The sequence below is a fragment of the Arthrobacter rhizophilus genome (genome assembly GCF_026241105.1).
Taxonomy (GTDB): domain Bacteria; phylum Actinomycetota; class Actinomycetes; order Actinomycetales; family Micrococcaceae; genus Arthrobacter.
In genome coordinates this window covers 1-57,671 of sequence record NZ_JAPFFT010000023.1, presented here as the reverse complement: position 1 = coordinate 57,671, position 57,671 = coordinate 1, and the positions used below count along the sequence as shown (strand labels likewise).

General features: G+C 63.5%; 49 protein-coding genes, 1 tRNA gene, 1 other RNA gene and 1 pseudogene (1 of these 52 running past the window's edge). 20 read left to right on the top strand and 32 right to left on the bottom strand.

Annotated elements, in window-relative coordinates:
* Positions 1-921, top strand: the 3' portion of a protein-coding gene (locus tag OOZ51_RS17295) for a stealth family protein (RefSeq protein WP_265981009.1). 663 nt of this gene lie to the left of the window's left edge; the window shows 921 of its 1,584 coding nt (coding positions 664-1,584); its start codon lies off the left edge, out of view; it ends in the stop codon at positions 919-921.
* Between the two features lie 4 nt (positions 922-925).
* Here OOZ51_RS17295 and OOZ51_RS17290 read toward each other — a convergent pair whose 3' ends face one another.
* The 8 genes from OOZ51_RS17290 to OOZ51_RS17255 form a co-directional block, all read right to left on the bottom strand.
* On the bottom strand, positions 926-1,867 hold the full coding sequence (locus OOZ51_RS17290) for a phosphodiesterase (protein ID WP_265981008.1): 942 nt from the start codon (positions 1,865-1,867) through the stop codon (positions 926-928).
* 278 nt (positions 1,868-2,145) lie between these two features.
* Positions 2,146-4,677 carry a histidinol-phosphate transaminase gene (locus OOZ51_RS17285; RefSeq protein WP_265981007.1) on the bottom strand — a complete coding sequence of 844 codons (2,532 nt, stop codon included), beginning with the start codon at positions 4,675-4,677 and terminating at the stop codon, positions 2,146-2,148.
* Positions 4,674-5,441: an amino acid ABC transporter ATP-binding protein gene (locus tag OOZ51_RS17280; RefSeq protein WP_323054780.1), complete on the bottom strand. Its 768-nt coding sequence runs from the start codon at positions 5,439-5,441 to the stop codon at positions 4,674-4,676. Before OOZ51_RS17280 ends, OOZ51_RS17285 begins: the two co-directional genes overlap by 4 nt.
* Positions 5,438-6,418 (bottom strand): amino acid ABC transporter permease, encoded by a 981-nt coding sequence (locus OOZ51_RS17275; protein WP_265981006.1) that lies wholly within the window; start codon positions 6,416-6,418, stop codon positions 5,438-5,440. Before OOZ51_RS17275 ends, OOZ51_RS17280 begins: the two co-directional genes overlap by 4 nt.
* Positions 6,415-7,323 (bottom strand): ABC transporter substrate-binding protein, encoded by a 909-nt coding sequence (locus OOZ51_RS17270; protein WP_265981004.1) that lies wholly within the window; start codon positions 7,321-7,323, stop codon positions 6,415-6,417. Before OOZ51_RS17270 ends, OOZ51_RS17275 begins: the two co-directional genes overlap by 4 nt.
* 323 nt (positions 7,324-7,646) lie before the next feature.
* Positions 7,647-8,714 carry a PDR/VanB family oxidoreductase gene (locus OOZ51_RS17265; RefSeq protein WP_265981003.1) on the bottom strand — a complete coding sequence of 356 codons (1,068 nt, stop codon included), beginning with the start codon at positions 8,712-8,714 and terminating at the stop codon, positions 7,647-7,649.
* Positions 8,695-10,395 carry an HAL/PAL/TAL family ammonia-lyase gene (locus OOZ51_RS17260; RefSeq protein ID WP_265981002.1) on the bottom strand — a complete coding sequence of 567 codons (1,701 nt, stop codon included), beginning with the start codon at positions 10,393-10,395 and terminating at the stop codon, positions 8,695-8,697. The genes OOZ51_RS17265 and OOZ51_RS17260 overlap by 20 nt, the downstream gene beginning before the upstream one ends.
* Positions 10,373-11,164, bottom strand: coding sequence for an IclR family transcriptional regulator (locus tag OOZ51_RS17255; protein WP_265981001.1), 792 nt, complete (start codon positions 11,162-11,164; stop codon positions 10,373-10,375). Before OOZ51_RS17255 ends, OOZ51_RS17260 begins: the two co-directional genes overlap by 23 nt.
* Positions 11,165-11,389: 225 nt before the next feature.
* On the opposite strand from OOZ51_RS17255, the gene OOZ51_RS17250 reads away from it, so the two are divergent.
* Positions 11,390-12,607 carry a cytochrome P450 gene (locus OOZ51_RS17250; RefSeq protein ID WP_265981000.1) on the top strand — a complete coding sequence of 406 codons (1,218 nt, stop codon included), beginning with the start codon at positions 11,390-11,392 and terminating at the stop codon, positions 12,605-12,607.
* Between the two features lie 216 nt (positions 12,608-12,823).
* Here the strand turns inward: OOZ51_RS17250 and OOZ51_RS17245 are convergent, their stop codons facing one another.
* From OOZ51_RS17245 to OOZ51_RS17235, 3 genes are all read right to left on the bottom strand, one after another.
* Entirely contained in the window at positions 12,824-13,309 is a 486-nt protein-coding gene (locus tag OOZ51_RS17245) for a glutathione peroxidase (RefSeq protein ID WP_265980999.1), read from the bottom strand.
* A 96-nt stretch (positions 13,310-13,405) separates the two neighbouring features.
* Complete coding sequence (locus OOZ51_RS17240; protein WP_265980998.1) at positions 13,406-14,776, bottom strand: M23 family metallopeptidase; 1,371 nt, start codon at positions 14,774-14,776, stop codon at positions 13,406-13,408.
* Positions 14,777-14,907: 131 nt separating this feature from the next.
* The gene (locus OOZ51_RS17235; protein ID WP_265980997.1) at positions 14,908-15,288 is read right to left on the bottom strand and encodes a MarR family winged helix-turn-helix transcriptional regulator; all 381 of its coding nucleotides are present in this window, start codon (positions 15,286-15,288) and stop codon (positions 14,908-14,910) included.
* 96 nt (positions 15,289-15,384) lie between these two features.
* Between OOZ51_RS17235 and OOZ51_RS17230 the strand changes: the two genes are divergently transcribed.
* Positions 15,385-16,851, top strand: coding sequence for an MFS transporter (locus OOZ51_RS17230; RefSeq protein ID WP_265980996.1), 1,467 nt, complete (start codon positions 15,385-15,387; stop codon positions 16,849-16,851).
* Positions 16,852-16,958: 107 nt separating this feature from the next.
* Positions 16,959-17,870, top strand: a complete 912-nt coding sequence (locus OOZ51_RS17225) for an oxygenase MpaB family protein (RefSeq protein WP_265980995.1) — start codon at positions 16,959-16,961, stop codon at positions 17,868-17,870.
* Positions 17,871-17,930: 60 nt separating this feature from the next.
* On the opposite strand, the gene OOZ51_RS17220 is transcribed toward OOZ51_RS17225, so the two are convergent.
* Entirely contained in the window at positions 17,931-21,401 is a 3,471-nt protein-coding gene (locus tag OOZ51_RS17220; protein WP_265980994.1) for a bifunctional proline dehydrogenase/L-glutamate gamma-semialdehyde dehydrogenase, read from the bottom strand.
* 124 nt (positions 21,402-21,525) lie between these two features.
* Here OOZ51_RS17220 and OOZ51_RS17215 point away from each other — a divergent pair, with 124 nt between their 5' ends.
* Positions 21,526-22,425, top strand: coding sequence for a LysR substrate-binding domain-containing protein (locus tag OOZ51_RS17215; protein ID WP_265980993.1), 900 nt, complete (start codon positions 21,526-21,528; stop codon positions 22,423-22,425).
* A gap of 40 nt (positions 22,426-22,465) precedes the next feature.
* Here OOZ51_RS17215 and OOZ51_RS17210 read toward each other — a convergent pair.
* A tRNA-Ser gene (locus tag OOZ51_RS17210) sits at positions 22,466-22,550 on the bottom strand.
* Between the two features lie 310 nt (positions 22,551-22,860).
* Here OOZ51_RS17210 and OOZ51_RS17205 point away from each other — a divergent pair.
* The 4 genes from OOZ51_RS17205 (at position 22,861) to recR (ending at position 27,642) form a co-directional block, all read left to right on the top strand.
* On the top strand, positions 22,861-23,184 hold the full coding sequence (locus OOZ51_RS17205; RefSeq protein ID WP_265980992.1) for a YqfO family protein: 324 nt from the start codon (positions 22,861-22,863) through the stop codon (positions 23,182-23,184).
* A gap of 219 nt (positions 23,185-23,403) precedes the next feature.
* An RNA gene (gene ffs, locus OOZ51_RS17200) (signal recognition particle sRNA small type) lies at positions 23,404-23,500 on the top strand.
* 33 nt (positions 23,501-23,533) lie between these two features.
* A complete protein-coding gene (locus tag OOZ51_RS17195) occupies positions 23,534-26,878 on the top strand; it encodes a DNA polymerase III subunit gamma and tau (protein ID WP_265980991.1) in 3,345 nt (1,114 codons plus the stop codon).
* Between the two features lie 164 nt (positions 26,879-27,042).
* Entirely contained in the window at positions 27,043-27,642 is a 600-nt protein-coding gene (gene recR, locus OOZ51_RS17190; protein ID WP_323054781.1) for a recombination mediator RecR, read from the top strand.
* A gap of 83 nt (positions 27,643-27,725) precedes the next feature.
* On the opposite strand, the gene OOZ51_RS17185 is transcribed toward recR, so the two are convergent.
* Positions 27,726-28,907, bottom strand: a complete 1,182-nt coding sequence (locus tag OOZ51_RS17185; protein ID WP_265980990.1) for an ABC transporter permease — start codon at positions 28,905-28,907, stop codon at positions 27,726-27,728.
* Positions 28,904-29,860 carry an ABC transporter ATP-binding protein gene (locus OOZ51_RS17180; RefSeq protein ID WP_265980989.1) on the bottom strand — a complete coding sequence of 319 codons (957 nt, stop codon included), beginning with the start codon at positions 29,858-29,860 and terminating at the stop codon, positions 28,904-28,906. Before OOZ51_RS17180 ends, OOZ51_RS17185 begins: the two co-directional genes overlap by 4 nt.
* Positions 29,861-30,111: 251 nt before the next feature.
* Between OOZ51_RS17180 and OOZ51_RS17175 the strand changes: the two genes are divergently transcribed.
* Positions 30,112-31,458, top strand: a complete 1,347-nt coding sequence (locus tag OOZ51_RS17175; protein WP_265980988.1) for an aspartate kinase — start codon at positions 30,112-30,114, stop codon at positions 31,456-31,458.
* 142 nt (positions 31,459-31,600) lie between these two features.
* Here OOZ51_RS17175 and OOZ51_RS17170 read toward each other — a convergent pair whose 3' ends face one another.
* Positions 31,601-31,780 carry a hypothetical protein gene (locus tag OOZ51_RS17170; protein ID WP_416346405.1) on the bottom strand — a complete coding sequence of 60 codons (180 nt, stop codon included), beginning with the start codon at positions 31,778-31,780 and terminating at the stop codon, positions 31,601-31,603.
* Between the two features lie 233 nt (positions 31,781-32,013).
* Entirely contained in the window at positions 32,014-32,223 is a 210-nt protein-coding gene (locus tag OOZ51_RS17165) for a hypothetical protein (RefSeq protein ID WP_265980986.1), read from the bottom strand.
* A 124-nt stretch (positions 32,224-32,347) separates the two neighbouring features.
* Here OOZ51_RS17165 and OOZ51_RS17160 point away from each other — a divergent pair, with 124 nt between their 5' ends.
* The 4 genes from OOZ51_RS17160 to OOZ51_RS17145 are packed head-to-tail and all read left to right on the top strand — an operon-like array spanning position 32,348 to position 34,733.
* Complete coding sequence (locus tag OOZ51_RS17160) at positions 32,348-32,842, top strand: MarR family winged helix-turn-helix transcriptional regulator (RefSeq protein WP_265980985.1); 495 nt, start codon at positions 32,348-32,350, stop codon at positions 32,840-32,842.
* A gap of 25 nt (positions 32,843-32,867) precedes the next feature.
* Entirely contained in the window at positions 32,868-33,425 is a 558-nt protein-coding gene (locus tag OOZ51_RS17155) for an SSI family serine proteinase inhibitor (RefSeq protein WP_265980984.1), read from the top strand.
* Positions 33,322-34,365, top strand: a complete 1,044-nt coding sequence (locus OOZ51_RS17150) for a 3-methyladenine DNA glycosylase (protein ID WP_416346404.1) — start codon at positions 33,322-33,324, stop codon at positions 34,363-34,365. The genes OOZ51_RS17155 and OOZ51_RS17150 overlap by 104 nt, the downstream gene beginning before the upstream one ends.
* Positions 34,362-34,733 (top strand): serine protease inhibitor, encoded by a 372-nt coding sequence (locus OOZ51_RS17145; protein WP_265980982.1) that lies wholly within the window; start codon positions 34,362-34,364, stop codon positions 34,731-34,733. Before OOZ51_RS17150 ends, OOZ51_RS17145 begins: the two co-directional genes overlap by 4 nt.
* A gap of 124 nt (positions 34,734-34,857) precedes the next feature.
* Here the strand turns inward: OOZ51_RS17145 and OOZ51_RS17140 are convergent, their stop codons facing one another.
* From OOZ51_RS17140 to OOZ51_RS17125, 4 genes and pseudogenes are all read right to left on the bottom strand, one after another.
* Positions 34,858-38,196: a S8 family peptidase gene (locus OOZ51_RS17140; RefSeq protein WP_265980981.1), complete on the bottom strand. Its 3,339-nt coding sequence runs from the start codon at positions 38,194-38,196 to the stop codon at positions 34,858-34,860.
* 280 nt (positions 38,197-38,476) lie between these two features.
* Positions 38,477-38,638 (bottom strand): annotated as a pseudogene (locus OOZ51_RS17135) (DUF1540 domain-containing protein); the annotation flags it as partial.
* Positions 38,639-38,773: 135 nt separating this feature from the next.
* Positions 38,774-40,030: a hypothetical protein gene (locus OOZ51_RS17130; RefSeq protein ID WP_265980980.1), complete on the bottom strand. Its 1,257-nt coding sequence runs from the start codon at positions 40,028-40,030 to the stop codon at positions 38,774-38,776.
* Between the two features lie 149 nt (positions 40,031-40,179).
* Complete coding sequence (locus OOZ51_RS17125; protein ID WP_265980979.1) at positions 40,180-40,365, bottom strand: hypothetical protein; 186 nt, start codon at positions 40,363-40,365, stop codon at positions 40,180-40,182.
* A gap of 315 nt (positions 40,366-40,680) precedes the next feature.
* On the opposite strand from OOZ51_RS17125, the gene purS reads away from it, so the two are divergent.
* The 3 genes from purS to purL are packed head-to-tail and all read left to right on the top strand — an operon-like array spanning position 40,681 to position 44,004.
* Positions 40,681-40,932: a phosphoribosylformylglycinamidine synthase subunit PurS gene (gene purS / locus OOZ51_RS17120; protein ID WP_028265707.1), complete on the top strand. Its 252-nt coding sequence runs from the start codon at positions 40,681-40,683 to the stop codon at positions 40,930-40,932.
* Between the two features lies 1 nt (position 40,933).
* Positions 40,934-41,689 carry a phosphoribosylformylglycinamidine synthase subunit PurQ gene (gene purQ, locus OOZ51_RS17115; RefSeq protein WP_265980978.1) on the top strand — a complete coding sequence of 252 codons (756 nt, stop codon included), beginning with the start codon at positions 40,934-40,936 and terminating at the stop codon, positions 41,687-41,689.
* Complete coding sequence (gene purL / locus OOZ51_RS17110; RefSeq protein WP_265980977.1) at positions 41,686-44,004, top strand: phosphoribosylformylglycinamidine synthase subunit PurL; 2,319 nt, start codon at positions 41,686-41,688, stop codon at positions 44,002-44,004. The genes purQ and purL overlap by 4 nt, the downstream gene beginning before the upstream one ends.
* 82 nt (positions 44,005-44,086) lie before the next feature.
* Here the strand turns inward: purL and OOZ51_RS17105 are convergent, their stop codons facing one another.
* The gene (locus tag OOZ51_RS17105) at positions 44,087-44,380 is read right to left on the bottom strand and encodes a DUF503 domain-containing protein (protein ID WP_265980976.1); all 294 of its coding nucleotides are present in this window, start codon (positions 44,378-44,380) and stop codon (positions 44,087-44,089) included.
* Between the two features lie 83 nt (positions 44,381-44,463).
* Between OOZ51_RS17105 and OOZ51_RS17100 the strand changes: the two genes are divergently transcribed.
* Positions 44,464-45,321 (top strand): DUF1206 domain-containing protein, encoded by an 858-nt coding sequence (locus OOZ51_RS17100; protein ID WP_265980975.1) that lies wholly within the window; start codon positions 44,464-44,466, stop codon positions 45,319-45,321.
* Positions 45,322-45,419: 98 nt separating this feature from the next.
* On the opposite strand, the gene OOZ51_RS17095 is transcribed toward OOZ51_RS17100, so the two are convergent.
* The 10 genes from OOZ51_RS17095 to OOZ51_RS17050 form a co-directional block, all read right to left on the bottom strand.
* A complete protein-coding gene (locus tag OOZ51_RS17095; protein ID WP_265980974.1) occupies positions 45,420-46,313 on the bottom strand; it encodes a carbohydrate ABC transporter permease in 894 nt (297 codons plus the stop codon).
* The gene (locus OOZ51_RS17090; protein WP_265980973.1) at positions 46,313-47,338 is read right to left on the bottom strand and encodes a carbohydrate ABC transporter permease; all 1,026 of its coding nucleotides are present in this window, start codon (positions 47,336-47,338) and stop codon (positions 46,313-46,315) included. Before OOZ51_RS17090 ends, OOZ51_RS17095 begins: the two co-directional genes overlap by 1 nt.
* Entirely contained in the window at positions 47,335-48,744 is a 1,410-nt protein-coding gene (gene ngcE, locus OOZ51_RS17085) for an N-acetylglucosamine/diacetylchitobiose ABC transporter substrate-binding protein (protein WP_265980972.1), read from the bottom strand. The genes OOZ51_RS17090 and ngcE overlap by 4 nt, the downstream gene beginning before the upstream one ends.
* A gap of 208 nt (positions 48,745-48,952) precedes the next feature.
* Positions 48,953-49,582, bottom strand: coding sequence for a tetratricopeptide repeat protein (locus tag OOZ51_RS17080; RefSeq protein ID WP_265980971.1), 630 nt, complete (start codon positions 49,580-49,582; stop codon positions 48,953-48,955).
* 82 nt (positions 49,583-49,664) lie between these two features.
* Positions 49,665-50,066 carry an MmcQ/YjbR family DNA-binding protein gene (locus OOZ51_RS17075; protein ID WP_265980970.1) on the bottom strand — a complete coding sequence of 134 codons (402 nt, stop codon included), beginning with the start codon at positions 50,064-50,066 and terminating at the stop codon, positions 49,665-49,667.
* Positions 50,067-50,092: 26 nt separating this feature from the next.
* Positions 50,093-50,941, bottom strand: a complete 849-nt coding sequence (locus tag OOZ51_RS17070; protein WP_265980969.1) for a polysaccharide deacetylase family protein — start codon at positions 50,939-50,941, stop codon at positions 50,093-50,095.
* Between the two features lie 70 nt (positions 50,942-51,011).
* Positions 51,012-51,434 (bottom strand): CoA-binding protein, encoded by a 423-nt coding sequence (locus tag OOZ51_RS17065; RefSeq protein ID WP_265980968.1) that lies wholly within the window; start codon positions 51,432-51,434, stop codon positions 51,012-51,014.
* Between the two features lie 75 nt (positions 51,435-51,509).
* Positions 51,510-52,382, bottom strand: a complete 873-nt coding sequence (locus OOZ51_RS17060) for a hypothetical protein (protein ID WP_265980967.1) — start codon at positions 52,380-52,382, stop codon at positions 51,510-51,512.
* A complete protein-coding gene (locus OOZ51_RS17055) occupies positions 52,379-52,933 on the bottom strand; it encodes an RNA polymerase sigma factor (protein ID WP_265980966.1) in 555 nt (184 codons plus the stop codon). The genes OOZ51_RS17060 and OOZ51_RS17055 overlap by 4 nt, the downstream gene beginning before the upstream one ends.
* Before the next feature lie 394 nt (positions 52,934-53,327).
* Positions 53,328-54,617, bottom strand: a complete 1,290-nt coding sequence (locus OOZ51_RS17050; protein WP_265980965.1) for an adenylosuccinate synthase — start codon at positions 54,615-54,617, stop codon at positions 53,328-53,330.
* 401 nt (positions 54,618-55,018) lie between these two features.
* On the opposite strand from OOZ51_RS17050, the gene OOZ51_RS17045 reads away from it, so the two are divergent.
* Positions 55,019-56,710 carry a phospholipase C gene (locus OOZ51_RS17045; RefSeq protein WP_265980964.1) on the top strand — a complete coding sequence of 564 codons (1,692 nt, stop codon included), beginning with the start codon at positions 55,019-55,021 and terminating at the stop codon, positions 56,708-56,710.
* A 208-nt stretch (positions 56,711-56,918) separates the two neighbouring features.
* Entirely contained in the window at positions 56,919-57,551 is a 633-nt protein-coding gene (locus OOZ51_RS17040; RefSeq protein ID WP_265980963.1) for a uracil-DNA glycosylase family protein, read from the top strand.
* Positions 57,552-57,671: the final 120 nt, after the last annotated feature.

Genomic DNA, 57,671 nt, shown 5'->3' with positions numbered 1-57,671 from the left:
ATCGTCTTTTCGTGGGTGGACGGCAACGACCCCGCCTACATCGCGGCCCGCCGCGAGCAGATGAAGGACGTCGTCCTTGGGGAGGGTGACGCCCACGAGGCCCGCTTCCGGCAAATTAACGAGCTCAAATACGCCCTGCGCTCCGTGTACATGTATGCGCCCTGGATTCGCCGGATCTACATCGCCACTGACTCCCCCGCGCCGGAGTGGCTGGCCGAACACCCGGACGTGAGGATCATGCGCAGCGAGGAGTTCTTCAAGGACACCTCAGTACTGCCAACGCATAACTCGCAGGCCGTGGAATCCCAACTGCACCACATTGAGGACTTGTCCGAGCACTTCCTGTATTCCAACGACGACATGTTCTTCGGCCGCCCCGTAGCGCCGGACATGTTCTTCACTCCCGGCGGAATCACCAAGTTCATCGAGGCCTCCACCCGGATTGGACTGGGAGAGAACGACGCCGAACGCAGCGGCTTCGAGAACGCCGCACGCGTCAACAGGAAGCTCCTCTGGGAGCGGTTCGGTCGCATCACCACCCGCCATTTGGAGCACACCGCCGCTCCGTTGCGCCGCAGTGTGATCGCCGAGATGGAGCACGAGTTTCCGGCCGAGTTCACCAAGACGGCAGCCAGCAGGTTCCGCGCGGCGGACAACATCTCCGTGACCAACTCGTTCTACCACTACTATTCGCTGCTCACCGGGCGTGCAGTGACGCAGACGGCCGCGAAAGTCCGGTACGTTGACACCACGCTGTGGTCCGGGCTGCATTACTTGCCGACGCTGCTGGCGAAACGCAACGTGGACTTCTTCTGCCTTAACGACGGCAGCTTCCCGGAGGTGGCTGCCGACGAACGGGCCGGCCTCGTGACGGACTTCATGGAGAAGTACTTCCCGGTCAAAGCTCCGTGGGAGAAGTAGCCCGCTAGCGCCGCGTCATCTCCGGGCGCTTCGCGTCCACCCTGACACCACGTTCGTGGGTAGGCCGCTGGGGAATCCGGATGCCTGCTTCGGCGAGCCGGCGCCTGGTGCCCTCCGGGCTGACGTACTCGCCCACAGTCGGTGACTTGCCCAACGGCACCACCGAGTGCACAATCGTTTGCTCGTAGACGTGCACCAGGTTGAAGGCTTGCGCTCCATCCCGTCCCCTGGTACCGCCCTGAGGAACGTTGAGGTCCTGCGTGTAGCAGCTCGCGGAAGCCACTGACACGGGAACGCCAGCAAATGTGGCTGTGGTGGAGTAATGCAGATGGCCGCCCAGGATGGAACGGACATCGGAATTGCGGACCACCTCGGCCAACGCCGCTTGGCCGCGCAACTCCACGAGGATGGCAAGGTCAAGGACGCTTGGAACCGGCGGGTGGTGAAGGGCAAGAATGGTGCCGTCCGGGGCAGGGGTTGCGAGTTCCGACGCCAACCAGTCGAGCTGGCTCTGGCTCAATTCACCGTGATGGAAGCCAGGCACGGAAGTGTCCAGCGTGATGATCCGCAGCCCATTGACGAAGTAGCTGTGATCCACCGGGGCGTCATTGCCGTTCTGGTCGAACAGGCCCGCGCGGAAATTCGCGCGGTCATCATGGTTTCCGATGGCCCAGATCACGCGAGCACCCATCTCGTGGCAGGCAGGCTCGACGATCGCCCGGAGTTTGGCGTAAGCGTCCGGCTCGCCTTGATCGGCCAAGTCACCCGTGAAGATCACGGCGTCTGGACGGACCTTTGACGCATGGACTTCCGAAAAGAGTTGCCGGAGATGGGCTTCGCTATCAACCGCGCCGTACAGGGGTTCCGACCCTCCCACCAGATGGGAGTCGCTAAGGTGCAGAAGGATGTGTCCTGGCCGAGGATATTCGGCCTCGATGAGCTCCATTACTACCTTCGGGTCGGTAGGAGACGGCGCCTCCAGTGTCTGCCCCAATAAACCCAATCCAACCAGACAAAAGGCTAACGCAGGGTAACTTGCGGACGGAATGTTGGAAAATTACTCACTCACCCAACGCTCCTGCACCTTCATGCGCATCCCACCCAACGCTCCTTCACCAAGGTGAAGGAGCGTCGCCAATTTTGGCGGCAGAGGTGAGCGAGCGTCAGCGGAAAGGGCACTGAAAGTGAGCGAGCGACGGCGGTTGCGGCACCATCCACTCTTCCTCACCGCCGGAGAAACGAGTCCACCGCTGCGAGGACGGCCCGCGACGCCCCACGTCCGCCGACGGTCACACGCACCCCTTCGCCGTCGAACGCCCGGACGGAAACGCCGTGGAGAACACACGCTTGCTCCAATTCCCGCGCCTGCTCCATCGCGATCCACAAGAAGTTCCCACCGCTTTCCGGCACCTCCAGGCCCCGTCTCCGCAGTTCCCCGGCCAGGAATTCCCGTTCGGCGACAACTGCCGAGACAGTGGCGTGCAGGAGTTCCTCTTCGGCCCAGGCTGAGACAGCCCCGGCCTCGGCCACCCTGCTCAGGCCGAACGGCAGTGCCGACCTCCGCAGATTGCCAACAATTTCCGGAGTCGCCGTCAGGTAACCAACCCGCGCGCCGGCGAGCCCGTAGGCCTTGGAGAATGTCCGAAGGACCACCACATTGGGGAACGTTTCCAGCAGGGCTACTTCGTCCTCTTCCGGTTGGGTGAATTCGCGGTAGGCCTCATCGAGCACCACCAGCACGTTTCCGGGTACATGGCTGAGGAAACGAACCAGTTCATCGTGCCGGATCACGGTTCCGGTGGGGTTGTTCGGGTTGCAGACAATCAGCGCTTTCGTGCGCTCTGTGATCGCGTCCGCCATGGCGTCCAGCCGATGCCCGAGCCCGGCGTCGAGCGCCACCCGAACGCTTGACGCCCCTGCCACGGTCACCAGAATGGGATATGCCTCGTAGCTGCGCCAGGCATGAACCACCTCGGTGCCCGGCCCGGTGTACGCCGTGAGCAACTGCTGGAGAAGGGACAAGGAGCCCGCCCCCACCATCACTTGCTCATCCGCGAGCCCTAACCGCCGTGCGATCACTGCCACCAGTTCGTCGCCAAAGAGGCTCGGGTAGCGGTTCAGCCCGGCGGCCGCCGCGGCCATGGCGTTCTGGACGGCGGACGACGGCGGCACGGAAGACTCGTTTGAAGACGCCACCCAGGTGACGCCGCCCAAGCCTGAGGCCCGGGAGTAGCTCGGGAGCGCGGCGATCTCGGGTCGAGGCGCGGGACGCGCCGACTGGCCCACGGGAGTCTGCGAAACGTACCGGGAAGCAGGGTCGGGAGCCAGGACCTTGCCGGGGTTCATCAAGTTGCCCGGGTCCAAGGCTGCCTTAATGGCGGCCATGATTGCCACGCCGGCGGGATGTTCGGCGCGGAGTGAATCCATTTTGCCTGCACCGATGCCGTGCTCGCCCGTGCAGGTGCCTCCCATCGAGAGGGCACGGGCCACGAGCCGCCGGTTCAGGGCCGAGGCCTCTGCCAAGGCATCGTCGTCCCCGGGTTTGAGGACAATGGCAAGATGGAAATTTCCGTCGCCCGCATGCCCGGCAATCGGGGCAACCAGTCCCGAGGCCACGATGTCCTCCTTGGTGGCGGCGATGCATTCGGCAAGCCGTGAGATGGGTACGCACACATCCGTCGACCAGGTGTGCGCGCCGTCCACGAGGGCCTGGCAAGCCGGCAGGACATCGTGCCGGGCCTGCCATAGCCGCTGGCGGTCCGTCGCCTCCGTGGCGAATTCGAAGCCGCTGCCACCGTGCCTGACGGCGATAGCCCGGATTTGTCCCGCCTGCTCCTCCACTGCACGTGGAGTCCCGTGGAACTCGAACAGCAAGCTGGCAGTTCCGGGCAATTCCAGCGCGGAGTAGGCGTTGACGGCGGCAATGGTAGCGTCATCCAGCAACTCCACACGAGCCAACGGAATCCCCGCTTGGATGGCTTCCTGCACCACCAGGGAAGCCGCCTCGATCGAAGGAAAGCCGCACACGGCGGCCGAGACCGCTTGCGGTTGGCCGTAGACGCGGAGCGTCACCTCGGTAATGATCCCGAGCGTGCCCTCCGCGCCGACGAAGAGATGCGTGAGGTCGTAACCGGCCGCGGATTTCCTCGCCCGGCCGCCCGTGCGCACAATTTCGCCGTTGGCAAGAACCACCGTCAGGCCCAAGACGCTTTCCCGCATCGTCCCATAGCGGACGGCCGTGGTGCCGCTGGCGCGCGTGGAGCACATGCCACCGACGCTGGCGTCAACGCCCGGGCCCACAGGGAAGAACAGGCCATAGGGATCCAGCTCCGCGTTGAGGGCGCTCTTCATCACTCCGGCCTGAACCGTGACATCCAGATCCGCCGGGCTAAGGCGAGGGATTCCGGTCATCCCTGAAAGGTCGATCGTGACCACCCCGGCCCGGGCGTTGGCACCTCCTTCGAGCCCTGTTCCGGCCCCGATCGGTACCACCGCCACGCCGTGCGCGGCGCAGATCCGCACCGCTGTCGCAACATCTTCCGTGGAGGAGGGACGCACGACGGCGTCCGGCAGCCCTGATGGAAGGTGCGAACGGTCATGTGAACGGGCAGTGCGGGCGGCAGTATCGACGGCGACCTTGCCACCCAGCGCCTGCTGGAGTTCGACGGCGACGGCAGGGACCGCCGTCGGGCTCTCGACAGTGCGCTCCACTTCAGGGCCCGTCAGCAACGCCCCCAACTGTGCCGGACTGCTCATGCAAGGACCTTGGACAGGAATGCCTGGGTCCGCGGCTCGCGCGGGTCTTCGAGGACTTGGTGCGGATCGCCGCTTTCCACGAGCTGCCCGTCGGCCATGAAGTGGACCACGTTGCCGACTTCCTTGGCGAAGCCCATCTCATGGGTGACCACAATCATCGTCATGCCTGAGTCCGCCAGCGAGCGCATCACGTCCAGCACCTCGCCCACGAGCTCTGGATCCAGCGCCGAGGTGGGCTCGTCGAAAAGCATGACCGAAGGCTTGAGCGCCAACGAGCGTGCGATCGCCACCCGTTGCTGCTGGCCGCCCGAGAGCTGGCCCGGGTAGTGGTCCGCCTTGTCCGCGAGGCCGACGCGTGCCAACAACTGCCGGCCTTCCTCGACGGCCTGCTCCTTCGGGACGCGCTGGACCACGGTGGGACCTTCGATCACGTTTTCCAAGGCGGTGCGGTGTGGAAAGAGGTTGAACTGCTGGAAGACCATGCCGATCGAGGCGCGTTGCTTCGCGGTCTCGTGCTCCTTGAGCTCGTGGAGCTTGTTCCCGGAGCGCCGGTACCCGATCCGTTCACCCTGGACCCAAAGCTGGCCACCGTCGATCTTTTCCAAGTGGTTCATACAACGGAGGAACGTGCTCTTTCCCGAGCCTGACGGCCCCAGCAGGCACGCGACCTCGCCCGCATTGATATCCAGGCTGATGCCTTTGAGGACCTCAAGATGGCCGAACGACTTGCGGATGTCCCGCGCCCGTACGATTGGTTCCTTCACTTGACCTTCTCCAGTTCTTCTGCGGATCCGCTTGGCATCGCCAAAGAGGCGCTCGACGCCGGCGGGAGACCGGCCTTCAACAGGACGTTCGCCGCGGTTTTCGGGAGTGCTTTGGCGGCTTTCAGTGGTGTGAAGCCCCGTTCGAAGTGCCGTTCCACGTAGTACTGGCCTACGGACAGGACTGCTGTGACAGCCAGGTACCAAAGTGCCGCCACGATCAGCAGCGGAATGGTCTGGAACGTGCGCGAGTAGATGATCGAAACCGATGTCAAGAGTTCGCTATAGCCGATGACGATCACCAGCGAGGTGTACTTGAGCATGCCGATGGTCTCATTGCCGGTGGGCGGGATGATGACACGCATGGCCTGCGGGAGGATGACGCGGCGCATGGTCTGCAGCCTCGTCATTCCCATTGCCTTGGCTGCCTCGGTCTGGCCCACCGGGATGGCCCGGATGCCGGAGCGGACAATCTCACCCATGTACGCGCCTTCGTTGAGGCTCAGGCCCAAGATGGCCGCAGTGAACGGGGAGATCAGGGTATTCGTGGAGATCTCGAAGAAGCTGGGGCCGAAGGGAACGCCCAGCACCAGCTTCGGGACCAACGCCGCCATGAAGAACCAGAACAGGAGTTGGACCATGAGCGGGGTGCCGCGGAAGAACCAGGAGTAGGCCCACGCAGCGGAGGAAAGTATGGGGTTCGGGGACAGGCGGCACACAGCCACAGCGATTCCCAGGACAATGCCGATGGCCATCGAAACGGCGGTCAGCATCAGCGTATTGCCCAAGCCGGCCAGCACCGGAGCGGCGAACAGGTATTCTCCCACCGTGCCCCACTGGAACCGTTGGTTGGTGACCATGCCATAGGCCATGAGCGCTACGCCAAGGACCACCACCCCTGCCATAACCCAGCGCCCGCGGTAGCGGGCAGGGACGATCGAGAGGTTCTGCTCCTCCTCCGTAGCCGTGTACAGGGTCATTTGGTGGCTCCGTTGACAGTGAACTTCTCAATGACGTGGTCATCCATCTTGTACTTGGTAAGGATCGACTTATAGGTACCGTCTGCCTTGATCTGCTCCATGGCCTTCTGCACCACGTTGATCAGGTCCGTGCTGTCCTTGGGGAACACGATGCCGAAGAATCCCTCTTGGTACGGCTTGCCCATCACCAAGTCACCGTTGCTCTCGGCGGCAACCACGGAACCTGACGTCGTATCAAGCAGGAAGGCGTCCACCCGTCCGCTCTGCAGCGCCAGTACTGCCTGGTTCTGCCCGGCATAGATGGTGATGGCGAGCTGCTCCTTCCCCGCGGCCTGGCACTTGCTGGACTGGGCCGCGGCGTCGGCATCCTCGGTGGTGCCCTTGACGATGCCCACCTTTGCGCCGCACAGATCATCCAGCGACTTCACATTGTGCGGGTTGGTCTTGGTGGTCATGATGCCCGCGCCTGCCGAGAAGTAGTCCAGGAAGCTGACCTGCTTCTGGCGCTCGGGAGTGTCCGACATCGCGGACATGCCCATGTCATAGCGGCCGGACGCCAGGCCCGGGATGATCGCGTCAAAAGCGATGTTGTCGAAGGCGAGGGTAACGCCGAGCTTCTTCTCGATGGCGTCCGCGAGCTCACGGTCGATCCCTACAATGGTCTTTCCGTCCTTGTCAATGGACTCGAACGGAAGGTACTCAACGTTGCTGGCCACCTTGATGGTGCCCGCGCCCTGGATCTCTTTGGGCAACTGGCTGAAGAGCGGCGCCTTTGCCGCATTTGCCGCCGCGCTTGCGTCCCCACCCGCACTGGCCGAACCGCCACAAGCGGTAAGTCCTACGACGGCGGCGAGTGCAATGGCCGCGAGGGCCGGCTTACGGAGGGAAAATTCAGAAATATTCAATGCGTGCTCCTTGGGTTCTTACGGCTCCATGCGAACTACGGGACGACTGCTGCCGGATTGGAAATTCAGAAAGAATCTGCGCGATCTTGGATCAGCATAGAGACGAATTGCGCGCATCACAATAGCCATTCAACGTGAAATCAAAAGTAATCTTAAATGACAAATACCGGGTCCGAAGAGTATCGGATCCGGCATTTGAAAATGCGCAGGCTAAATCGCAAAACGTTGAATTCCCGGCCCCAAGGCGGGCAGATGGCCCCTCACTGGAGAACGAGCATGGGCCCACCCATCCTGCAAACACAGGGAACCCACCGCTTCTTGGCTTAGAGTTCCAGCACCAACCTCTCCCCGCGGCAGCGTGAAACACAAATCATCATTGTTTCATTTGCGGCACGTTCTTCGTCACTGAGAATTTCATCACGATGATCTGGAATTCCAGCTAGAACTAGCGTTTCACACGTCCCACACGTTCCTTTTCGGCAGGAATTCAACGCGGGAACTCCTGATCGCTGCAGGGCATCGAGAATTGTCTCGTTTTCCGCAACCTCAATTTCAATTCCGTCAGCGGTTTCAACCACGAAAGGCAAGTTCTCGCGGGCGGCGTCCCCGAATTCCTGACCGGAACCGGCGGGGACGGAACCGCCTGGGCCAGTCCCGGCGTCGGGCTCGTCGCGACCGAAGTCCTCAAAGAGCAGCTGCGGAACCGCGCCGGCCTCGTGGGCCGAGCGGAGCTCGCTGAGCAACCGCGGCGGGCCGCAGGCGTAGACCGTTGAGTCCGCCGCGAGTCCCTCGCTGCGAAGGTACTCCGCCAGGTCCAGGGGGCCGGAAACCTCTTTGGCATGGATCCTGGTTTTGGTCCCATCGGGGTCAAGACCGGTGATCTCGTCCAGGAAAGCCATGGAATGGGGTTTGGACCCCAAATACAGCAGTCTCCAGGGCTCACCGGTCATCTTCGCTGCGCGGATCATCGGCAGCAGGGGCGTGATTCCGATCCCGGCGGCGATGAAGACCTTCTCCCCCGAACCCGCTGTGCCCCGGAAATTGTTCTTGGGGCCCCGGACATCGAGGACATCCCCGGCCCGCAACACCTCATGGACAAAGCTCGAGCCGCCCCGGCTGGGTTGCTCACGCAACACCGCGACACGCCACGCGAACCGATCCGCAGGCTCAGAGCACAACGAGTATTGGCGCAGCATTCCGTTGGAAAACAGCACATCGATGTGGGCGCCCGGCTCCCATACCGGCAGTGCACCGCCGTCGGGATCCTTGAGAATCACCGAAACGATGCCGTCCGCCTCCCTCCGGAGCTCGCTGACCGTTAGCTGGAAAAAGCCTTTTGCGGCGAGCACCGCAGTGCCCGGGTTGACTGCATCAGTGGCCTGGAGCGTCATCGCTGCCTCCGCCGATCGCGGCGTTCACGGCGGCCACCACGGCGCCGGCGTGGACCAATTCCCCGGCTTTGCGTAGCCGCGGATACAGGACAACGTCCTGCCTAATGTGGTCGATTGCCCGGCCGTCGGCCGCCGCGGTGGAACGCAGGAGGGCCAGTGCGGCCAGGCTCGCAGCGGCAGGTTTTGCCCCGGCCGTGGCGGACATGCCCATCCGTAGTTCCAAGGCCTGCGCAGCCATCAGCAGCTCCACGGCCACTACAGACTCGATGTTGGTGACAATCTGGCGTGCATGCCGCCCGGCGTTGTTGGCCATGGACACGTGGTCTTCCTGGTTGGCGCACGTCGGGATTGAGTCCACGCTGTCCGGGTGCGCGAGGGTCTTGCAGTCGGATACCAAGGCGGCGGCAAGATACTGGGGCAGCATGTAGCCGCAGTCCATACCGATCTGTTCGCTGGCAACGAGCATGTCCGGAAGGCCCCGGTTGAGGGTGCCGTCGTCGAGCCTGAAGAGCCGGCGCTCCGTGATGTTGCCGATTTCGGTGACCACAATCGAGATGAAGTCTGCCGCGAACGCTACGTACTCGGCGTGGAAATTGCCGCCCGAGACCGCCTTGAGCGTGCGGGTGGAAGGCAGCGACGGGAAGATCAGGGGGTTGTCCGTGGCGGCATTGATCTCGTTGTCGATGATGCCGGCCGCGAACCCTAAAGTGTCCTTGACCGGGCCGAAAACCTGCGGAATGCACCGCAGCGAGTATGCGTCTTGGGGCGGCTGCCGCACAGGGTCCCGTCCGGCGTCGCCGTCCACCAACCCGCTGCCGGAGAGGAGCTCGCGCAACCGCGCAGCCACCTCGATCTGGCCACGCTGGCCGCGGGCTTGGTGGAGCTCGTCAATGAAAGCATCGCCGAAACCCAGAAGTGCCTCGATGGTCATGGCCGCGGTGATCTGGGCAGTTTCGAGGAGGTTCTGGGCGTCGAACAAGGCCAGCGCAGCCTGGGCGCAGGAGAAAGAAGTGCCGTTCAAAAGGGCTAGGCCGTCCTTGGCGCCCAGCGGCAGCCGTTCGATTCCCGCGTGAGCCATGGCCGCGATCCCGGACACCACGGCACCGTCCACAAAGGCCTCGCCGGAGTCGAGTTCCTCGTCCTCGCCAGTGTAGGAGCGCGACATGACAATCGCCACGTGGGCCAACGGGATGAGGTCGCCGGAAGCGCCCAGGGAACCGTATTCAGGGATAGCCGGGTACACGCCGCGGTTGAGCATCTCGGCGAGGGTCTTCACGATGTCCGCCCGCACGCCGGAGTAGCCCTGCGTCAGGCTGACGATGCGGATGAACATGGTTGCCCGCACCACCTCTTCGTCCACATAGCGGCCGACGCCGGCAGCGTTGGAGAGGACCAGGCGCCGGGAGAGCTCGGCGGCGTCGGACGGCTCGTCGAAGGCCTTGCGGCCGGCGAGGGAACCAAAGCCGGTATTGATGCTGTAGATCGGCGCCGTTTCCTTCCCGGCCCGCATGTCATCCATGACGGCGTCCAGCCAGTCCTGGCTGGGCTTCATCCGCGCCAAGGCTTGCTCATCCACCACGACGGGACGCCGGTGGCGCGCAACCTGGATCAGATCCTGCAGGGTTGCACGGTGCGTCCCCAGGACCACCGGTGCTGTATCAAGCAGAGTTTCGAGCGTCATCGCTTACCTCTCGGGTTGTTCTGCGGCTTGCGAGCGAACCTAGCGACGCCGCCAGGTTCTCCGCTGCCTCGTTCATTGTCTTCAAAGTCGAATTCAGCCAGGCCCGGGACCCGCAGCGGTTCTCCGGGCCGGCCACGTTGAGCGCGCATACGGCCTCGCCGTCGAACATCACTGGCACGGCAACCGAGACGGCGCCTGGATCCAGCTCGCCCCGGGACACTGCCCAGCCGGAAGATCGGATCTGCGCCAGGCTGAGCAGAATCTGCTCCGCGGACGGCGAGTTTTCAGTGAAGCGCGGAAGGTCGCCGTCGAGCACTTGGCGTACGACGTCGGACGGCGCCCACGCGAGCAGCGTCCGGGGGCCGGCGCCCGCCGTCAGCGGCAGGAGCTCATTGACGGCGAAAGTGTATTTGAAGGCCTTGTCCGGTTCCGCGCGGCGCAGGCACATGGCCTGCGTACCCACCCGGATCACCATCACGGCGGTTTCGCCCACGGCATCCACGATGCTTTTTAGCACAGCCGTGCCAACTTCGGCGAGATGGCTCTGCGTCAGGTGCCGTCCGGACAAGGCCAACAGCGCGTGCCCCGGCCGATAGATGCCCGCGTCCTCCTGGACGAATCCACGCTCTCGAAGCTGGCGAAAGTAGCGATAGGTGGTGCTCACGGGAATGCCCAGCTTGAGCGCCACCCCCTCCACGGTGGCATCTCCGCTGTCTGCGATTTCCGAGAGGATCATGAGGCCCCGTTCAAATGAAGTGTGGGTTGCCACGGTGTGCCTCCTTTCTGGATCGATCACCCTGCGTCGCGGGTCACGAACTGATCGTGCAGGGCGGCAATGCTTTGCGACAAACCAGATTCCCACAGAGTGAGAATGATGTTTAACCGTTGCTCTTTGAGACCGATACTTTGATGCCACGAATCCGCTTGTCCGGCCCTTTGCAGGGTTGGCCCGCAGATTGGATCTCAGCAAAAATCGACGGTAATGAGGCCCACGATGTCACTCAGCACTCCCCCGCAAACCATTCCCGTACTCTCTGGTCTGCAGGACGATCCCTACACGGACAGGAGCCTCACCAATCCGTATCCCCTGTTCGAACGCATGCGGGCGGCCGGACCCGCAGTGTGGCTTGAGAAATACGGGGTCCTGGCCTTCGCCCGTTTCGAGGAATGCAAGGAGATCCTGGAGGACTACCGCACATTCATCTCAAGTGCTGGCGTGGGCCCCAAGAATCTGCACCACGAGCCCGCTTGGCGTCCGCAAGGCATCCTGGAATCTGATCCCCCCGTCCACGGACCCATGCGCGCAGCAATGGCGGGTGTCATTTCTCCCCGCGGAGTGCGCTCCCTGAGGGCCCGGTTTGAGGAGTTCGCCGAGGAGCTCGTGGACAGCCTCATCGAGCGGGAAACTTTCGACGGCGTCACGGACCTCGCCGAGTTGTTTCCCATCCGCGTCTTTGGCGACGCCGTCGGAATCCCTCGCGAAGGCCGCGAATCCAATCTGCTCCCGCACGGAGCCATGAACTTCAGCTCCTTCGGGCCCGACGACGAACGGTCCCGCGAGTTCTTCGAAAAAGGCGAACCCACCCACCACTGGGTCATGGACAATTGCGCCCGGGAAAACCTCTCCCCGGATGGCATGGGAGCCCAGATCTGGGAATTCGCGGACCGCGGCGAGATCACGCCCGAACAGGCAGCCCTGCTAGTACGGGCCATGCTCTCCGCCGGCTTGGATACCACAGTGTTCTCGATCGGGAACACGTTGCAGGCTTTGGCGGCGCACCCGGAGCAGTGGGCCAGCTTGCACGCCAATCCCCGGCTGGCCAAGTTCGCGATCGACGAAGCGCTCCGGTATGAATCGCCGTTCCAGTCCTTCTTCCGGACCGTTGCAACGGACACTGTGTTCCGGGGCATCCCACTGGCGGCAGGAGCCAAGGTACTGCTCTTCATGGGCTCGGCCAACCGGGATGCCGCACATTGGGGAGCCACGGCCGACGAATTCATGATCGACCGCAACGCCGGCGGCCACCTCGCCTTCGGCATGGGTATCCACCAATGCGTGGGCCAGCCGATTTCCCGGCTTGAGATGGACGTGCTCTTCACGGCCATGGCCAAGCGAATTAGGAGTATCGAGCTGGTGGGCGAGCCCTTGCCGTACCTCCACAACACTCTCCGGGGATGGCGCTCCCTCCCGCTGCGCATAACGGCGGCATAGCTTCGATGCCCGCTCACTTTTGGGGCAGTTTTCACAAACGCTCCTGCACCTTTGCGGAGACTCTTCCCGAACGCTCGCTCACTGCGGTCGTCAAGTGAGCGAGCGTCCGCCCAAAGAGCGACAAAGGCGAGCGAGCGTCCGCCCAAAGACCAACAAAGGTGAGCGAGCGTTTGGGGTTAGTGCCGCGGGCGTCACCCGGGAGTCTCCCCAGAAGGCCTAGTCGAGGGCCGTTTCGAGGGCTTCGATCAGCTTTTCGGAATCAGGCTCGACGGTGGAAGGGAAGCGGGCGAGCACCTCGCCTTCGCGGCTCACGAGGAACTTTTCGAAGTTCCACTTGACCTTCTGCGGCTTAGAACCGTCCGCCGTCTTGGTCAGTTCGGCATACAGGGGATGCTGCTGCTTGCCACGGACGTTGGACTTGCTGGAAAGCGGAAAGGACACTCCAAAGTTGCGTTGGCAGAAATCCGCGATCTCGGCGTCGGAACCCCTTTCCTGGCCGCCGAACTGATTACACGGCACGCCCAGGATCTCGAATCCGCGGTCACGGTATTTGCCGTAGAGCTCCTCAAGTCCCGAGTACTGGCGCGTGAAACCACATTTGGAAGCCACGTTGACTACCAACACGGCTTTGCCCTCGAAACGCCCAAAGTCGGTCTGGGAGCCGTCGTTGAACGTCAGGGGGATGCTGTAGAGCGCGGACATTGAATAGCTTCCTTACGACGTCGAACTTGGCAAACTGCCGCATTCGAGTCTACGCCCGGCAGGTGGTGGGACGTGGTTCAGGATAGGCAGCGAACTCTACGGTTTGGTGACCGGCGTGGCTGGCTTGGAGGTAGCCGACGGCGTGGGGCTGGTGGGAGCCGGCGGGGCAAGTGGTGGCGCTGGCGGCGTTGATTGGGTGTGAGTCACCGTGGGCACCGGAGCGGGAACGCTCGACGGCGGCGCCACCGTAGGCGGCACGGTCACGGCGGGCGGGACGGTCGTGGTGGGCGGGACGGTCGTGGTGGGCGGGACGGTCACCGTGGGCGTCTGCGTCACCACGGGAGCTTGCGACGGCGGTTGGCTCGGTGTGCTGCTCTGCGTCTTGCTTGGCGTGGGGGTAGAGCTTGGCGGATTCGTTGTGCTTTGCGTCCCTGAGGGCCTCGGCGTCACGCTCGGCGTCGGCGTCACGGTTGGCGTCGCTGTCGGCGTCGCCGTCGGACTACCGGTGGGTGACGCCGTCGGGGTCGCTGTGGCCGCAGCAGACGGGCTCGGCGGCACGACCTTCGCCTCCTGCACCCCGCCGGTCACTAACTCCTCGGGGGGCCTGCCGGGGATGGACCAGACGGACCCCGCCGAGGTCGCCGTTGCGGAACCCGGCTGGTAGCTGACCATGGCAAGGTCCCCGAGCGGGTCAACCTGCTTGGTCGGCAAGAAAGTCCAGTTCATCGGGTTGGCATAGACGCCGTTGAGGATCGTCTCGAAGTGCAGGTGGCATCCTGTAGAGGACCCCGTGGTTCCCACCCTGGCGATTACCTCGCCCACCCGGACCGATTGCCCCTTGGCCACCGCGATCCCTTGCAGGTGGTTGTACGTGGTGACCAGGCCGTTTCCGTGGTCGATTTCCACACGGTTGCCGCCGCCCCACGGGTGCCAGCCCACAGCGCGGACCACACCGGAATCGGCCGCGTAAACGAGTGCGCCGCAGGCCGCGGCGAAGTCCTGGCCCCAATGGAACTCCCCGGGCAGGCCTGTGAAGGGGTCGATCCTCAACCCGAAGGGAGAGCTCGGAACCAGGACTTCAAGGGGAGCGTAGAGTTTCCCTGCGGCGGGCCGGTCAAGGGAACTCGAAGCGACGTTGAGATTGCCGACCCCGTTCTTGTCGAGGGTCTGGACCGGGGAGCGTTCAAAGGACACCGTGGCTTTGTCACCTGCAGGAACGGGAGCCGAGGACGGGCTTTGAACTCCAGCCCTTGGCGCTCCGGAGGTGCCGCCATCGGTGGGGAGCATGCCGGGTTCTACTTGGCCCGTGGCCAACGATCCCTCGGCCGATTGCCCGCCCGGGCGTGGGCCCTGGAAGCCAAAAGCAAACGTCACCAAGACAGCGAGGAAGCAAGCCGAAAGGACCCGGCCGAATTTTCTAGATAGCACCAGATCGACGATCTGGCCAGACTCATGATGCTTTCCCACAGCCGCTCCTGAGACGGGCGCTCATCCCCAGTACGGGCACGCTTGTCCCATTGTTGCGGCTATGAAATCGAATGGGAACACTCGACTTCATACTTGGCCGCCCGGCGGAACACTCGCCGGACGCTGCCGGGCTACTCGCCGAGGTTCTCCTTCAGCAACGCGCGGTGCTCGACGGCGGCATCCGAATGCAGTGCGCGCCCGGCGTCGGTCAGCTCGAGGTACAGCGAGCGGCGGTCATCCGAGCAGGTTTGACGGGATACGAGCCCGGCTTTCTCCAGCCGGTCAACAACTTTGGAGACGGCACTCTGGGTCATGGGAGTCCGCTCCCCCAATGCCTTCATGCGGCAGGCAGAGTCAACGCTTTCCGCAACGAGGTCGAGGATTTCGAATTCGTTCAGGCCGATGTCGAACTTGGCTTCGAGGGCGCGGTCAATCGCCGCCGCGGTGCGGAAGTACGAATTCTGGATGCTGCGCCATTGCTCAACCAGCTGGCGATCCTGCGTTGTTGCCATGGGCCGATTCTAGTCGAAAGCCGAATTAAAGTCCACGTCATAAGATTCCCGGTCATATTCCTTGTCATTGAATGACGTGTCATATAGATTGAAGCCATGACTTCACCAAGCACCCTCACTCGATCTGCCGAACAGCTCCACACAGCCGTCCGCTGGACCAGGGCCCAGTGGCTGCTGCTGATGGTGGTGTGCACGGTCCTGGCCCTCGACGGCCTTGACGTGTCCATGGTGGGCGTAGCCCTTCCGTCCATCGGCCACGAACTCCATCTCGGAACCGATTCCCTGCAGTGGATCGTTTCCGCTTATGTCCTCGGTTACGGGAGCCTGCTGCTCCTGGGTGGCCGGCTCGCAGACCTGTTGGGCCGGCGTCGGATCTTCCTGATCGCCTTGACCGTGTTCGCCGCGGCGTCCCTCCTCGGCGGGCTGGTGGACGATCCCACCATCCTGATCGCCACGCGCTTCGTCAAGGGCCTGGCCGCGGCGTTCACGGCCCCTACCGGGTTCTCCATCATCACCACCAACTTCGCTGAAGGCCGGGAGCGCAACAAGGCGCTATCCATCTTCACGACGTTCGGCGCGAGCGGATTCTCGCTCGGGTTGGTTGTTGGCGGGCTCATGACCAGCCTGAGCTGGCGCTGGACCTTCCTCGTATCGGTGCCGATCGCCGTCGCGGTGGTGCTCCTCGGCATGCTGTTCATCCCGCGGGACAAGCCGTCCGCGGAAGAGAGCGGCCACGACGTCTGGGGTGCGGTCACCCTCGCGCTGGGCATGCTTGGCCTGGTGTACACCTTGGTTTCAGCTCCGGAGAAGGGCTGGGGATCTGTGGCAACAATCGCCGGATTTGCCATCTCTGCCGCCGTGCTGGCAGCCTTCGCCGTCATCGAAAACCGCGTCAAGCACCCTCTCATTCGCTTCGGCATTCTTCGTGAGGGCTGGGTTGCCCGCGCCAACCTGAGTGCGGTTGGCCTGTTCGGTTCCTACTTGAGTTTCCAGTTCATCCTCACCATGTACCTTCAGTCGGTGTTGGGCTGGTCTCCCCTGGGCATGGCGCTTGCCTTGCTTCCCACCGGACTCCTGGTCGCAACGAGCGCCCCCTTTGCTGACAGGTTCATTGAGAAATTCGGGGCCCCGAAGCTCATCCTCACCGGCCTGACCGCCATGGGCCTGGGCTACGTCCTGTTCCTCCGGGTTGGAACCTCACCCAATTACGTCCTGGACATCCTTCCCTCGGTCATCCTGCTGGGTATTGGCTTCGCCTTGGCCTTCCCGTCCATCAACGTCCAAGCCACCGCTGGAATCCGGGATTCGGAGCAAGGGCTGGCCGCCGGACTGATCCAAACCAGCACGCAAGTTGGCGCGGCCCTGGTTCTTGCCGTAACCACCGCCCTCGTCAGCGGCCACGGCGGGGCCGAAGGCACAAGCAGCACCGTCAGCGCCGCGGCGATGCTCGATCAGTACCGGCCCGGTTTGGTCCTAAGCGCTGCCGTGGCAATCGCGGCCCTGCTGGTGGCAGCGTCCCCGGCGCGGCGCCGTCGGGCACTGGCTGAGCAGCCCGCAGCCTAACTGGACTCGATCGAAGGGCGTGGGCCCGCTGTTCCCGCAGCGGGCCTACGCCCTTCCGCGTACTGGTCGACCGCTTGCGCGAACGCGACGCTGCGTCACAATGGACCATGGGCAACTTCCTGAAGAAGTGGCAATCGGAACTGCGGATGACTTTCACGGGTCACCCGCAGTCCACGCCCGACTGGGTGTTGCAGCTTGCGGACGGGAACGACGCCGGATACCACCTTCCAGGCTCGGCCGTCTGGGCCGTCCACGGGTCCATGTCCACGATCGTTGGGGGAATCCGCGTGCTGCTCATGCAGTCCCTGCACCCCGGCGCCTTGGCAGGCGTGTACGACCATTCAGGCTTCAAAACGGATCCCCTCGGCCGGCTGGCAAATACCATCCGCTGGATCTTCACCGTGAGCTACGGCTCCATGGATGCGGCCCACACGGCCACCCACTTCGTTCGCAGGGTCCACGACTCCGTCAAGGGCAGCTACGTGGATGCCCACGGCCACACCCGCGAGTATTCAGCCAACGATCCCGAACTTCTCCGCTGGGTACACGTTGCCTACGCGGATTCCTTCGTGACGGCGCACCGGATCTGGGGTGGAACAGTCCCCGGTGGCGCCGACGCCTACGTCCGCGAGTGGGCGCAGGCAGGCCGCTTGATGGGCGTCCAGGACCCTCCCTTGAGCCTTGCCGAAGTGAGATCGGAAATGGACCAGTGGTACGCCTCCGGCCATCTCCGCGCGGACGAGCGGCTCAAGGAAACCGTCGATTTCATCCGGAATCCCCCGCTGAAAGCGTCGCTTCAACCCGGCTATCGGATTCTGTTTGCGGCCGCCGTGGCGAGCTTGGAGCCCAGGTATCGGGAGCTCTTGGGCTTGGAAAAGGCCCATTTCGGCCCCATCCCGCTCCCTTCGGTCCTCGCTGCCCGGGCGGTCCTCGCCGTCGTGCGCCTGACTTTGGGCCGCAGCGGCCCCAGTGAGCAGGCCGCCCGGCAACGGTTGCGGCGCCTGGGCTACGAGGCATAGACGCAAAGAAGCCCGGCCGAGCGGCTTGTGGCCGTACCGCCGGGCTTCTTCGATGAATCGCTAGATCAACGCGTCTGACAGGTGGTTCGGCGTGCCGAAGCGGTGCGCAGTGATGCTGATGGCCTGTTCGTGCAGGAACGGCAGCATCTCAATGCGTCCAGCCGGGGTCACCGTGCCGTGGTAGATCGCGACGTCGGGACGTCCTCCGGTCGCGGCGCTCAGCGCACTGCTGTCCCCGCCTATCAGGCGGATGCGGCCACCTTCGATGCCTGCCGCGAAAGCCAGCCATTCGGCGTCGTTCTGGATCCGGGTGCTGACGCCCAGTCCGGCGAAGGCTGCAACAACGGATTCGGGAAGCTCGACGGCGGAGGACACTGTCAGTGCCGACCCCGCCACTGCTCCGGCTGCTACGACACGAAGCAAGTCCACGAGCTTCGCGCCCTCGGACAAGCGGACGGTCACGGGGAGGGCCCTGTACCCGAAGACGTTGCGCTCGGCGCTCAGTCCGGAGACGTCCTTGCGGGTGCCGAACTCCGTGGCCCAGGCTGCGGCGTCGCTGAAGAGCGCCTTCTGCAGGGCCTCTGCTTCGCTGGCTTCAACCAGCGGCCCTGCGGCCTTGGCTGCGGCCAGGATCGACGCTGCCGCACCCTTGAGCGTGGCACCGCGCTTGGCGCCAGGCTCGGCAGGGAGCCAATTGCCCAGGCCCACCAGGTAGTTGGGTCCACCGGCTTTGGTGCCCGCGCCCACGGCCGACTTCTTCCAGCCGCCGAAAGGCTGCCGTTGGACGATCGCGCCAGTGATGCCGCGGTTTACGTACAGGTTGCCGGCCTGGATGGTGTCCAGCCAGACGCCCATTTCATCGGAATCGAGCGAGTGCAGCCCGGCGGTGAGGCCGTATTCGATCTCGTTCTGGATGGCGATGGCTTCTTCCAGGGTGGCCGCGGTCATGACGCCCAGGACCGGGCCGAAGAACTCAGTCAAATGGAAGTACGAGCCGCGCTTGACGCCGAACCGGATGCCCGGGGACCACAGGCGGCCGGTCTCGTCCAGCTTCTCCGGCTTCACGGCCCAGGTTTCGCCGTCGCCGAGGGTGGTCAGGGCGTTGAGGAGCTTACCGTTGGCCGGCTCGATGATCGGCCCCATCTGGGTAGTGGCCTGCTCCGGGTAGCCCACCTTGAGCGAGCGGGCAGCATCAACGAGCTGGTTGTGGAAGCGCTCCGAGGTGGCAACGGAACCGACGAGGATCACTAGGGAAGCCGCGGAGCACTTCTGTCCGGCGTGTCCGAAGGCCGAGTAGACGACGTCCTTCGCAGCCAGGTCAAGGTCCGCGTGCGGGGTGACGATGATGGCGTTCTTGCCCGAGGTCTCGGCGAGCAGCGGGAGGTCCTGCCGGAAGGAGCGGAAGAGCTCAGCGGTCTCGTAACCGCCGGTAAGGATCACGCGGTCAACGCTGGGGTGTGAGACCAGCTGGGTGCCCAGCTCGCGTTCTTCGAGCTGCACAAGCGCCAGCACTTCGCGCGGCACGCCGGCCTCCCACAGCGCGTCCACCATGACGGAACCGGAGCGGCGCGCCTGCTTTGCGGGTTTGATCACGACGGCGGATCCCGCCGCGAGTGCCGCCAGCGTGGAGCCCGCGGGAATCGCCACCGGGAAGTTCCATGGCGGAGTCACGACGGTGAGGTTCGCTGGGACGAACGTGGCGCCGTCGACCGTTTCCAGGTCCTTGGCGCGCTCTGCGTAGTAGTGCGCGAAGTCGATTGCTTCGCTGACTTCGGGGTCGCCCTGTTCGATCGTCTTGCCGGTCTCGGAAGCCATGACCTCAAGAAGCTCGGCGCGGCGGGTTTCCAGGAGGTCGCCGGCCCGGTGCAGGATGGCTGCGCGCTCGGCGGCCGGCATGGCGCCCCAAGCCTTGCCGTGCTCCACGGCCGTGGCGATGATGCGGTCCAGTTCTTGGGCGTCCCTGACCTTGCTGGCGTCGACAATCGCGTTGCCGGCCGTGGAGCCCGGGATGCGCTTCAGGATGTCGCGGCCCCACGCGCGGTTCGCGGGCAATGCGGGATCCGTGTCCGGGGTATTGGCGAAGCCCTCTGCCGGAGTGGAGGGCGCGGGCTTGTTGCGGTCCTGCGTGCGGTTGGGGGCCGGAACGGCGTCGTCCAGCACAGCGAGCGAGGCGAGGAAACGCTGCTTCTCGCGTTCGAACAGCGCTTCGTTCTCGCTGAGTTCGAACACCGCAGACATGAAGTTGTCCTGGCTGGCGCCTTCTTCGAGGCGGCGGATCAGGTAGGCGATCGCGACGTCGAACTCGCCCGGGTGCACCACCGGCGTGTACAAAAGCAGGCTGCCGACGTCTTTGCGGACGGCCGTGGCCTGGCCTGTGGCCATGCCGAGGAGCATCTCGAACTCAATCGCTCCTTGCCCCTGCGCGGCGATGCCGCGCTCTTTGGCCAGGAGCCAGGCGAACGCCACGTCGAAGAGGTTGTGGCCGGCGACGCCGATTCGCACCGCATCGATGTGTTCGGGGGTGAGGGCGTAGTTGAGTACGCGCTTGTAGTTGGTGTCCGAATCCTGCTTGGTGCCCCACGTGGCGAGCGGCCAGCCCTGGATGGAAGCCTGGACCTGTTCCATGGGCAGGTTGGCGCCCTTGACCACGCGCACCTTGATTGGAGCGCCACCGTTGGCTCGGCGGACCGCAGCCCACTCCTGCAGTTCCTGCATGGCCGAGAGCGCGTCCGGGAGGTAGGCCTGAAGCACAATGCCGGCCTCGAGGTTCTTGAATTCCGGCTTGTCGAGAATCCGGGTGAACACGGCCATGGTCAGGCTCAGGTCCTTGTATTCCTCCATGTCCAGGTTGATGAACTTGGGCTTGGGGAAGGACGCTGCCAGCCGGTAGAGCGGAGTGAGCTTCTCCACCACGTGGTCCACTGCCTCGTCGAAGGCCCAGAGCGAGTGCGGGGCCACCGTGGAGGATTCCTTAATGGAGACGTAGTCGACGTCGTCACGCCCCAGGAGCTTGAGGGTTCCCTCGAGCCTGCGGCTGGCTTCGCGTTCGCCCAGGACAGCCTCGCCCAGCAGGTTCACGTTCAGGTGGACGCCGTTCTGCTTGATCTTGGCGATGGCGGGACCGAGCTTGGCGTCCGTGGCGTCCACGATCAGGTGGCCCACCATGTCGCGCAGGACCTTGCGGGCGATCGGGATGACCACCTGCGGCAGGACCGGTGCCATGACACCGCCGGTACGCACAGCGGCGCGCATGTACCAGGGCAGGAATGCAGGGACCTTCGGGGCCAGCTTGGCCAGGTTTCGCCCGGCGACGGACAGATCCTCGGGGCGGATGACGCCGTCGACGAATCCGACCGTGAAGTCCAGGCCGTTCGGGTCCTTCAGGACGCCTGCGAGGCGCTGTGCGGAAACGTCAACGGGCACCTTCGAGGCTTCGGTGAGCCAGTGTCGAACCAGTTGAATGGCTTCGTGGGCCAGCTCCTGGAGGTGTCCGGATTCCGCGGTGGACTGCGTCCGGGTTGGTGTGCTCATGCGCTTCGTTCCTTTGGTGCGGAGAGGGCTTTGTTTCCATCAGTATGGATCTACAATCAGATTAGGAAAAGTGATCTTTTCTGAACAATATTCGTTAGATTTCTCGACCCATCTGGAGAGCCAAATGCTGGATGTCCGCAGGCTGCGCTTGCTGCACGAATTGAAGATCCGCGGGACGCTCGCAGAGGTGGCTGACGCAATGAAGTACAGCCCGTCGTCGGTGTCCCAGCAGCTGACCTTGCTGGAGAAGGAAGCCGGCGTGAAGCTGCTGAGAAAGTCAGGGCGACGCGTGCAGCTCACCCCGCAGGCCGAGATCCTCGTGGAGCATGCGGCTGCCTTGCTGGCAACGCTGGAGCGGGCAGAAACGGACCTGGCGGCATCACTTTCCACGGTCACAGGCACCGTCCGGCTGGCCGTGTTTCAAACAGCGGCGCTGGCTCTCATGCCGGACTTCCTCACCATCATGAAGGGCGAGTACCCGGAGGTGCGCGTGGAGATGATCCAGCGCGAACCCGAGACAGCGCTCTACGAAACCTGGGCCCGCGACTTCGACATTGTGGTGGCCGAGCAATACCCCGGACACGCCGCCCCGCACCACCCCGGACTGGACCGGGCCACCCTGACTAGCGACGCCATCAGGCTGGCCACTCCCCCGCTGGGACTGGGCGGCGAATCGATTTCCTCGCTGGCGGACACGGCGGCATTGCCTTGGGTCATGGAACCGCGCGGCGCGGCATCGAGGCACTGGGCGGAGCAGGCGTGCCGCTCCGCCGGATTCGAGCCCGACGTCCGCTACGAAACTGCCGACCTCCAAGCGCAGATTCGGCTCATCGAGTCCGGCAACGCGGTGGCCCTGATGCCGGACCTCGTATGGACCGGCAGGACTACGCCGGTCCAACTGCTGGATCTCCCGGGAATGCCGAAGCGGACAGTGTTCACGTCGACCCGCACCGCCGGCCGGATCCACCCTGCGATTCTGGCATGCCGGGAAGTGCTGGAGCGGGTGGCCGCGGAACGGGCGTAGGACGCAAAAAGGCCCCGGTCCAAAGACCGGGGCCAAAACGCGGAGAATGGGGGATTTGAACCCCCGAGGGCGTTAACCCAACACGCGTTCCAGGCGTGCGCCATAGGCCGCTAGGCGAATTCTCCATGCTTCTGAATCAAAAGCAGACTCCACTGTACCCGAGATTTTCGGCATCGCCCAATCGGCACTTCCGGGGCTCAGACCGGGGTTTTCGCGCCCTTAAACGCAAAAATGGACGCCCCCAATGCGTCCATTCCTCCGGCACTCCGTTGAGCTGCTGGGTCCAGCCCCTGAAACCAGGCCCTGCGGCTCACAATCTTGAGATTGCCCCAATCGGTGTACATACCCATAGTCCGCTCCGTTCCTCGGTTTGGCAATGGAGATCAAGAACCGTCCTCTGACCTGTTTTCGACGGACCGCTGGGAAGATGGTGGCATGAGCCAACTACATGCCCTTGTTGTCTACGTCCCTGTATCGCACAGCGAGAGCTTGCTGGTCGCCATCGGCGATGCCGGGGCCGGCAAAATCGGCGACTATTCGCATTGTTCCTTCACCACCCCGGGCACCGGACGCTTCACTCCATTGCCGGGAGCACAGCCGTTCATCGGAGCCGTGGGACAGGGTGAGACGGTGGCGGAAGTCCGGGTGGAGTGCGTGGTCGAAGCAAACGTGCTCGACGCCGTGGTGCAGGCCTTGCGTTCAGCCCACCCCTATGAGGAGCCGGCCTTTATGACCTGGGCGGTAAACAGTTGGCGCTAGTCCACTGGACATGCCCTCCCCTGCGCTCCCACACTGGACATAATCCCAATATGTCCACTCCTTGGCTCTCACAGGGGGCATGTCCGCTGGAACCAGGGGGCACAAAGGGGACATGTCCAGTCCCTGGTTCTCACAGGGGGCATGTCCGCTGGAACCAGGAAGCACGAGGGGACCTGCCCGCGGAATTCGGAGGGCTCGATAACTTCGGGTAAGCTTGTCGACGGCCCCTCATGTGGCGTCATCCTGTTGAACTCCCCCAGGACCGGAAGGTAGCAAGGGTAGATGGGCTCTGGCGGGTGCATGAGGGGTCTCTTATTTAAATGTCAGTCCCTATAGGTAGGTTTCCCCTGTGACTGTTACTACTGCTCTTTACCGCAGATATCGTCCGGATTCGTTCGCGGACGTTATCGGGCAGGAACACGTCACGGAGCCGCTCATGACGGCCCTGCGCAAGAACCGCGTCAACCACGCCTACCTCTTCTCCGGTCCCCGCGGGTGCGGAAAGACCACGTCCGCCCGCATCCTGGCCCGTTGCCTCAACTGCGCCGAAGGCCCTACGGACACACCTTGTGGCAAATGCAATAGCTGCGTTGAGCTGGCTCGTGGCGGCTCCGGATCCCTTGATGTCATCGAGATCGACGCCGCCAGCCACGGTGGCGTGGATGATGCCCGTGATCTCCGCGAGCGCGCCACGTTCGCCCCGGTCCGGGACCGCTACAAGATCTTCATTATTGACGAAGCCCACATGGTCACCTCTGCGGGTTTCAACGCGCTGCTGAAGATCGTTGAAGAGCCGCCGGAACACATCAAGTTCATCTTCGCCACCACGGAGCCGGACAAAGTCATTGGCACCATCCGCTCCCGCACGCACCACTACCCCTTCAGGCTGGTGCCGCCCGAGCCCCTGATGCAGTACCTCGAGCTTCTCTGCCAACAGGAAAACGTGCCCGTTGCTCCCGGAGTGCTCTCCCTCGTTATCCGAGCCGGCGGCGGCTCGGTGCGCGACTCCCTCTCCGTGCTGGACCAACTCATGGCCGGTGCCGGACCCAACGGCCTGGACTATGAACTCGCCGTCGCGCTTCTCGGATACACGCACGCTTCGCTGCTTGACGACGTCGTAGAGGCAATCGCCGCGTCCGATTCCGTCACCGTCTTCCGCGCCGTGGACCGTGTCATCCAAACTGGGCACGATCCCCGCCGCTTCGTCGAGGACTTGCTGGAGCGATTCCGCGATCTCATCATCGTCCAGGCCATGCCGGAGAGCGCCCAAGCCATCCTCCGTGGCATGCCCGCGGACCAGATTGCCCGCATGCGCAGCCAAGCCAACAACCTTGGTGCCGCGGAACTCTCCCGCGCCGCCGACGTCACCAATACCGCGCTCACCGAAATGACCGGCGCCACCTCACCTCGGCTGCATCTCGAACTGCTCTGCGCCCGGATCCTGCTGCCCAGTTCCGAGCAGACCGAACGTGGCATCGCCGCCCGGATCGACCGCGTCGAACGCCGACTCAATTACGGCGAGGCACTCCCCACGGCGGAAGCCCAAGGTTCGCCTGCCGTTACCGCGGTTCCCTCCGTAGCCGCAGTCCCGCCTGCCCGCCAAGTGGAACGGCCAGCGGAACGCACGACGGCGGCGGCCAGTTCCGCTTCCACCCCACCAGTGTCCGGGGTACCGGCGGTCGCTGAGGCTCCTGCTTCCGACGCCCCGACCGTTCCCGGGGCCTGGCCGGTTCCTGAAACCCAACCCATTGCTGAAACCCGGCCTGTTTCTGAAACCCCGCCTGTTTCCGAGTACCCGTCGAGGGACCAGCTCACGCCGCCACGCGTGTCCACCAATGACTGGCCCGTGGACGAGGCCAGGCAACCGGCCAGCCGTGCCGCTGCCGAATCCGCCACGCATACGCCCGTACCTGCCGCGAGCCGTACCGAGCAGCCCGTTGCCGAAGCACCCGCGCCAAGCCAAGCACCAGCGGTTCCACCGCCACTCGAGCAGGAACGCCCCCAACCTGCAGCGGCACAAGCGGCAAGCCAAGCACCCGCGCCAACCCGGGCATCAGCGTCAGCGCCCGCGCTGGCCCCTCGTCCCTCTACCGGTGGCGCCGACGTCGAGGTCATCCGTCGCGCTTGGCCCGAGATCCTCCAGACGCTGACCAAGATCAAGCGCAGCAGCTGGGCTTTGGTTGGAGCCAACGCGCAGGTGGCACAGTTCGACGGCCAACTTCTGACCCTGGCATTCAGCACTGACGGCCTTGCGAGCGCCTTCAACCGGGCGGACCACGCCGAAAACCTTCGCCAAGCCATCCACAAAACGATCGGCATCGACTGCCAAATCACCTCCGTCGTCGGCGGCAACAGCTCAGGTAGCTCTGAGCCAGACCCAAAAGCACCGGCTGACCCGGCGCCCCCCGTAACCGGAGGCGCCTCTCCAACAGCGTCGTCCGCCGTGGATAGCGCATGGGGACTTGCCCCTGCAACGCAAAGCGCCGCTGCCGCCCCTGAAGCGGGCAAGGATGACGCGTCACAGGTCCTAGCACCCGCACCAGCAGTGCAGGCACCAGACGCCGCTCCGGCAACCTCCGGGCAGGCAACTTCTGGGCAGGCTCCTTCGACCATTGGCGAGGCGTCCGCACAGGTTCAGGGGTCACTACCGGCTCAGGCACCAGACGCCGCTCCGGCCAACCAACCAGTTTCCGCCGAGCAGCGGCCGGCTGTAGCGGCAGCCATTGTGTCGCCCGCAGCGGCAGCCATCGCGTCCCCGGAGGTGCCCGCCCCGGTTTCGGCCACAGCTGCACTCGCGACCCCAAGCGCCGACCCGGGTATGGACTACTCGTATTCGGACGACGATTGGGGTCCCCCGCGGGACGAGGACGCTCCCCCGCTCGACGAAGAACCGCCGATGGATTGGGTGCCATCGGCACCCCTGGGCCTCGCCGCTATGCCCGCGGCAGGGACGTCCGCGCCGCAAGCCGCCGTTCCGCAAGCCGCCGTTCCGCAAGCCGCCGTTCCGCAAGCCGCCGTTCCGCAGGTCGCCATGTCTCCAGCCGCGGCTCCAGGGCTGAACGGTTCGACCACCGGCAGCCCTGCGGCAACAAGCAAGCGCTCACCCCAAGCCACTCCCGTAAAGAAGAAGCCCGAGGCCCCGGAAGATCCTTGGTCCAAGGCTGTCGAGCACGCACCCGGTTCTTGGGTGGTCAGCACCGAATCCAACGTTGGCGCTGGGGCTTCAGGCAACTCAGCCTCCGGGCAAACCCCTCCATCAGGGGCAGCAACCGCAAGTCCCGCCTATGAACCCGCGGCCGCACAGATTCCAAGCCAGCCGCAGGCTTCGGCACCGGCTTCCACGCCAGCAGCCGCAACGCCCGGAGACGAAACCCGACATTCGGCGGTAGGACTCGCGCTGTCCACGGCCCAGGTTCCAGCGACTGCCCAAACGCCAGTATCGGCGCCTTCGGGAACCGGGAAGCAAAGCCTCTACCAACGGCTTTCGAACAGTCCCGAAGCCATGGCCGGGCGCGAGAAGGCGCCGGCACGGGCTGCAGCCGCTTCCGGCGTCGTGGTGGAAGATATCCCGAGTGCCGACGACGAGACGATCGAGGAGTCCGGAGTCTTTGGGCGAGCCGCCGTCGAGCGTATTCTGGGCGGGAAGCTACTGGAAGAAAGGTCGCTGGACGGCACTCCCTTGATGCGCGGCTAACGGCCGGAAACAACATCTTGCGTGGATTGCGCGGTATTCCCTGTGGAACCCGATGGAACCCCATGGAACCACCGTTGCGAACCCTCCGGCACCTCAGCAAGGTGCCACCAAACCGCGACGCCCGCACAACAACAATGGGCGCGCATAGAACGAACGAGGACATTGTGTACGAAGGCGCAGTACAAGAGCTGATCGACGAGCTCGGCCGGCTCCCGGGCGTCGGGCCAAAATCGGCGCAGCGTCTTGCCTTCCACATCCTTGAGGCCGATCCCGAGGACATGAAGCGACTGGTCGCGGCCATCACCACGGTCAAGGAACGGGTGAAGTTCTGCACGGTCTGCGGCAACGTCACCGAGCAGGAGCTGTGCAACATCTGCCGCGATCCGCGCCGCGATCCCTCCGTGATCTGCGTTGTCGAAGAATCCAAGGATGTTCTGGCTGTGGAACGCACGCGGTCTTTCCGCGGCCGCTATCACGTGCTGGGCGGCGCCATCAATCCGATCGCCGGCATCGGGCCGGAGCAGCTCCGCATCCGGGAACTCCTCACCAGGCTCAACGATGGCGCCATCCAGGAAATCATCATCGCGACCGACCCCAACCTTGAAGGCGAAGCGACAGCCACCTACCTGGCCCGCATGTTGAAGTCGATCGGCATCATCGTCACCAGGCTCGCTTCCGGCCTCCCGGTGGGCGGAGATCTGGAGTACGCGGACGAAGTTACCCTCGGAAGGGCCTTCGAGGGCCGCCGCAACGCGCTCATGTAAAAACCCGCTTCAGCTAACCGACGCGGCCTCGCGCGGTTCCCTGCGCGCACCCTTGCACGCCGCGGGACCAGTCCAAATCCGGCCTAAGCGATCCGAGTGCCTCGGGCCAGCCGGTTTGCAGGCGTCCGTAGCGCTCGCCACCCGAGCCACATGAGCAACCCTGCCAGCACCAGCTGCATGCTCAGCCCGAGGGGCCACACTGGTGTGGTCTGTTGCAGGTACTGGTACTGGTTCTGCAACTGCTGGTTCTGCGGCTGGTACACCCCGTCGACACAAGGGGAAAACGGCAGCCTGGGGCCGGCCAGTGCTTGCCGTGTGCCTTGGCTGATGCCCTCGAGCATCCCGGCGCCAAGCATGGAATTCGCGCTGTCCCGCTCCGGGTAGGGAATGGCGTCCGCCACCACCACGAACGGGTTGATGGCCAGCACCAGCGCCACGCGTTCGGTATGGAACACTGTTTGCTGCACCGGCCTGCAAGGGATTGACTGCGGACCCCCGGAAGCAGAGGGCGGGATGTACGCCATGGACGGACCGGGTTCATCCACCATGACGGATTCCTGTGTCAACTGCATACCCAAGCCAAAAGCGATCAGGGACAGGACCACCAGGCCGGCAACCGTCAGATAGCTCACGACGATCGAAAAGAGCGGCCGGCCCGCGAGCGCGGAAATTCCCACGCCGATGCCACAGACAATCGCGATCTCCACTCCCAACATGAGTAGGGACACCAGGATGTGGCCGGGAGACAGGCCGCCCTGGACCAGGCCGAAGACTAGGAACGGGATACTGGTTACCAAGAAGGCAAGTGCCGCTAGCCACGCCGCCAGGAACTTGCCCCAAAGTATCTGTCCCGGGGTAAGCAACGTCACCTGCAGGATAGCCAGCGTGCCGCCGGCGCGGTCCCCATTGACGGCATTTGCGGACAATGCCGGAGCCACCAGCAAGGCAAAGAGCAGCACAAAAACCAGGACCGCTTCGAAGATCGCGGATCCCGGTCCGCTTTGCATTGACATCCCGGACGAGGGCATCGAACGCTGGATTCCGGCGGAGGCGCTCCAGGCGGCCCAAGTCAGCCACGTCACTACCGCGATGACCACGAACCAGATGCCCAACATGATGTACCAGCCGCGGGAGCGCAGCCGTTGTTTCATCTCAAGGACCACGACGTCGCGGATCCCGCTGAGATAGCCGACGACGGCGTTCCCGCCGCCCGTAGTTCCCTGCGGTCCCGCTGGACCCGGCACGGTTTCAGTCACGTTGCTCACCGTCGCTCCGTTTCCAGGTTCATGTAGGTCTCTTCGAGGGCGCCTGCGGCCGGCGCGAAAGAAACTACCTCGATGCCGGCCGTGACGAGGTCCCGGAGGAGGGCCGCAGCGCCGTCGTCGTGCGTCAACAGCAAGGTGACCGACGGATGGAGGCCTGCCTCCACGCGATATTCCAGGTTCAGCTCGCTGAGCTTTGCCGCGAGGGCCTGGTTGTCGAGGGCCGTGATCGCGTAGCGGCGGCCTTGCCGCGCCGCCTCCTCGAGGGTCTGCTGTTTCACAGTGCGTCCTTGGTTGACGAACACCGCACCGTCTGCGATTTCGTCCAGCTCACTGAGGACGTGGGAGGAAACCACCACGGCTTTCCCGGCCCCCGCGAGGCGGCGCAGCAGGTTCCGAAGCTCCACCCTGGATCCCGGATCAAGGCCGGAAGCTGGCTCGTCGAGAAGGAGCACGGAGGGATCGTGGATGAGGGCTCGGGCCAAGCTAAGCCGCTGCTGTTGACCCCGGGAGAGCACCCGCGCGGGCTGGCCAGCAAGTGCATCCAAGCGGACGAGTTCGAGCAGCTCGTCCACACGCTGGCCGATACCGGCGTTGGGCAGACGGTAGAAGCGGGCCATCTGGACCAGGATTTCCCTCGCGGTCAAGGATTCCCACACCCCCAGGGTGTCCGGCATCCAGCCGATCCGAAGCCGCACGGCGGCGCTGTCCCGGAGTGGATCCAGGCCGTCAATCCGGATGGTCCCTGAGTCGGGGCGAAGAAGTGAGGCCAGCATGAGCAGGAGCGTCGTCTTGCCAGCCCCGTTGGGACCGATGAGCGCCGTGACCTTCCCGGCCGGCGCGTGGAAATCGATGTGCTCCACTGCATGGACCGTACCGAAGCGGCGTGAGACGCCTACCGCGGATACGCCGAGGGCAACACTCCCCGGGAGGTTTGAACTTTCAGTTATGGACATGCTCCACTCACCTGTTCCCCCAGACAGTATAAGTACGCTTCACTTCCTGCGAGCCCACGTGCCCTCAGGCTGCGTATTTCTTGATCGTACGCCACGCTGAAACGGCCGGACATCCACCCCAAGGCCGAGATTTGGTCACAATTCCCCTGCCCGCGGCGCCCGGCGATAAACTGGCCAAATAAGCTACGTAGCCGTGCCGTTATCTGGCCAAGCAACGTATGATCCCCAATTGATGCAGTGAGGGTGCGCGCATGAGTTTGCCCACTACCGATGTGAAAACCGAAGACTTGTCCGCTCAGACTGCCATCACGAAGCAGCTGATCGTGCAGAAGTTCGGTGGCTCCTCGGTGTCCGACGCCGAAGGCATCAAGCGTGTTGCCCGCCGCGTGGTTGACGCACAAAAGGCCGGCAACGAGGTTGTTGTGGTGGTTTCGGCCATGGGCGACACCACGGACGAGCTCCTGGACCTCGCTGCCCAAGTCACCGATTCCGCTCCCGCCCGCGAAATGGACATGCTCCTTTCCGCAGGCGAGCGCATCTCCATGGCCCTGCTGGCCATGGCCATCAACAAGTTCGGCGCCTCCGCCCAGTCGTTCACAGGCTCACAGGCCGGCATGATCACGGACGGCATCCACGGCAAGGCCCGCATTATCGACGTCGACCCCCACCGCATCCGCACTGCCCTGGACAAGGGACATATCGCCATCGTGGCCGGCTTCCAGGGCATGAGCCACAGCACCAAGGAAATCACCACCCTTGGCCGCGGCGGATCCGATACCACTGCGGTGGCTCTCGCCGCCGCACTGGAAGCCGATGTCTGTGAGATCTACACGGACGTCGACGGCATCTACACGGCGGACCCGCGCGTGGTCTCGACGGCACAAAAGATCGACCGTATCTCCAGCGAGGAAATGCTGGAATTGGCAGCCTCCGGTGCCAAGATCCTGCACTTGCGCTGCGTGGAATATGCTCGCCGCTTTGGTGTGCCACTGCACGTCCGTTCCTCATTCAGCCACAACGAAGGCACCTGGGTCCTGCCCAGCGCCGATGACAAGATCACGATTCAAGAGGGAGTTGCCTTGGAGCAGCCAATCATCTCCGGCGTTGCACACGACCGTTCAGAAGCCAAGGTCACCGTAGTCGGCGTCCCGGACATCCCCGGCAAGGCCGCCGCAATTTTCCAGGTCATCGCCAAGGCACACTCGAACATCGACATGATCGTTCAGAACGTGTCCACTCACGGCACCGGCCGCACCGACATTTCCTTCACGCTGCCAATCGTGGAAGGCGCCGACGCCCTCACTGCCCTCCGTGCCGCGCAGCCGGAAATCGGCTTCGAAAGCATCGAGTACAACGAAAACGTCGGCAAGCTTTCCCTGATCGGCGCCGGTATGCGTTCGCACCCGGGCGTCTCCGCCACGTTCTTCAAGGCGCTTTCGGACGCAGGCATCAACATCAACATGATCTCCACCTCGGAAATCCGCATCTCCGTGGTCACCCACGCCGATCTGCTGGACGACGCCGTGCGCGCCATCCATAAGGCGTTCGAGCTCGACGGCGAAGCCGAGGCAACCGTCTACGGCGGCACCGGCCGCTAGCCGGCCTCCGCGGTCGGGCACCGCCGCCGGGAACGCACAGTCGGGCACCCGCCGTCGGGATCTGAAGTACTTAGACGCGAAAGAACCGGGGCTCACGCTCCGGTTCTTTCGTTCTCCTACGGCTAGTGGCCGCAACGCGGCCTCAGGAGTCTTCCTTGCGGATTCCGTAGTGGTGGCCCTGGTCGTCTGTTTCGACGACGAAATGCCCCAGGTCTTCTTCGGACGCCGTTTCGAAGTCGTCATGCTTGTGGACTACGGGCGTATCAATGTCGCCCCGCGTCGCCGGGCCGAACCAGAAACGCAGTCGATCTGTCACCTTCATAAAGCCATCGAGTGCATGTCCCACAATTCCCACCTCCTTCCCCGCTGCGAGGTCCAGCCGTGCGGTTGGAGCTGAGTGGTTCCAGTGAGGCCAATTTTACGCCCGGAACCCGCAAAAGGCGCGTGGGCCCACACCGGCGAGGGACCCCGCGCGTGGGCCCACACCGGCGAGGGACCCCGCCTGAGCTTGCGAAGGCTGGGAGCCGGTGGGGACCTGCGAGGTAGCGGTTGGCCTCAGCGGAGGGACTTGTCCTCCGGGTTCTTGGGGACCACGTAGGTGCTGCCGTCGGGCCTGCGAATGGTCTCCCATTGCTGCGCTTCGGCCTGGCGCCGCGCGAGGAGGCGCTTGTTCTCCTCGGTCATTTCATGATCCAAGGAACTGCTGTGCGCCGGCCCGAAAATGATCCGCAGCTTGCCAGTTGCACGCATGAATCTCTGGGTCATGGTCTCTTTGGCCACCTGGTCTACCCTCTCTCAAAAGGATGTTGTGGTTTAAGAGTACACTAACAATTAGTGCACTAACTATCGATCGGCACAGCCCGGTCACCGATACGGAATGGAGCAAGCCATGGTTGCCGCAGGCACACCCATTGCCCTCGAAACCACCACGCCGCCCGAAGACGACCTGCTGCTTGAGCGTCAATTGTGCTTTGCCCTGACGGTGGCATCGCGAAGCGTGGTGGGCGTCTACAAGCCGGTGCTCGAAAAGATGGGCCTGACACATCCGCAATACCTCGTGATGCTGGCCCTGTGGGAACGCAGTCCCCGCACGCTCAAGGACATCAGCGAGGCACTCCTCCACGAGCCGGCCACTCTTTCGCCCATCCTGCGCCGGCTCGAAGAAGCAGGCTTCGTGACCCGCAACCGCATCCACGGAAACGAGCGGGCCCTCGCTATCACCCTTACCGAAGCCGGTGCCGCCCTCAGGCAGCAGGCAACGGCCGTGCCGGGAACCATCATGGAGCGGCTCCACCTCACGCGGGCCGAAGTGGCGGAACTGCACCGGGCGATGACCGGGCTCATCGCGGCCACTCAACTCCCCGGAGCGGCCGCCGGGCGATAAACTGGCAGGAATCAAGGAGATCCCCATGCGTTTGCGAATAGTCCGGTACGTTCTGGCTGTCCTCGCTGTCGCTGGGCTCGCCGCCTGCACGCCGGGCACCGGGAGCGGCTCGCCCAGCAGCTCGGCCCCCGGCAGCAGCACGTCCTCCACGCCGTCGCCCAGCCCCACCGGACTCCTACCGGACGAGACGGAATCTCCCAGCACCAAACCGACCCCCTCCTTCACCACCACTCCCGGCCGCGGAGAAGCCGAACTTTCCATCATCGTCAAGCCGTCCACCACTGCAGCCGCGGAAAGCTATACCCTCGTCTGCACCGACGGCGTCCCCGCCGCGGAGAGCCACCACCCCACCGCAGCCGCAGGGTGCGCAGCCCTGAAGAAGAACCCGGCCCTTCTCACGCGCACGCCACGTCCCGGCGACCAGGTCTGCGACCAGCGCTACGGCGGTCCCCAGACGGCTACAGTCACGGGGGCCGTAGATGGCGTGGGTGTCGAATCCTCCTACAAACTCACTGACGGCTGCGAAATCGCCGCATGGGCCGCCGTCGCCGACATCCTGGGTTCCAGCGGTGCCGGAGCCTAGGCAAAAGCACCTCGCGCAAGAGAAATGGCTTGCGCTGGAGGCTGCCCACCACGCGCGCGTTGAGCGCTACGCCAAGCCGTATTTGGCCCGGCGTTCCGCCGGCCAGAAGCATCCCGTGGAGGATTTCCTCTTCACCTACTACACCCAGAAACCCGGCCAGCTTCTGCGCTGGCACCCCGGGGACGGCGTCGTCCTCTCCGGCCCGAAGGCGGCGGAGCGGGCGGGGTGGAAGTATTACCGAGTGCTCGACGACGGCGAACTGGCGGCCGCGGGCCTGCCTGACGGTACCGTCGCGGTCACCTTCGATCGAAGCCGGTTCGTGGCCGACCGCACCGAAGCCGTCCGCTTCGCGGGCATCATCCTGGCGGGGACCGTCGCGCGGCCCGCCCAGTTTGGCTGCTTCGGCCTGCACGAATGGGCAATGGTCTACAGGCAGGACAAGTTCCACCTTCGTCACGAGTACCTCAAGCTGCGGCTCGGTTCCGAAGGCACAGACACAGTGGTGGAAGACAACCGGATCCGCTGCTCGCACTTCGACGCTTTCCGTTTCTACACTCCGGACGCCACCCCACTCAACGAACTCACCCCCACGCGGGAAAACCAGCGGACCATGGAGCAACCCGGTTGCCTGCACGCCAACATGGACCTCTACAAATGGGCATACAAACTGACCCCGGCGCTGCCCAGTGAACTGGTGATGGATTGCTTCGAACTGTCTTGGCGGATCAGGGCCATGGACATGCAGGCCTCCCCATACGACCTTGAAGAATGGGGCTATCCGGCCATCAGGATCGAGACACCGCAAGGCAAGGCCGAGTACGTTGAGTATCAGCGGGCATTCGCCGCCGAAGCCCAGGAGCTCCGCACCCGGGTCCTGGACGAAGTGCGGCCGCTTCTTGAGCTCCTGGTACCGGCACAGTCTCACAAAGGACACTCATGACTTCAAGCAATGGAAAGTACGACGTCGAACTCACGATCACGCTGACCGAGGCGCCAGGCGCTGTGGATCACGAGTTCGTCCTGCTCGGCTCGGGCGGCGAAGTCTCCGAAGGCTCGACTCTTCCGGACGCTCGCGCGGCGCTTGCCGCCGTCGAGCAATTCGGCGAAGAGATCTTTTTTCCGGTACCGCGGCCGGACCGGATCTGCACGCAGCAGTACGGCGGTCCGCAGGTGGCCGTGGTGACGGGCCGGTTCCGCGGACGCGAGGTCAGCAGCCGCTTCAGCCGGACGGACGGCTGTGAGATCGCCCGTTGGGGCACCATGGCCGCACTCCTCGGCGGAACCTCCGGGTCCACGGGAAACATCTAGGCAGGGCACCCCCAACCCGACCCTCACTCACATATAGGGGACAAAACCGGAACGCTCCTGCAGATATAACGCCCCTCAGGCTGACCCCCCCTCACATATGGTGCCTCCCCACCCCGACGCCCGCTCACATACGGTGCCTCCCAACCCAACCCTCGATCAGATCATCTGCAGGGGCGTTGCCCCGTTTGGGCTCAAATATGAGCGAGCGTCCGGCGAAGAACAAGAGAGCGGCCGGCGGGGTAACCCCCCGGGCGCTCGCTTGTGTTTTTTTCAGAGCAAAATCGCCATTAAAAAAGGCGGTGTCTGAATGGGAGTCTTCTTCAGTCTTGAGCTTTGCCTTGCCGTGCTCGCCTTCTTGGTCATCGTTCGGCACCACGGAGACGCTGCCGTTCGCCGAGATCAGCACAGAGACAAAGGTCGGAGCACTGGTACCGGCAAACGTGAGCCGACCGAGGTAGGAGCCCGGGTTAAGACCGCTCCACGCAAAAGTGAGCTTCCCGGCCTTGCCGTTCTTCAGCTGGATCGGGTTGGGAGTGACTGTCGCTTTGCCGGGGTTTGTGTCCGGTAGGGCGACATCAACGCTGGCCTTGGTGGGCCGGTTTTGGGGGCTGGCAGACAGGTTCGCGATGATTGTGTATGGCCCTGGCTCCGGGTTGTCGAGGTAGAGCGATTCGCTGGCACTGGGTGTGGCAGCCGCGAACAGGTGCCCCGACGGCGAGATCACATAGAGATCGAAATCCGCGGCGGGATCGGAGGAGACCACCGAGAACTTCGCGAATGCAGTTCCGGGGGAAACCATGGCGGGCGTCACAAAGTTCGAGGAATCGCTTGTCATCGCCACAGGACCCGGAACTAGCTCCGCGGCCGAGGAAACAGCCCTCAAGAGGCCATCAAGGGTCACGGCTGTGGGTGAGTCGGTACCGGAGACAATGTTGATCTGCCCCGAGCCACTACCTTGCTGGGACGTGAAGGCGACGTTCTTCGAGGCCACCACCGACTGCGGGCGGACCGCAATCGGGGAGACCACCGACTTGTTGGCGCCTTCCCATTTCAGGGATCCCATGGCGAATGTACCTAGGGCCGCGCTCTTGTTTTCGAAGGTCACCTTGAAGGTTTTCTTCTGGCCGGCCTCGTTGAAGTTCAGCACAGACGGAGTGACCTTGACGTCAACGCCAGGGACGTTGGCCGTGGCCCGGTACTGGCCCGGAGTCAGGGCCGTGACCGTGCGTGTGACCTCGATCTTTCCGGCCAGGTTTCCTACGGCGAACGAAGGGAGGTTCATGTCGCGAGGCAAGGTAGAGCCAAGTCCCGGCTTGCCGAGATCGACGCCGGTGCCCTGGATGAAGCTCAGGTAGTCCTCGGTTCCGGCGTCGTAGATCAGGCCCGGTTCCAGCACGCTGGCCGGATTCATCTCTCCCGCACCGGTGGCGAAGACGTCCTGGTTCTTGCTTCCATCGGCCAGCTTGACGTCACTCGCAGTGGTCATCATGGCCGATTTGACCGCTGCCGGGGACCAGTCGGGATTCTTCGCCATGATCAAGGCTCCGAAACCTGCAATGTGCGGCGACGCCATGGATGTACCGGACATGAATCCGTATTCATCACCCTTGCTGCCGATGGGCGAAACACCTGCCAGCACGGCAACACCAGGAGCCGAAACGTCCGGCTTGAGCAGATCCGAATCGGTGGCAAGGAGCGGGCCGCGGGAGGAGAATCCGGCGATCTGCGGCTGCGCCTCGAGCGGAAGCCCGGTGGTGTCGTGGTTAACCAGGGAAACAGTCATTCCGGGGTTGGCTGCCACTTTGTCCTTGATTGCCTGCGAGGCCGGCGGATTCACGTGGACTGTGGGAACAGAATGCTTGTCAGTGTCCAGCGAAGAACTGGTGAGGTTCACAAGGATCATGCCGACACCTCCGCCACGGAGCACCTCGGCGCTCTTGGCGACGCGGTCAACCACGCCTCGATCACACACGACTACCTTGCCGGCGATCTTCGCCGGGTCCAAGGACCCAGGCGCACAGAGCGCCGCGTTGCCGGCGCCTGAGGCCGCGTTTGCGGAGAGCACGACGCCGGCCCCGCTCACCTGGCGGTTCATGATGCTGGCTCCGCGGAACTTGCTGCCATCGGCGAATTCGACGGTTCCCTGCAGCTCCTGCGAGAAGGAGGTAGCCGCAACCGTGGTCATCCAGGGCGCGCCGTGGTTTACGGTGCTGGCCTGCGGGCCTGAGTTTCCGGCAGACGCGGCGACGAAGATGCCCGCCGAGGCGGCAGAAAGGAATGCCAGCGAGACGGGATCGGTGGTGGTGTCCGTAGCGCCGGAAATGGAGTAGTTCAGGACGTCCACGCCGTCGGCAATAGCTTGGTCAATGGCCGAGATGGCCGCGGAGCTGTAACAGCCGCCCGAGTTGGGGTTGGTGTCTTCCCAGCAGATCTTGTAAATCGAAAGCTTGGCGGCCGGCGCAATACCGCTCGTCTTGCCGAAGCTGCGGCCATCCACGAACGTCTCCACGCCGGGGTTGCCCGCGGCGGTGCTGGCAGTGTGCGTACCGTGGCTCGCGACGTCGATAGGCGAGATCTGTTCCTGGGGCGCCCGTTGGGCTGGCGGAACCGATTGCAGGAAGGCATCCGCGAAATAGTGGGCACTGAGGACTTTGGAATTGCAGGCGCTGCCGTCAAAGGCCGCCCCATTGCCGGTGCCCTTCTGGCATTCACCTACGAAGGTATCTCCGTTGGCCTTCAGCATGGCGATCTTGCCGTCATTCGTCCGGTACGGAACGCCCACCTGCGGGTCCCCGACCAACGGCTGGACGGGATCGCCGGCGAAGAACTTGCTGCTGGGTGTGTAGCCGGTGTCGATCACACCGACCACTGTGCCCTTGCCTGCCTGGTCCTGGCCGCCGAACTGGGTATTCCAAATCCCGTTCGACCCACTGAGGTTGAAGAAATCGGTGGTGGAGTAGTCAGGAGCCGACTGGGTGTCCGGGGCCACGAGGAGAACATTTGGGTTCTTCGCGAGGTTGACGGCCTGGTTCGCGGAAAGAGTGGCGCTGAAGCCGTTGATGGCTGTGGTGTAGTCGCGATTGATGCTCACGCTCTGCTGCTTGGCCACTTCCTGCTGCTTCTGCTGCAAGTGGGCCTGGTACTGCTTCACTTCGGTCTTGCCGACGTCGAGCTTCTTGCCCGCTTGCGGTTTGGTGGGCACATAACCGGGCGTTCCGCCGTCGTAAGTGGCTGCTGGCTTCTCTGCCAGCACCACGACGTATCGGCCGTCTTGATAGGACTTGGGGTCGACATTTCGGGCAACCGCCGCAACCGTTGATCCGAAGACCGCTGGGCGGGAAGCGGGCGCAGCTTGAGCGGGTGTCAACGCCACGGAGGAGAGCAGAACCGGTAGTCCGACGGCCAGCGCCGCAGCTTTTCGAAGCCCTCGGCTTCCAAAGAAGCTCTTTCCTTGTGAATTCACGAGTGATTGCACCTTTCCGGGCGATCGTGGCGGTCATGTCAAGATCAATCAACTAAGGACGGACACCGATTGACAGTTTTGTAATCCGGTGAGGCCCAGCCGATTCATAGAGTACAGAGCGATAGTGGAATATGAGATAAGACACATTTCACGTTTTTTGTCATGTCATTCGGCATCAGAATACATCCGGACGCGGCAGCGGGCACGCCCCCGTCGGGAGGGGACGTGCCCGCTGTGCGGATATTCAGATGTTGATGACGAAGGCTGACTGAAAGGAGCCTCAGGCGTGTTGGTAAGTCAGGCAATCAGCGGCCTCTGCACCGGGGCCGATGCGGACGTCGTGGGCCGCGCACATGAGGTTGTTGTTGTGGGTGCATTCGGAGCGCTGGCAGGCACCGACATGCGCCAAGACCTTGGGGAGTCCGCCCATGAGCGTGGTGTCATCGCTCCTCCTGCTTGGACCGGGAAATTCCTTGACAGCAATTCCAAACTACTCCCGAATAAGCCCCTTTTGCCCGGAAGATTAGCGCATTTGTACGTACTGTATTAGTCCGAATCGTGCACCGCCCGGCGGTGGCTAGGGGAGCGTGTAGCCGAAGACATCGACGATGACTTGCGAGGTTTCCATAACCGGTGTCCAGTTGATCATGTGTTGGCTGAGGATGGTTTGGATCTCTACCTTGCCGTCAGCCCCAATCGGCACATACGCCATATTCGCAATCGTCTGCCGATCACTAAAGTTCAGATTGGAAGTAAACGTCCACGGCGCCCTATAACCACGCGCCATGAAGTAGCCGAAGGTTGTCGGTTCGGTCACCGTGAGGTTCACCCAGACGCCACTTGCATTTTGCGGTATTCCATTGACGCCTACGACCTGAACGGGCACGGTGCCGGCGTTGACAACCGGACCACCGTCCGTGCGAGTGTCGACAAGACGCACTGGCGAAACCCTCGCGAATGCTCCGGATATTGTTGGCGTCCCCGGCAGGAAGAAGCCAACAACGTCTGCAATGATCTGAGCCGTTCCGGACGAGGTGTTCGCAATCGTCACCGTGCCATCTGGCCCTACCGGAACGACGGCAAGATTCGGAACGGTCTGGCCGGTCCCATAATTCTGGTTCGAGACATTGGGTTTTAAGGAGCCGCTTGGATAAGCGGTGATGAATCCGTATGACGTCGATTCCGTCACTGTCAGGTTCACGACCACCGCTGAGGCGTCTGTCGGAACGCCAGTGGATCCTCCCAGACGGAGTGGCACGCTTCCGCCACCGGCGATGGGGCCCGACGAAGTCCTAGTGTCGAGAAGCCTGGCGGGTCCCACAGCCTGGTAGGAGCCCGGCGAGCCCTGGGGCCCGGACGCGGCGAAATATGCCGAGGCGTCAACGACGATCTGCACAGTTCCTGTCGAAGTGTTGGAGATGGCGATCTGCCCATCAGCGCCGACTTCCACGATAGCCAGGTTCGCAACCATCTGTCCCGGCCCGTAATTGACGTTGGAAGTGCGCGGCGCCATGACGCCCGAATGGTGCGCCGTGAGGAATCCTGCAGCAGTGGCGTCAGTGGCTGTGATGTTGAGGACGACTGCTTGCGTGCCGTAGGGGAATCCATTTGTCCCGGGGATCCGGATTGAGACTGAGCCTCCGCCAGGCACCGGTCCCGACGACGTTCGTGTGTCCAGGATCCGCGTGGGCGTCATGGGTGTGAGGCCGCCGACGGGCCCAGTCCCGGCCATTGCTGGACTTGCGGTTACCGGACCAATGAGTGCCGAGTACAGCACAGCAAGCACCAGCATGATGCCCACGAGCCGTGATCTGGTGCGAGCAGATTTCTTCAAGCCAATTCCCCCAATAATTAAGTTGCGAAAGAGTAAGGTTTATGCCCGTTGGTATGGAAAGTACATCAGGACCATCGCGAGGTCTAGCCGGGATAGTTTATGGTTCCGCGATGTGAGCGGCGCACAAACACGCAAGCGGACAGGCCGCGCTAAGAATGGATTCCTCGCAAGGCGTCGCTGATTTTGGCTCTTGTCGAAGCATCCGGCGGCACCGAAATGCGGTTTTCCCGGGCCGCCCGGTCTGCCTTGATCCTCTGGAAAACCATCCTCCCCAGGCCAGCAAAAACCGCCGCAAGGACCACGGGCAAAACCATCGACTTCGCGTTTTCGGCCATGCCGCAATCCTAGTGACGCAAACCATTGCGAGCCAGAGCCGCCGTCGGAGATTGAAAACCCCCGACGGCGGCAGGCCGCCGCCGCGAATTGGTGCGGTCCGCGGGGCCCCTTCACCGATCTTCCGCAAATAGGGTATGTAGCGATTTGGCCGGTAGAATGGGCGTGCAAGCTCGCGGAGCGCCCTCCTTATTCCGTAAGACACTGCATCCAAACACTGTCGCTGAACGCTGTCGGATGCGGTTCCGGCGTGAGACGGCACTCCGCGGCAGCCTTTAACCAAGGTTTAACCAACGCTCACGCACAGGAGTTACCGGATGCCCCGGATCGTCGTCGACGTCATGCCCAAGCCCGAGATTCTGGACCCGCAGGGAAAGGCCATCGTGGGCGCGCTGCCCCGCCTCGGCTTCACCAGCTTTAGCGCAGTCCGCCAGGGCAAGCGCTTTGAACTGACCGTCGACGGCGAGGTGACCGACGCCATCCTCGCCCAGGCCCGCGAAGCTGCCGAGACCCTGCTGTCCAACCCGGTGATCGAAGACGTCGTCAACGTCGAGGTCGTCGAGGCCTGACATGACTGAACTTCCTTTGATCGGCGGAGCCCCTGTGGCCGTCGAGCCCCACTTGGTCGGGGCCAAGATCGGCGTCGTCACCTTCCCCGGCACCCTCGACGACCGCGACGCCGCCCGTGCGGTCCGCCTGGCAGGCGGCACCGCCGTCGCGCTCTGGCACGCGGACACCGAGCTGGCAGATGTGGACGCCGTGGTCATTCCCGGCGGGTTCTCCTACGGCGACTACCTGCGCGCCGGTGCCATTTCGCGATTTGCGCCGCTGATGTCGAAGATCATCGACGCAGCAAATTCCGACGCCAAGCTCCCTGTCCTGGGCATTTGCAACGGCTTCCAGATCTTGACCGAGTCGCACCTGCTGCCCGGCTCCATGATCAAGAACGACCACCTGAAGTTCTTATGCCGCGACCAGGTCCTGCGCGTCGAGAACAACACCACTTCGTGGACCTCGGACTACGAGGCAGACCAGGAAATCACGGTTCCGCTGAAGAACCAGGACGGCCAGTACATCGCTGACGACAAGACCCTGGACGCCCTTGAGGCCGAGGGCCGCGTCGTGTTCCGCTATGTCGGCTGGAACCCGAACGGTTCACGCCGCGACATCGCCGGCATCAGCAACGCCGCCGGCAACGTGGTGGGCCTCATGCCACACCCGGAGCACGCGGTGGAGCCCGGATTCGGTCCGGAGTCCAACGACGGCACCGATGGCTTGGGCTTCTTCACCTCCGTCCTGAACAAGATCGTGGGAGGCGCACAGTGACTACCTCAGCTGAAACCGTCGGCAAGAAGTTCAACATCGACACCGTCGAGAACGCAGCCAAGACCCCGGACACCGAGCTCCCCTGGGCCGAACTGGGCCTGAAGCAAAACGAATTCGACGAGGTCGTCAAGGTGCTGGGCCGCCGCCCCACCGGTGCCGAGCTCGCCATGTACTCCGTGATGTGGAGCGAGCACTGTTCCTACAAGTCCTCGAAGAACCACCTGCGCCAGTTCGGCGAAAAGGTGACCGAGGAGATGAAGAAGGACATGCTGGTGGGCATTGGCGAAAACGCCGGCGTCACCAACCTTGGCGACGGCTGGGCCGTGACGTTCAAGATCGAGTCCCACAACTCGCCGTCGTTCGTGGAGCCCTACCAGGGTGCCGCAACCGGCATTGGCGGCATTGTCCGCGACATCATCTCCATGGGCGCCCGTCCGGTTGCCGTGATGGATCCGCTGCGTTTCGGCGCCATCGACCACCCGGACACGGCCCGCGTCATGCATGGCGCTGTTGCTGGCATCGGCGGCTACGGCAACTCGCTTGGCTTGCCGAACATCGGCGGCGAAATGGTGTTCGATTCCGTGTACCAGGGCAACCCGCTGGTCAACGCGCTGGCAGTCGGCGTCATGCGTCATGAGGACATCCGCCTGGCCAACGCCTCCGGCAAGGGCAACAAGGTGGTCCTGTTCGGTGCACGCACCGGTGGCGACGGTATTGGCGGCGCCTCGGTGCTGGCCTCGGAGTCCTTCGACGACACCAAGCCGTCTAAGCGCCCCGCCGTCCAGGTGGGCGACCCCTTCGCCGAGAAGGTCCTGATCGAGTGCTGCCTGGAGCTGTTCAAGGGTTCGCTGGTTGAGGGTATCCAAGACCTCGGCGCGGCAGGCATTTCCTGCGCCACGTCCGAGCTCGCCTCCAACGGCGACGGCGGCATGCAGGTTGAGCTGACCTCCGTCTTGCTGCGCGACCCCACTCTGACCCCGGGCGAAATCCTGATGTCCGAGTCCCAGGAACGCATGATGGCCGTTGTCACCCCCGAGAACATTGCCGCCTTCGAAGCGGTCATGGACAAGTGGGCCGTAGAGTACTCCTGGCTGGGTGAAGTGACCGATACCGGCCGCCTCATCATCACGTGGGAAGGCGAAGTCATTGTCGACGTCGACCCGCGCACCGTTGCCCACGACGGTCCGGTCTACGACCGCCCGTACTCGCGCCCCTCATGGCAGGATTCCGTCCAGGCCGATACCTTCACTGGCTCCGTGCAGGACGCCGGCCGTCCCTCGACCTCCGGGGAACTGGCCGCCGCCGTCACCGAGCTCATTGCTTCGCCGAACATGTGCAGCAAGGCCTGGATCACCAAGCAGTACGATCGCTACGTCGGCGGCAACACCGCCATGGCGTTCCCGGACGACGCCGGAGTGGTCCGCGTGGACGAGGAAACCGGCCTTGGCGTGGCCCTGGCCACCGACGCCAACGGCCGCTACACCTACCTCGATCCGTACCACGGTGCACAGCTGGCTCTGGCCGAGGCATACCGCAACGTCGCCACCTCCGGCGCCGTGCCGATGGCTGTCAGCGACTGCCTGAACTTCGGTTCCCCCGAGGACCCTGACGTCATGTGGCAGCTGGCCGAGGCCATTCGTGGCCTGTCCGACGCTTGCATGGAGCTGGGCGTCCCTGTCACCGGCGGCAACGTCTCCCTGTACAACCAGACGGGTACCGTGCCGATCCACCCCTCCCCTGTGGTGGCCGTTTTGGGCAAGCTCGACGACGTCGCGCGCCGCACCCCGTCCGGCTGGAAGGAAGACGGCCAGGCCATCTACCTGCTGGGCACCACGGCCGCGGAGCTGGACGGTTCGGAGTGGTCCAACCTGCGCGGACACCTCGGTGGCTTGCCGCCAAAGGTTGACCTGTCCATCGAGCGCCAGCTCGGCGAAATCCTCATCAACGCTTCGCGCGACGGCATGATCGATGCCGCGCACGATCTCTCCGAGGGCGGCCTTGCCGCTGCACTGGTGGAGTCCTCGCTGCGCTACGGCGTCGGCGCCCGGATTGCGCTGGACGAACTCGTGGAGCGCGACGGCGTGGACCTGTTCACCGCATTGTTCTCCGAGACCCAGGGCCGGGCCATCGTGTCCGTTCCGCGCTCCGAGGAAATCCGTTTCAAGGACATGTGCACCGCCCGCGGCTTCGCCCACCTCCGGATCGGCGTAGTCGACGCTGCCAGCGGCAAGTTGGAGATCAACGGCGTGGACGAGCTGTCCTTGGACGCACTCAGCGAAGCCCACGAGGCCACACTGCCGAAGTACTTCGGCTAGCGCCTGGCAACCCCCAACGCGGGGTCACTTACGGCCCAAGAATCCCCTCGGGATGGGCCGTAAGTGACCCCGCGTTGTGTTTTCAGTCCTCGCTGTGGAGGTCCCGGCGTCGGGCGCTCAGCAGCTCCAGTTCGGGGCGGGCGGCAACAAAGCGTTCGACGGCGTCGAGCACCTCCACAAGGTGCGCCCGGTCCGACGCCACCGCGGCAGCGCCGAAGAGGGCTCGGCGATGCTGGTCCAGGTGTCCGGTTTCGGCGGCGGAGACTTCGAAGCGTCGTTTCAACTCGGCGATCAGCGGACGCACGAGGGAGCGTTTCTCCTTCAGGCTGTGCACCTCGCCGAGGAGGATGTCGAACTCGATCCACGCGATCCACATGCGCCCATGGTATCGAGTAGCCGCCCCTCCCTCCCTTCCGGGAGCCCGCAGTGGCAAGATGGGGGCAGACCAAAAGGAGCTCCGTGGGCACAGACGATCATATGAACAAGGCCGGCAATGCAGTGTCCCGGGGCGCCGATTCGGTGGGGGACGCGGTTGATGACGCCAAGGATTCACGGACCGTCCGGGTAGTTGCCCGGGCCGGCTTCGTCGCCTTAGGGCTGATACACCTCCTGATCGGGATCATCGCCTTGGGGATCGCGCTGGGCGCATCCGGCCAAGCCGACGAAAGCGGTGCGGTCGGCCAGATGGCTGCCACGCCTGGCGGCGTCGTCCTTTTGTGGGCGGGACTAGTGGCCTGCGGTGCCCTCGCGCTCTACATGGCGAGCGACGCCGTGATGGGGTGGAGCGGGGGTGGCAGCTCGAGGCCTTGGATGAATCGGCTCAAGGCAGCCGGGCAGGCAATCGTCTTTGCTGTGGCCGCGGTGACCTTCGGCAGTTTTGCGTTCAGTCGCCCAAGCAGCAGCAGCGAGAAATCCCGTACGACCAGTGCAGACCTCATGTCCAGCACTGCGGGCACTGTCCTCCTGGTGATCATCGGGGTGGCGCTCCTGGCAGCCGCCGGCACATACGTCTTCATGGGGATCACACGCAAGTACGAAAAGAACCTGAGGGGAAAGCCGTCCGGGGCCCTGGGAGATGCGTTCACGGTGCTTGGCGTGGCGGGCTATTGCGCGAAAGGGGTGGCCCTCGGCGCCGTCGGCTTGCTCATCCTGATCGCCACAGCGGCCCACGACCCCTCCCAACAAGGCGGCCTCGACTCGGCACTCAAGGCCTTCCTGAAACAACCGTTTGGCGGATGGGTGCTGGGGTTCGTCAGCCTCGGACTCATGGCCTACGGGGTCTTCTCCCTGTTCCGCTCCCGTTATCAGCGGCTCTGAAGCGGCCCGCGCGACGTCGGCGCAGCCGGCAGAAACGCACGACGGCGCCCCCACCAAAGGTGAGAACCGCCGTCGGGCGCCTATTTAGCTTGGTTGTGCTACTTTGACGTACCCTGCGATACGGAGCCTTGAAGCTGACGCTGGAAGATGACGTACACGATCAGCACCGGAACCACTGTGACCGTGACGGCCGCGAACAAGGCGCCGAAGTCCACTGCATAACCCATCTGGCCGGCGAAGGCAGCCAGCCCTTGGGACAGCACGCGCGGCCCGGCTGCATTGATCGCCACCGGAATCAGGAACTGGTTCCACAGGCCAAGGAAGTTGAAGATGGCCACGGAGGCGAGCCCGGGCTTGGCCATCGGCAACATGACTTGGAAGAACGTCCGCCACTCACCCGCTCCATCCAAGGCAGCCGCCTCGGTGATTTCGTGAGGAAGGGACTTGAAGAAGGAGAACAGGAAAAAGACGGTGAACGGCAGCGCAAAGCCGACGTACACCAGGATGAGTCCCGGCAAGGTGTTCAGCAGGCCGATGTTCCGCATGATGAAGAACAGCGGCACCATGGCCAGGAAGATCGGGAAGGTCAGGCCAGCCAGCATCAGGTAGTAAATGGCTTTGCTGCCCGGGAAGGTGTAACGCGCAAGGATGTACGCACACATGGCACCGAGGACCATGACGATCACGAGCGCCGAACCCACCACGACCACCGAATTCAGGAAGTAGCTTCCGATTCCGGCTTCGCTCCAGGCGCGGATGTAGTTGTCGAAGCGCCACTGCGAGGGCAAGGCGAACGGCGAGGCGAAGATCTCGCTGGACGTCTTGAAGGAGGACATGAAAGTCCAGAGCAAGGGCAGGATCACAATGAGGGACCAGATGGTCAGGGCCGTGTGCGAAACCGCGCCCACCACCTTGTCGCCGGGGGTCATGGCCGGCTTGCGGGGGGTGAAGTGCAGCGATTTCATTTCCTGGCTGGCTATTTTGGTAGTCATCAGAGGGACACATCCTTGTCGCCACCCGTGAGCCTGTTGACCAGGAACACGAGGCCGGAGAAGATCAGGGTGGCTACGGCCAGCACAACGCCCATGGCGCTGGCCAGGCCGAACTGGCCCTTGGTGAAAGCGGTGAAGAAGAGCTGCTGGGACATCACCAACGTGGAGTTGTCCGGGCCACCGCCCGAGTTGAGGGCGGCCATGTAGACGAACGCATCGAGCGCCAGGATGCCCATGTAGATGTAGGCGGTCTGGATGTTGTCCCGGATCAACGGGATGGTGATGGACACGGCAGTGCGGAAACGTCCTGCCCCGTCAATCCTGGCCGCCTCAAACAGCTCTGCGGGGATGCCCTTGATGCCGGCGACGAACAGCACCATGTAGAAGCCGATGAAGCCCCATACGATCACGAACATCGTGGCGATCATGGCGGTGCTCTTGTCACCGAGCCAGGCGAAGGACTTGAACTGGTCCATGCCCAGGGACGTGAGGAGGCCGTTCAGCAGACCTCCGGAAGGATCGTAGATCTGGCCCCACATGATGCCGATCGCAATGGCCGGAATCGTGTAGGGGAAGAAGGAGACAACCCGGTAGAAGCTCGAGTTGCGCAGGCCCTTGATCTGGCCCTTGCTGCTGCCTCCCACGGTCACCAAGGTTGCCAGCACCAGGCTGAGGATGATGGTGATGATCGGCAGGAAGATGACCAGCAGGATGTTGTTCCCCATGGCCTTCATGAAGATGTCATCCGTGAAGAGCTTCTGGTAGTTCTGGAAACCCGTGAAATTCATGTTGGGCGAGAAACCGCTCCAGTCCGTCATGGAGTAGTAGAACGCCTGGGCAAACGGAGAGATCACAAACAGGATGTACATGGCCAGGGGCAGGCCGAGGAAGACCACGAAGAAGCTGATCTTGTCGAACGTCAGGGGCTTGCGCCGCCTCTTGTAGGCGGGTGGGGCTGTGTCCGGAACGACGACGGCGGACGCACCGTCGCCGACCCGGAGTGTTTTTGCTTTCACTGAAGTCACTTCACTTCAATCTTCTTGACCGAGCTGTCGTTGCGGACCTTGTCGGTGATCTTCTGTAGGTCCGACGTCAGGGTTGCGACGTCGGATTTTCCGTCGAGGAACGTGTTCCATACGACCAACTGGTCCTTGTTGGTGCCGTAGAGGTCGATGAAGTTCCAGGTGTAGATGTTGTCTCCAGCATCGCCGAGCAGCTTGGTCTGGGAGACCAAAGCCGTGGATCCGAAGCCATCGGCGGGAACTGTGTCCTTGACGATGGTGGGGGCCAGCTTGGTCTTGGCGAAGTTGGTGGCAGCATCCTTGGACAGCATGACGCGGAGCAGTTCCTTGCCGCCGGCGACGTTCTTGCCTTGCGAAGGAACCACGAACGGCTCGCCTGCTGCGCTGTGGAGTGCCGTATACGGCAGCTTGGAGCCGGTGGTCACTGAGGGGACCGGGGCGCCGGTCATCTTGAAGCCGGCCTTCGTCTGGTCCTTCATCTCGTTCTCGATCCACGAGCCGGACGGGTAGAACACTGCTTCCTGGGCGTTGCTCCACTGCGCCTGCGCCGCGGTGAACTGGGTGCCGGAACCGCCGGGCTTGAAGAACCCGGCCTTGACGATCTTTCCCATGGCAGTGAAGACGCTTTGGAGTGCCGGGTGGGACCAGCAATCTGCCTTGAGGTTTTCAAGGCCCAGGCGGACATCGTGTCCACCTTCCTTGATGGCGGAAGCGATCGCCATTTCCTGGTAGTAGGTGGCGGCTTCCTTGCCCCAAACAAACAGGTACTTGCCCTTGGCCTTGGCCTGCTCGCCGAGCGCGTACATTTCGTCCCAGGTCTTGGGAACGGACCAGCCGTTGTCCTTGAGGAATGCATCCGAGTACCACATGGCGTAGACGGTCAGCACGTAGTTCAGGGCCGCCAGCTTGCCTTCGAAGGTTCCCGGAGCAAGCACACCGCCATAAAGGGTGTCCTTGATGACCTTGCCTTCGAGGTTCTTGGCGTTGACCACACTGGTGAGGTCTTCAAGCTGGGCCAGGATGGTGCTGAAGCCGATTGCCTTGGCGCCGGAGTTGTCGATCAAGTCCGGCGGGTTGCCTCCAACGAATCGCGGCTGGAGTTCCTGCGCGATGTCCGTCGAGGGGGCAATCTTGGCGGTGGAACCCGCGTGCGCGCTTTCGAAGCCCTTGCCCGCGAAGTCAACGTAGTCGATTCCATAGCCGCCCTTGAAAATCACGGCGTCAACGGTGGACTTGTCTGCCATGCCGAACGGGTTGGCATCTGAAACGGTCCCCGTAGGACCGGTGGATCCTCCGCCGCCACCGGCTGCACAGGAGGCCATCGAGCCGGCCAACGGCACAAGCACGGCCGCGGCAAGCGCGCCGCGGAGGAAACCACGACGTGCAAAGGACTGCTGCTGAACGTTCATCCTAAAACCCTCCAGAGACTCGTAGTACCGACTCTGACGGCGCCTGGGCCGGCAGTGGATCGGTCCGGGCACCGCCGCTGCGACGCGCCCTTCGTGTGACATACTTCACCACGAGTGATTGAAAAGCAATATTTGAGGGTAGTTTCAATCAACTTTTGTCAAAATGTGATCTGTCGAAAATGCCCTTCCGGAGGGTCGTTTGGCCTGTTTAGCCCCGTGAATTCAAGGATTTTGCGCACTCGGCAACGGCCTCGCCCGCCCATTGCCGCTGTTGCTCGGTTCCTACCCGCTCAGCCCACTGCTCAGCGAGCTGGAACTCCACCATGGCCTCGGTGCGGCGACCGTCGTCGTAGAGCGCCCAACCGAGGTTGTTGTGCAATGAAACCATCCACCGTTTGGTGCGGGGATCCTCGACGGCGGAGGCGTACTCGAGCGCACTTCGCGTCCATGATTCCTGGTGGCCGGAGTCCGCGATGGCCAGCATATGAAGTGCATCCACGGCCAGGAAATCTTCGCCCAAGAGGTCCCCCAATTCGGCCGCCTGCTCGAAGAGCGGAACCGCCATGGCCGGGTGGCCCGCGGAGTTGAGCAAGCGTCCGCGTTCCAGGAGAATCCGCACCGCAAGGGTGGGCTCCTCTTCGGCGTCGATCCCGTCCAGGAGGGCGTCGGCCTCCTCGAAGCGGCCCTGCAGACCGATGGCCCGGCCCAATTGGGTGGCGAGCTCGGCCCGTTCAAAAGGATCGTAGGCGGGATCCGCCATGGCTTCGCGGAACCGGGCTTCCGACAGTGCGGGGTCCTCAAAATTCCACAGGTCATCGAGGATCTTTTGTTCAAGCATCTGGCTCCACCTGATTGCTTCGGGGCGCTGGAAGGTGCGGTGCACTCACAATCTAGCCGAAGCGGAGGACAGGGTCCGCGTGTTACCCCTTGGCGAGGCGAGCCCAGCCCAACTGTTCCTGCTGCTTGCGGCTCAACGACGAAACCACTAGGTCATACGAGTCCTCCACCATGTCCCGGACCATGGCGTCCGGGAGGGCGCCGTCCAAGCGCACGCCGTTCCAGTGCGTCTTGTTCATATGCCAAGCCCCGGTGATTTCCGGATGGGCCGCGCGTAATTGCACGGCCAAGGAAGGATCGCATTTGAGGCTCACCGCAAGGTTCTGATCGTCCATGGCGGAGGCCGCGAACATTTTGCCTTCCTGCTTGCCTCCCCCGGACACGGCCGAACGGACTTTGAAAACCGATGTTTCCGGGCCGAACGGGAAGTCCTCAAAAACCCCGGTGAAGCCCAGGCAGATTCGGCGAAGGGTGGCAGCATCCATGCACTGAGACTAGCGGAGACCCTGCCTCACGCAACGCCCAGGAAGTCCTCCAGGAGCACGACTTCCAGGCCGGCGGCGACCTGCGCGGAACGGAATGCCGCAAAATCTGCCGCGAATTCAGGACGGAAGTGCATCAGGACGATGTCGCCAGGCCGCAGCGAATTACCATATTGGTAGTCCATGCGCCCAGCGTTGGCCTTGGCCTCCCAAGTAACGATCGCCTTCAGGCCGGCGGCGGCCACGGCTTGCCTCATAGCAGTTGAGTAGGAACCCCCGGGCGGCCTGAACAACGTGGGCTTCCGGCCGTACTGCTGGACGGCGAAATCCTGCATGCCGGTGATGTCATCAAGCTGCCGCTGGTAGCCCCATTGGGTAGTCATGTTGACGTTGTGGCTGACCGTATGGTTTTCGACCAGGCTCCCCTGCGCCATGAACGCCTTGAAGAAGGCAGGGTTGTCGCGGACCGTGTTGCTCGTCAGGAACAGCGTGGCCGGGAAATCGTTCTCGGCCAGGAGTCGCACGCTTTCCGGAGACTTGACCACGCCATCGTCGATCGTCAGGAACACCACGGGATGTTTGGTGGGGATTTTGGTGATCACGGGAGCCAGTCCACCTTGGATGGGCGGCAGCGTGAAGTCCGGGACAAAGGAGCGCCGTAGCCGCTTCGGGACACCGGGGCCCGGCGTCGGGCTCGTTGCGGTGCTTGGCGATGCGGACGACGACGGCGCGGCCCCCGCACTGCCGGGAACCGCCGTCGGGCTTCCTGCGGACAGGTGTCCGGGAGCCGCAGACCCCCCCAGCCCGGCCGCGAGGGACACCCCGAGAAGACCGAGCGCCGTGCGCCGGCTGGCAGTGGAAGGGTGGTCGTCACACATGGGTTCCCTGGTCTCGAAATCGGGTGATTGCCCCCGGACTATGACAGCAACAGGTTAACGGGAGGCGTCGCTAGTTGTCGCTGCGCCAGCCCATCTGCGCCGGACAAGCGTTCATGACCACGTCAAGACCCGCCGCCTTGGCCCGCTCCGCGGCATCCTCATCAATCACGCCGAGCTGGAGCCACACGGCTTTCGCTCCGACCGCAATGGCCTCGTCAACCACGCCGCCAACGCGCGAAGAATTCACAAAGCAGTCGACGACGTCGATCGGCTGTTCGAGGGGCACGTCGGCGAGGAACTTGTAGGCAGTTTCGCCGTGGACGTCTTCGCCCTTTTGGTTGATCGGGACGATCTCCATGCCCATGGTGTCGCGAATGTAGAGAGCAACTTCGAACGCGGAGCGCCACTCATTCGTGCTGAGCCCGACGATTGCCCAGCGGCCCTTTGTTCGCATAAGCCGGTCAATGACTGCCGGATCGTTGACGTGTGTCATACCCCAAGCCTACTCCCGTGGTTTCGCGGGCCCCTTGGCCGAATTATTGACTGGGATTCTGGCTGTGCGGCCGAGCTAGCGGGCCAGTCCGAAGAGCCACCGCAAGGAGGCGCCTTGAGACTTTCCGGCGAGATCGGCCTTGCCGTCCTGAAGGACCTGCGGCAGTCCATCCCGGAAATCCTTGCTTCCCCACTTCGGCAAGGTGTCCGCCGTCTGCTTGAATACGCCTGGGGAATCGGCCTTGGGCTCGGTGTGCACCGTCTTCGGCACTTCCGGCCGTCCGGCTCCTTGCGACGGTGAATCCTTCGCTTCGATGGGCTCCACGGCTGACGGCGCCACTGCATCCGGGGAAGGCTCAACCGCAGGCGGTACGGCTGCTTCAGGGGCGGCTGCGATGACGGGTTCCTGCTCCGCGGCAGGAGCAGGAAGATCAACGGGTGCCGGGTGTGTGGTGACCTTCGGGGAATCGCCGGCGGGGGCTGGAGGTACCAACGATGGCGGAGCGGTGGTCCAGCCCGGCGCCCAGCCGGAGATCAGCGACTGCATGAAATCAGGAGTTCCTTTGCTAAATCCGGAACTCGAGGCCGCTACGCCCCCGATGCCCAAGCCCATAGCGGTCAGGACGGCGGCACCAATGACCGCAGGCCGGTGTTTGCGCAGCTGACGACGCTTGCCGAGCTCGTCGACGGGACGTTCGTCCGTGAGGTCACCAGTGGCGATCCCGATTCCGGGGGCCGTGCCAACTTCAGCGACGGGGCCGGCTGCCGCGGCGGTACCAGCAAGCATCGCGGCAAGCGCCGGACCGGGGACCGGCGCGGGCATGGACGCAAACGATTCCAGTGCTTTCAAGGAGTCCGCGAGCGCGGGAGCATCCGTCAGACCAGCCTCGAGCATGAGCTCGCGGATGATCGCGTCACGGTCAATGTCCTTGCAATCCCAACGCATCATGGGGCCACGTATTCCTTTACTACCGAGTGCTCGCGGAGTGCATTCAATGCCCGGCGCTGCAGTTGCTTGACTGCGCCTTGGCTTTTCCCCATGATTTCGGCTGCCTGATCCACCGTCAGGCCGGCAACGATACGAAGCGTCAGGACTTCCCGCTGATCTTCCCGAAGGACATCCAACAACGCCATGACTTCGCCCGGCGCCACACGCTCCATCGCTTCGGCCTCCGCCGAACTCGACTGGCGCGTGTCACGATCAGGTTCAAACTCGTGATGCTCCGGCGCCCTGCTTTGCCGACGGTGGTCATCCACCATCCGGGCATGGGCTACCGAAAATACAAATGTCCGCAGGCCACTCACGCCACCGGTGATGGACTCAACCCGCGGCAGGACGGCAAGAAAGACCTCCTGTGTGACAGCTTCCGGATCCGAGACGCCTTTTCCTGTCAGGTAGCCGAGCACCTGGCCTGCGAAGGCTTGGTAGACGGCGCTGAACAGTTCAGCCTCCCGGCCCCGGAGGGCGCGCAAGGCTGCATCGGTCAAGGCGTCGGTCACAGAAGGGTGGCTTTCGTTGGGGAACAAATGTCCGGATTTAAGCGCGATCCTCGTTGCGGCCGAAACCCCTCACGGCCGGACAACCTCACCTAGCTTAACCGTTGCTCCCATGATGCCCAAGGACCAGCTTTCAGTTCCGGAGGCTCGCCCCTCCCGGTCTCTGCACGTCCACGAGAGACCCTTTCAGACATGAAAAGGGCCGAGCTGAAACCTGATGGGGGACAAATTTCAGCTCGGCCTTTCAAAGGGGTAATCGTCGGGGCACCCCAAAGGGTTACGCGGATTCCGAGAGTTTTTTCCGGAGGGTGTTTTCCGGGCTTCCAGGCGCCAAAACCACGACGGCGACCCGCCCCGGAAAGGGCGGCCCGCCGTCGTCGTGATTCAGCTTTGGTGGCTAGTCCTCGATGAGGTCGTGCACCACGATCGTCTGGTCGCGGTCCGGGCCGACGCCGACCGCGGAGAATCGCGTGCCGGAGAGCTTCTCAAGGGCCAGCACGTAGTTGCGGGCGTTCTCGGGGAGGTCTTCCAGGGTCTTAGCGCCCGTGATGTCCTCGGTCCAGCCATCGAAGTACTCGAAGATCGGCACCGCGTGGTGGAACTCGGTCTGGGTCATCGGCATTTCGTCGTGGCGGACGCCGTCGACGTCGTAGGCCACGCAGACGGGGATCTGCTCGATGCCGGTCAGCACGTCCAGCTTGGTGACGAAGTAGTCCGTGAAGCCGTTGACGCGGGATGCGTGGCGGGCCAGGACGGCGTCGTACCAACCGCAGCGGCGCGGACGGCCGGTGTTCACGCCGAACTCGCCACCGGTCTTCTGCAGGTACATGCCCATCTCGTCAAAGAGCTCAGTCGGGAACGGACCGGCGCCAACACGGGTGGTGTAGGCCTTGATGATGCCGATGGAGCGCGATATCCGGGTGGGTCCGATGCCCGAGCCGACGGACGCGCCGCCGGCAGTCGGGTTGGAGGAGGTCACGAACGGGTAGGTGCCGTGGTCGACGTCCAGGAACGTGGCCTGGCCGCCTTCCATGAGGACCACCTTGCCCTCGTCCAGTGCATTGTTGAGGACCAGTGTGCTGTCGATGACCAGCGGCCTCAGGCGTTCAGCGTAGGACAGGAAGTACTCCACGATCTCGTCCACAACCACGTTACGGCGGTTGTAGACCTTGACCAGGAGCTCGTTCTTCTGGCGCAGCGAGCCCTCCACCTTCTGGCGGAGGATCGATTCGTCGAAGACATCCTGGACACGGATACCCAGGCGGGCAACCTTGTCCATGTAGGCCGGGCCAATGCCTCGACCGGTGGTGCCGATGGCGCGGCTGCCGAGGAAGCGCTCCGTGACCTTGTCCAACACCTGGTGGTACGGCGCAACGAGGTGGGCATTGGCTGAGACGCGCAAACGGGAAGTGTCCGCGCCACGGGCTTCCAGTCCGTCGATCTCCTGGAACAGCGCCTCGAGGTTCACCACACAGCCGTTGCCGATGATCGGAATCGCGTTGGGGCTCAGAATGCCGGCAGGAAGGAGCTTGAGCTCATACTTCTCACCGCCGACCACCACGGTGTGCCCGGCGTTGTTGCCGCCGTTGGGCTTGACCACGTAGTCAACGCGGCCACCGAGCAGGTCGGTTGCTTTGCCTTTGCCTTCGTCGCCCCACTGGGCTCCGACGATCACGATAGCGGGCATGGGATCCTCCCCCATTCTTTCGGGCCGGTCCTGGCGGGATCACCAAGGCTCAGCGCCGTACATGAGAACGCCCCGAATCTTTTCGGTCCTGCCCGCAGACTTTCGCAAAAGTTCACCGGCGGGATCAGCAAGAGTTCCGGGGCTCTTACCAGCCAAGTTTAGCCGATACGCCTCCCGGTCTTGGTGTCACACGTCCGGAGAGCGACATGCAAACAGGGACGGCGCACTCGAAGTTCCCTGTGAGCAGAATGTGAACTCTTTCCAAACAGTCCGCATTGAACTTCCAAATCGGCCGTCGGGCCTCAGTCAACCGGCTACATTCTTTGTGAATCCATACCCCATCCAACTCCTGATGGCCGCATAGTTGGCCGGGCATTGCCCGTGAATCCGAAGGGAAATCCATGAATTTTCGCAACAAGCGTCTCCTGTCAACGGCAGGGGTGAGCGCACTCGCAGCATCGACGATCGCTGCCGGCATGATCGGGTTTGGCATGACGCCGGCCTCGGCCAGCGACGACCACAATGGAACCGCGACCCCCATCAAGCACGTTGTGGTGATTTTCGGCGAGAACGTCTCCTTTGACCATTACTTCGGGACCTACCCGCAGGCAGCCAACACGGCTGGCGAAACGCAGCAAGGCAGTGGCGCAGCGGCTCCGACGTTCACGGCAGCCAAGAGCACCCCGAAGAACATCGCCACCCTCGCCCACGACAAGCTGCTGGCTCCTAACAACCCCAACTCGGTCCAGCCCCAGCGGCTGACGCCTGCCCAGGCGATCACATGCGACCAGGACCACGAATACACCGCGGAGCAGAAGGCCTACAACGCAGGCCTGATGAACAAGTTCGTCGAGAACACCAGCATGGATACCTGTTCTGGTGGCCAGTTCGGCCGTCCGGGACTCACCATGGACTACTACGACGGCAACACCGTCACCGGGATCTGGAACTACGCCCAGAATTTCGCCATGAGCGACTCCCACTTCAGCACCGTCTTCGGCCCATCCAGCCCCGGCGCGCTCAACCTGGTGTCCGGCCAGACCCACGGCGTCACGGAGTTCACTGCCACCGGCCAGCCGGTCAAGCCCGCAAGCAGCGACTACACAGTCAAGTTCCCTGATGCCAACGGCGTCGGCACCATGACGGAAGACCCGGATCCGGTCTACGACGACTGCTCCAACAAGAGCCACGCGAGCAAGAACAACCTCGCCGCCATGCAGGGCAAGAACATCGGCGACCTGCTCAATGACAAGGGGGTCAGCTGGGGCTGGTTCCAGGGCGGTTTCGCTCCCACGACGGCGGCGACGGACACCACTCCGGCAGCCTGCATGACCACCCACACCAACATTGCAGGCGCCAAGGTGACGGACTACAACCCGCACCACCAGCCGTTCCAGTACTACAAGTCAACGTCCAACCCGCACCACCTTGCCCCCGCCAGCGTGGACGAGATCGGGCGCAACGGACAGGCGAACCACCAGTACGACACCACGGACTTCGCCAAGGTAGTCAATTCCGACAACATGCCCGCCGTGTCCTTCCTGAAGGCGGGAAACTACCAGGACGGCCACGCCGGCTACTCCGATCCCCTGGACGAGCAGAAGTTCATCACGCAGCAGGTCAACGCCATCCAGAACTCGAAGAACTGGGAAAACACCGCCATCGTCCTCGCCTACGACGACTCGGACGGCTGGTATGACCACGTTGCCGCTGCTGTGAAGAACTCCTCGAACACCACTGACGACGCTGCGTGGTGCCTGAACGCGTACAACAAGGGTGTGCCCATGGCCGGAGGCTATGCCGACCGTTGCGGCCCCGGCCCCCGCCAGCCGCTCGTGGTGATCTCACCCTTCGCAAAGAAGAACTTCGTGGACCACAACCAGACGGACCAGACTTCCATCCTTCGCTTCATCGAGGACAACTGGCACACCGGCCAGATCGGCGACTCGTCGGCAGACGCCAAAGCCGGATCCATCAACGCGATGTTCAACTTTGAGAATGGGCGGGACATCAAGCTCATCCTGAACGAATCGAACGGTACGGTGGTTTCCCGCACCAAGGAAAACGACGACCAGAACGACAACAAGCAGTAGCAGGCGTTTCGGAAACGGCGCCGTCTCGAGCAATCGAGACGGCGCCGTTTCAGTTAACGCGCTGACGAAGTCGGGATTCGCCCCACAGGTCGCCGCCGTTCCGGTACAGTTAACCAGCCCCCAACACTGCACCCAACCCGACCGGTCGCGGCCAACCGCTCCCGGCCGGACAAGTGCGCCTCGCTACCTGTAGGAGACCAAAGCCCATATGCAAGACCTGGCGACTGATTCACTCGAAGAGCAACTCTGGAACCGACGTTTCGAACCCCACATCGCCGAGGTCACGGGGCTTTGCGATTCCCTCAAAGAACAGAAGCCGGGCAGCGAAGTCCTTTACGTAGACCCCGTCCACAGCGTTGACGAGTGCCGCATCATCAGCCTTTTCTCCAACACCCGCACCACGGAGGGCTCGGGCTTCATTGTCCCGGGTGACGAGGAAGCCGCCACCCGCCTGCTGGGCATGCAGTGGCAGCTGGGCTTGCGTCCGGAACTCATGATGCCGTGGAACGTGTACCCCTGGATCGAACCGGACGGAGAGCCGGGCAAGCTGACTCCCGCCAACATCACCGAAGGCCTGAAGCCGCTCCTGCGCTTGTTGGCGATCGTGCCGCGCACCTCCGTGCTGGTAGCCCACGGCAATGAAGCCCACCGCTTGGCAGACCAGCTTGTGAAGGCCGCCCCGCAGAGTATCCACCGCCGCGGCTTCAAGACGTTCAAGGTCCGCTCACTCGGCGGGCGTTCCTTCGCCGGCTCCCCCGTCCGCCAGCAGGAGTACCTCGACGTCATCCACGGCGCCTACGCCGAGGCCATGGCCCGGACAGGCCTCACGCCAGTCTCTTAAGACTCGCCCGCCCAACTGACTCGCAGTTAATGTCGTTTAGAGCCCGGCAAAGTCAACTGGTCAGAGCAACGCTCGGGTTTAGGCTGCCTGCAGCAGCTGGTTGAGCCGGTTGGCTGGGGT

Excerpts from the sequence above, each read along its gene's own strand:
- OOZ51_RS17290 (WP_265981008.1), bottom strand. The coding sequence starts at position 1,867 with ATGGAGCTCATCGAGGCCGAATATCCTCGGCCAGGACACATCCTTCTG.
- OOZ51_RS17285 (WP_265981007.1), bottom strand. The coding sequence starts at position 4,677 with ATGAGCAGTCCGGCACAGTTGGGGGCGTTGCTGACGGGCCCTGAAGTG.
- OOZ51_RS17275 (WP_265981006.1), bottom strand. The coding sequence starts at position 6,418 with ATGACCCTGTACACGGCTACGGAGGAGGAGCAGAACCTCTCGATCGTC.
- OOZ51_RS17265 (WP_265981003.1), bottom strand. The coding sequence starts at position 8,714 with ATGACGCTCCAGGCCACTGATGCAGTCAACCCGGGCACTGCGGTGCTC.
- OOZ51_RS17260 (WP_265981002.1), bottom strand. The coding sequence starts at position 10,395 with ATGACGCTCGAAACTCTGCTTGATACAGCACCGGTGGTCCTGGGGACG.
- OOZ51_RS17250 (WP_265981000.1), top strand. The coding sequence starts at position 11,390 with ATGTCACTCAGCACTCCCCCGCAAACCATTCCCGTACTCTCTGGTCTG.
- OOZ51_RS17245 (WP_265980999.1), bottom strand. The coding sequence starts at position 13,309 with ATGTCCGCGCTCTACAGCATCCCCCTGACGTTCAACGACGGCTCCCAG.
- OOZ51_RS17235 (WP_265980997.1), bottom strand. The coding sequence starts at position 15,288 with ATGGCAACAACGCAGGATCGCCAGCTGGTTGAGCAATGGCGCAGCATC.
- OOZ51_RS17230 (WP_265980996.1), top strand. The coding sequence starts at position 15,385 with ATGACTTCACCAAGCACCCTCACTCGATCTGCCGAACAGCTCCACACA.
- OOZ51_RS17225 (WP_265980995.1), top strand. The coding sequence starts at position 16,959 with ATGGGCAACTTCCTGAAGAAGTGGCAATCGGAACTGCGGATGACTTTC.
- OOZ51_RS17220 (WP_265980994.1), bottom strand. The coding sequence starts at position 21,401 with ATGAGCACACCAACCCGGACGCAGTCCACCGCGGAATCCGGACACCTC.
- OOZ51_RS17215 (WP_265980993.1), top strand. The coding sequence starts at position 21,526 with ATGCTGGATGTCCGCAGGCTGCGCTTGCTGCACGAATTGAAGATCCGC.
- OOZ51_RS17205 (WP_265980992.1), top strand. The coding sequence starts at position 22,861 with ATGAGCCAACTACATGCCCTTGTTGTCTACGTCCCTGTATCGCACAGC.
- OOZ51_RS17180 (WP_265980989.1), bottom strand. The coding sequence starts at position 29,860 with ATGTCCATAACTGAAAGTTCAAACCTCCCGGGGAGTGTTGCCCTCGGC.
- OOZ51_RS17175 (WP_265980988.1), top strand. The coding sequence starts at position 30,112 with ATGAGTTTGCCCACTACCGATGTGAAAACCGAAGACTTGTCCGCTCAG.
- OOZ51_RS17170 (WP_416346405.1), bottom strand. The coding sequence starts at position 31,780 with ATGAAGGTGACAGATCGACTGCGTTTCTGGTTCGGCCCGGCGACGCGG.
- OOZ51_RS17165 (WP_265980986.1), bottom strand. The coding sequence starts at position 32,223 with ATGACCCAGAGATTCATGCGTGCAACTGGCAAGCTGCGGATCATTTTC.
- OOZ51_RS17160 (WP_265980985.1), top strand. The coding sequence starts at position 32,348 with ATGGTTGCCGCAGGCACACCCATTGCCCTCGAAACCACCACGCCGCCC.
- OOZ51_RS17155 (WP_265980984.1), top strand. The coding sequence starts at position 32,868 with ATGCGTTTGCGAATAGTCCGGTACGTTCTGGCTGTCCTCGCTGTCGCT.
- OOZ51_RS17150 (WP_416346404.1), top strand. The coding sequence starts at position 33,322 with ATGGCGTGGGTGTCGAATCCTCCTACAAACTCACTGACGGCTGCGAAA.
- OOZ51_RS17145 (WP_265980982.1), top strand. The coding sequence starts at position 34,362 with ATGACTTCAAGCAATGGAAAGTACGACGTCGAACTCACGATCACGCTG.
- OOZ51_RS17125 (WP_265980979.1), bottom strand. The coding sequence starts at position 40,365 with ATGGCCGAAAACGCGAAGTCGATGGTTTTGCCCGTGGTCCTTGCGGCG.
- purS (WP_028265707.1), top strand. The coding sequence starts at position 40,681 with ATGCCCCGGATCGTCGTCGACGTCATGCCCAAGCCCGAGATTCTGGAC.
- purQ (WP_265980978.1), top strand. The coding sequence starts at position 40,934 with ATGACTGAACTTCCTTTGATCGGCGGAGCCCCTGTGGCCGTCGAGCCC.
- OOZ51_RS17105 (WP_265980976.1), bottom strand. The coding sequence starts at position 44,380 with ATGTGGATCGCGTGGATCGAGTTCGACATCCTCCTCGGCGAGGTGCAC.
- OOZ51_RS17095 (WP_265980974.1), bottom strand. The coding sequence starts at position 46,313 with ATGACTACCAAAATAGCCAGCCAGGAAATGAAATCGCTGCACTTCACC.
- ngcE (WP_265980972.1), bottom strand. The coding sequence starts at position 48,744 with ATGAACGTTCAGCAGCAGTCCTTTGCACGTCGTGGTTTCCTCCGCGGC.
- OOZ51_RS17080 (WP_265980971.1), bottom strand. The coding sequence starts at position 49,582 with ATGCTTGAACAAAAGATCCTCGATGACCTGTGGAATTTTGAGGACCCC.
- OOZ51_RS17075 (WP_265980970.1), bottom strand. The coding sequence starts at position 50,066 with ATGGATGCTGCCACCCTTCGCCGAATCTGCCTGGGCTTCACCGGGGTT.
- OOZ51_RS17070 (WP_265980969.1), bottom strand. The coding sequence starts at position 50,941 with ATGTGTGACGACCACCCTTCCACTGCCAGCCGGCGCACGGCGCTCGGT.
- OOZ51_RS17065 (WP_265980968.1), bottom strand. The coding sequence starts at position 51,434 with ATGACACACGTCAACGATCCGGCAGTCATTGACCGGCTTATGCGAACA.
- OOZ51_RS17060 (WP_265980967.1), bottom strand. The coding sequence starts at position 52,382 with ATGATGCGTTGGGATTGCAAGGACATTGACCGTGACGCGATCATCCGC.
- OOZ51_RS17050 (WP_265980965.1), bottom strand. The coding sequence starts at position 54,617 with ATGCCCGCTATCGTGATCGTCGGAGCCCAGTGGGGCGACGAAGGCAAA.
- OOZ51_RS17045 (WP_265980964.1), top strand. The coding sequence starts at position 55,019 with ATGAATTTTCGCAACAAGCGTCTCCTGTCAACGGCAGGGGTGAGCGCA.
- OOZ51_RS17040 (WP_265980963.1), top strand. The coding sequence starts at position 56,919 with ATGCAAGACCTGGCGACTGATTCACTCGAAGAGCAACTCTGGAACCGA.